The organism is Lentzea waywayandensis (genome assembly GCF_900115955.1).
In the GTDB taxonomy this organism is placed as follows: Bacteria; Actinomycetota; Actinomycetes; order Mycobacteriales; family Pseudonocardiaceae; genus Lentzea; species Lentzea waywayandensis.
The window spans coordinates 115,343-170,222 of the sequence record NZ_FOYL01000008.1 but is presented as its reverse complement, the minus strand read 5'-3'; the positions used below and the strand labels follow the sequence as shown (position 1 = coordinate 170,222).

At 67.9% G+C, this 54,880-nt stretch carries 62 protein-coding genes, 6 tRNA genes and 4 pseudogenes (2 of these 72 cut by a window edge); 28 read left to right on the top strand and 44 right to left on the bottom strand.

Translation table 11 applies throughout. The features are described from left to right. The 7 genes from BM417_RS28735 to BM417_RS28705 form a co-directional block, all read right to left on the bottom strand. A protein-coding gene (locus BM417_RS28735; protein ID WP_093601030.1) for a TIR domain-containing protein crosses the window boundary here: on the bottom strand, positions 1-52 show its beginning. The gene continues 536 nt to the left of window position 1, outside the view; 52 of the gene's 588 nt are visible here — the first part of the coding sequence; it begins with the start codon at positions 50-52; its stop codon lies beyond the left edge, outside the window. 162 nt (positions 53-214) lie between these two features. Then, positions 215-286, bottom strand: a tRNA-Val gene (locus BM417_RS28730). Position 287: 1 nt separating this feature from the next. Further along, positions 288-360: transfer RNA gene (locus BM417_RS28725), tRNA-Gly, on the bottom strand. 226 nt (positions 361-586) lie between these two features. Beyond that, positions 587-658: transfer RNA gene (locus tag BM417_RS28720), tRNA-Val, on the bottom strand. A gap of 1 nt (position 659) precedes the next feature. Next, positions 660-731, bottom strand: a tRNA-Cys gene (locus BM417_RS28715). A 40-nt stretch (positions 732-771) separates the two neighbouring features. Beyond that, a tRNA-Gly gene (locus tag BM417_RS28710) sits at positions 772-844 on the bottom strand. Positions 845-951: 107 nt separating this feature from the next. Further along, complete coding sequence (locus BM417_RS28705) at positions 952-1,377, bottom strand: SsgA family sporulation/cell division regulator (RefSeq protein ID WP_030477975.1); 426 nt, start codon at positions 1,375-1,377, stop codon at positions 952-954. Between the two features lie 256 nt (positions 1,378-1,633). On the opposite strand from BM417_RS28705, the gene BM417_RS28700 reads away from it, so the two are divergent. The 4 genes from BM417_RS28700 to BM417_RS28685 all read left to right on the top strand — a co-directional run bounded on the left by BM417_RS28700 (position 1,634) and on the right by BM417_RS28685 (position 3,609). Then, the gene (locus BM417_RS28700) at positions 1,634-2,254 is read left to right on the top strand and encodes an RNA polymerase sigma factor (protein ID WP_322788998.1); all 621 of its coding nucleotides are present in this window, start codon (positions 1,634-1,636) and stop codon (positions 2,252-2,254) included. Next, positions 2,251-3,036, top strand: coding sequence for an anti-sigma factor (locus tag BM417_RS28695; protein ID WP_093601027.1), 786 nt, complete (start codon positions 2,251-2,253; stop codon positions 3,034-3,036). Before BM417_RS28700 ends, BM417_RS28695 begins: the two co-directional genes overlap by 4 nt. A gap of 22 nt (positions 3,037-3,058) precedes the next feature. After that, a complete protein-coding gene (locus BM417_RS28690; protein WP_093601025.1) occupies positions 3,059-3,481 on the top strand; it encodes a TIGR02611 family protein in 423 nt (140 codons plus the stop codon). Positions 3,482-3,537: 56 nt separating this feature from the next. Continuing rightward, positions 3,538-3,609 (top strand) — tRNA-Val (locus BM417_RS28685). A 77-nt stretch (positions 3,610-3,686) separates the two neighbouring features. On the opposite strand, the gene BM417_RS28680 is transcribed toward BM417_RS28685, so the two are convergent. The 13 genes from BM417_RS28680 to mpaB form a co-directional block, all read right to left on the bottom strand. Beyond that, positions 3,687-3,971, bottom strand: a complete 285-nt coding sequence (locus tag BM417_RS28680) for a tyrosine-type recombinase/integrase (RefSeq protein WP_281251360.1) — start codon at positions 3,969-3,971, stop codon at positions 3,687-3,689. Between the two features lie 16 nt (positions 3,972-3,987). Next, the gene (locus BM417_RS48720; RefSeq protein ID WP_245822215.1) at positions 3,988-4,563 is read right to left on the bottom strand and encodes an integrase core domain-containing protein; all 576 of its coding nucleotides are present in this window, start codon (positions 4,561-4,563) and stop codon (positions 3,988-3,990) included. Between the two features lie 342 nt (positions 4,564-4,905). After that, positions 4,906-5,565 (bottom strand): response regulator, encoded by a 660-nt coding sequence (locus BM417_RS28670; RefSeq protein WP_093601021.1) that lies wholly within the window; start codon positions 5,563-5,565, stop codon positions 4,906-4,908. Then, positions 5,562-6,686 (bottom strand): sensor histidine kinase, encoded by a 1,125-nt coding sequence (locus tag BM417_RS28665; protein WP_093601019.1) that lies wholly within the window; start codon positions 6,684-6,686, stop codon positions 5,562-5,564. The genes BM417_RS28670 and BM417_RS28665 overlap by 4 nt, the downstream gene beginning before the upstream one ends. Before the next feature lie 42 nt (positions 6,687-6,728). Further along, positions 6,729-7,256 carry a hypothetical protein gene (locus BM417_RS28660; protein WP_093601017.1) on the bottom strand — a complete coding sequence of 176 codons (528 nt, stop codon included), beginning with the start codon at positions 7,254-7,256 and terminating at the stop codon, positions 6,729-6,731. Next, a complete protein-coding gene (locus BM417_RS28655) occupies positions 7,253-7,894 on the bottom strand; it encodes a hypothetical protein (RefSeq protein WP_093601016.1) in 642 nt (213 codons plus the stop codon). Before BM417_RS28655 ends, BM417_RS28660 begins: the two co-directional genes overlap by 4 nt. Then, the gene (locus BM417_RS28650; RefSeq protein ID WP_093601015.1) at positions 7,887-8,594 is read right to left on the bottom strand and encodes an ABC transporter ATP-binding protein; all 708 of its coding nucleotides are present in this window, start codon (positions 8,592-8,594) and stop codon (positions 7,887-7,889) included. The genes BM417_RS28655 and BM417_RS28650 overlap by 8 nt, the downstream gene beginning before the upstream one ends. Beyond that, entirely contained in the window at positions 8,594-10,162 is a 1,569-nt protein-coding gene (gene mpaP, locus BM417_RS28645) for a daptide biosynthesis intramembrane metalloprotease (RefSeq protein WP_093601014.1), read from the bottom strand. Before mpaP ends, BM417_RS28650 begins: the two co-directional genes overlap by 1 nt. 18 nt (positions 10,163-10,180) lie before the next feature. Next, positions 10,181-11,308 carry a YcaO-like family protein gene (locus tag BM417_RS28640; RefSeq protein WP_093601012.1) on the bottom strand — a complete coding sequence of 376 codons (1,128 nt, stop codon included), beginning with the start codon at positions 11,306-11,308 and terminating at the stop codon, positions 10,181-10,183. Continuing rightward, positions 11,296-12,390 carry a daptide-type RiPP biosynthesis dehydogenase gene (gene mpaC, locus BM417_RS28635; RefSeq protein ID WP_177320657.1) on the bottom strand — a complete coding sequence of 365 codons (1,095 nt, stop codon included), beginning with the start codon at positions 12,388-12,390 and terminating at the stop codon, positions 11,296-11,298. Before mpaC ends, BM417_RS28640 begins: the two co-directional genes overlap by 13 nt. Further along, on the bottom strand, positions 12,384-13,607 hold the full coding sequence (gene mpaD, locus BM417_RS28630; RefSeq protein WP_093601008.1) for a daptide-type RiPP biosynthesis aminotransferase: 1,224 nt from the start codon (positions 13,605-13,607) through the stop codon (positions 12,384-12,386). Before mpaD ends, mpaC begins: the two co-directional genes overlap by 7 nt. After that, positions 13,604-14,380 carry a daptide-type RiPP biosynthesis methyltransferase gene (mpaM, locus tag BM417_RS47045; protein WP_143138842.1) on the bottom strand — a complete coding sequence of 259 codons (777 nt, stop codon included), beginning with the start codon at positions 14,378-14,380 and terminating at the stop codon, positions 13,604-13,606. The genes mpaD and mpaM overlap by 4 nt, the downstream gene beginning before the upstream one ends. Further along, a complete protein-coding gene (gene mpaB / locus BM417_RS47040) occupies positions 14,377-15,354 on the bottom strand; it encodes a daptide biosynthesis RiPP recognition protein (RefSeq protein WP_143138841.1) in 978 nt (325 codons plus the stop codon). Before mpaB ends, mpaM begins: the two co-directional genes overlap by 4 nt. Positions 15,355-15,643: 289 nt before the next feature. Here mpaB and BM417_RS48030 point away from each other — a divergent pair, with 289 nt between their 5' ends. The 6 genes from BM417_RS48030 to BM417_RS28605 all read left to right on the top strand — a co-directional run bounded on the left by BM417_RS48030 (position 15,644) and on the right by BM417_RS28605 (position 19,117). Then, on the top strand, positions 15,644-15,808 hold the full coding sequence (locus BM417_RS48030; RefSeq protein ID WP_177320656.1) for a hypothetical protein: 165 nt from the start codon (positions 15,644-15,646) through the stop codon (positions 15,806-15,808). Positions 15,809-15,851: 43 nt separating this feature from the next. Further along, positions 15,852-16,007, top strand: coding sequence for a hypothetical protein (locus tag BM417_RS48025; protein ID WP_177320655.1), 156 nt, complete (start codon positions 15,852-15,854; stop codon positions 16,005-16,007). 65 nt (positions 16,008-16,072) lie between these two features. Further along, positions 16,073-16,267: a hypothetical protein gene (locus BM417_RS28620; protein WP_093601006.1), complete on the top strand. Its 195-nt coding sequence runs from the start codon at positions 16,073-16,075 to the stop codon at positions 16,265-16,267. Between the two features lie 15 nt (positions 16,268-16,282). Next, the gene (lxmK, locus tag BM417_RS28615; RefSeq protein WP_093601004.1) at positions 16,283-17,320 is read left to right on the top strand and encodes a class V lanthionine synthetase subunit LxmK; all 1,038 of its coding nucleotides are present in this window, start codon (positions 16,283-16,285) and stop codon (positions 17,318-17,320) included. Further along, a complete protein-coding gene (locus BM417_RS28610; protein WP_093601002.1) occupies positions 17,313-18,131 on the top strand; it encodes a T3SS effector HopA1 family protein in 819 nt (272 codons plus the stop codon). The genes lxmK and BM417_RS28610 overlap by 8 nt, the downstream gene beginning before the upstream one ends. Beyond that, positions 18,128-19,117, top strand: coding sequence for an LLM class flavin-dependent oxidoreductase (locus BM417_RS28605; RefSeq protein ID WP_218164585.1), 990 nt, complete (start codon positions 18,128-18,130; stop codon positions 19,115-19,117). Before BM417_RS28610 ends, BM417_RS28605 begins: the two co-directional genes overlap by 4 nt. A gap of 259 nt (positions 19,118-19,376) precedes the next feature. Here the strand turns inward: BM417_RS28605 and BM417_RS50365 are convergent. Next, positions 19,377-19,478 (bottom strand): annotated as a pseudogene (locus BM417_RS50365) (IS5/IS1182 family transposase); the annotation flags it as partial. Between the two features lie 272 nt (positions 19,479-19,750). Between BM417_RS50365 and BM417_RS48020 the strand changes: the two are divergent. Continuing rightward, complete coding sequence (locus BM417_RS48020) at positions 19,751-19,912, top strand: hypothetical protein (RefSeq protein ID WP_177320654.1); 162 nt, start codon at positions 19,751-19,753, stop codon at positions 19,910-19,912. 4 nt (positions 19,913-19,916) lie between these two features. Here BM417_RS48020 and BM417_RS28595 read toward each other — a convergent pair whose 3' ends face one another. Next, a complete protein-coding gene (locus BM417_RS28595) occupies positions 19,917-20,318 on the bottom strand; it encodes an MmcQ/YjbR family DNA-binding protein (RefSeq protein ID WP_218164584.1) in 402 nt (133 codons plus the stop codon). 509 nt (positions 20,319-20,827) lie between these two features. Here BM417_RS28595 and BM417_RS28585 point away from each other — a divergent pair. Further along, positions 20,828-21,160, top strand: a complete 333-nt coding sequence (locus BM417_RS28585) for a hypothetical protein (RefSeq protein ID WP_143138840.1) — start codon at positions 20,828-20,830, stop codon at positions 21,158-21,160. A 7-nt stretch (positions 21,161-21,167) separates the two neighbouring features. On the opposite strand, the gene BM417_RS48015 is transcribed toward BM417_RS28585, so the two are convergent. Both BM417_RS48015 and BM417_RS28580 read right to left on the bottom strand, forming a co-directional pair. After that, positions 21,168-21,311 carry a hypothetical protein gene (locus BM417_RS48015; RefSeq protein ID WP_177320653.1) on the bottom strand — a complete coding sequence of 48 codons (144 nt, stop codon included), beginning with the start codon at positions 21,309-21,311 and terminating at the stop codon, positions 21,168-21,170. A gap of 207 nt (positions 21,312-21,518) precedes the next feature. Next, the gene (locus BM417_RS28580; RefSeq protein WP_093600996.1) at positions 21,519-22,406 is read right to left on the bottom strand and encodes a helix-turn-helix transcriptional regulator; all 888 of its coding nucleotides are present in this window, start codon (positions 22,404-22,406) and stop codon (positions 21,519-21,521) included. Between the two features lie 138 nt (positions 22,407-22,544). Between BM417_RS28580 and BM417_RS28575 the strand changes: the two genes are divergently transcribed. Both BM417_RS28575 and BM417_RS28570 read left to right on the top strand, forming a co-directional pair. After that, positions 22,545-23,324 carry an NAD(P)H-dependent oxidoreductase gene (locus BM417_RS28575; RefSeq protein WP_093600994.1) on the top strand — a complete coding sequence of 260 codons (780 nt, stop codon included), beginning with the start codon at positions 22,545-22,547 and terminating at the stop codon, positions 23,322-23,324. A 199-nt stretch (positions 23,325-23,523) separates the two neighbouring features. After that, on the top strand, positions 23,524-24,576 hold the full coding sequence (locus BM417_RS28570; protein ID WP_093600992.1) for a DUF2330 domain-containing protein: 1,053 nt from the start codon (positions 23,524-23,526) through the stop codon (positions 24,574-24,576). Between the two features lie 12 nt (positions 24,577-24,588). Here the strand turns inward: BM417_RS28570 and BM417_RS49920 are convergent, their stop codons facing one another. From BM417_RS49920 to BM417_RS28560, 3 genes are all read right to left on the bottom strand, one after another. Beyond that, positions 24,589-24,723, bottom strand: a complete 135-nt coding sequence (locus BM417_RS49920; protein WP_281251359.1) for a hypothetical protein — start codon at positions 24,721-24,723, stop codon at positions 24,589-24,591. A gap of 237 nt (positions 24,724-24,960) precedes the next feature. Continuing rightward, positions 24,961-25,170 carry a hypothetical protein gene (locus BM417_RS28565; RefSeq protein WP_143138839.1) on the bottom strand — a complete coding sequence of 70 codons (210 nt, stop codon included), beginning with the start codon at positions 25,168-25,170 and terminating at the stop codon, positions 24,961-24,963. Then, on the bottom strand, positions 25,167-25,727 hold the full coding sequence (locus BM417_RS28560; protein WP_143138838.1) for a hypothetical protein: 561 nt from the start codon (positions 25,725-25,727) through the stop codon (positions 25,167-25,169). Before BM417_RS28560 ends, BM417_RS28565 begins: the two co-directional genes overlap by 4 nt. Positions 25,728-25,851: 124 nt before the next feature. On the opposite strand from BM417_RS28560, the gene BM417_RS28555 reads away from it, so the two are divergent. Continuing rightward, positions 25,852-27,843: a S9 family peptidase gene (locus tag BM417_RS28555; RefSeq protein WP_093600986.1), complete on the top strand. Its 1,992-nt coding sequence runs from the start codon at positions 25,852-25,854 to the stop codon at positions 27,841-27,843. 59 nt (positions 27,844-27,902) lie between these two features. Here the strand turns inward: BM417_RS28555 and BM417_RS50360 are convergent, their stop codons facing one another. Then, entirely contained in the window at positions 27,903-28,301 is a 399-nt protein-coding gene (locus tag BM417_RS50360) for a hypothetical protein (protein ID WP_407656178.1), read from the bottom strand. Between the two features lie 75 nt (positions 28,302-28,376). Between BM417_RS50360 and BM417_RS50355 the strand changes: the two genes are divergently transcribed. Next, positions 28,377-29,378, top strand: a complete 1,002-nt coding sequence (locus BM417_RS50355; RefSeq protein ID WP_407656177.1) for a tetratricopeptide repeat protein — start codon at positions 28,377-28,379, stop codon at positions 29,376-29,378. Positions 29,379-29,628: 250 nt separating this feature from the next. Here the strand turns inward: BM417_RS50355 and BM417_RS48010 are convergent, their stop codons facing one another. Further along, complete coding sequence (locus BM417_RS48010; protein ID WP_093600984.1) at positions 29,629-29,871, bottom strand: hypothetical protein; 243 nt, start codon at positions 29,869-29,871, stop codon at positions 29,629-29,631. Between the two features lie 312 nt (positions 29,872-30,183). Here BM417_RS48010 and BM417_RS50465 point away from each other — a divergent pair. Together BM417_RS50465 and BM417_RS28530 are read left to right on the top strand one after the other, a co-directional pair. Continuing rightward, positions 30,184-30,551: pseudogene (locus BM417_RS50465) on the top strand (C40 family peptidase); the annotation flags it as partial. Positions 30,552-31,083: 532 nt separating this feature from the next. After that, on the top strand, positions 31,084-34,398 hold the full coding sequence (locus BM417_RS28530) for an NB-ARC domain-containing protein (RefSeq protein WP_218164583.1): 3,315 nt from the start codon (positions 31,084-31,086) through the stop codon (positions 34,396-34,398). Positions 34,399-34,562: 164 nt separating this feature from the next. Here BM417_RS28530 and BM417_RS50350 read toward each other — a convergent pair whose 3' ends face one another. From BM417_RS50350 to BM417_RS28510, 5 genes and pseudogenes are all read right to left on the bottom strand, one after another. Next, entirely contained in the window at positions 34,563-34,871 is a 309-nt protein-coding gene (locus tag BM417_RS50350) for a hypothetical protein (RefSeq protein WP_407656183.1), read from the bottom strand. Beyond that, positions 34,872-35,060, bottom strand: a pseudogene (locus tag BM417_RS50345) (transposase); the annotation flags it as partial. 38 nt (positions 35,061-35,098) lie between these two features. After that, positions 35,099-36,970, bottom strand: coding sequence for a PA domain-containing protein (locus BM417_RS28520; RefSeq protein WP_093600979.1), 1,872 nt, complete (start codon positions 36,968-36,970; stop codon positions 35,099-35,101). Positions 36,971-37,110: 140 nt separating this feature from the next. Next, positions 37,111-37,635: a carboxymuconolactone decarboxylase family protein gene (locus BM417_RS28515; RefSeq protein WP_093600977.1), complete on the bottom strand. Its 525-nt coding sequence runs from the start codon at positions 37,633-37,635 to the stop codon at positions 37,111-37,113. A gap of 120 nt (positions 37,636-37,755) precedes the next feature. Next, positions 37,756-38,241, bottom strand: coding sequence for a DUF4396 domain-containing protein (locus BM417_RS28510; protein ID WP_093600975.1), 486 nt, complete (start codon positions 38,239-38,241; stop codon positions 37,756-37,758). A gap of 81 nt (positions 38,242-38,322) precedes the next feature. Between BM417_RS28510 and BM417_RS28505 the strand changes: the two genes are divergently transcribed. Then, positions 38,323-38,538 (top strand): hypothetical protein, encoded by a 216-nt coding sequence (locus tag BM417_RS28505; protein ID WP_093600973.1) that lies wholly within the window; start codon positions 38,323-38,325, stop codon positions 38,536-38,538. 212 nt (positions 38,539-38,750) lie between these two features. On the opposite strand, the gene BM417_RS28500 is transcribed toward BM417_RS28505, so the two are convergent. The 6 genes and pseudogenes from BM417_RS28500 to BM417_RS28470 form a co-directional block, all read right to left on the bottom strand. Then, complete coding sequence (locus BM417_RS28500) at positions 38,751-41,135, bottom strand: heavy metal translocating P-type ATPase (RefSeq protein ID WP_093600971.1); 2,385 nt, start codon at positions 41,133-41,135, stop codon at positions 38,751-38,753. Beyond that, the gene (locus BM417_RS28495; RefSeq protein WP_218164581.1) at positions 41,132-42,010 is read right to left on the bottom strand and encodes a DMT family transporter; all 879 of its coding nucleotides are present in this window, start codon (positions 42,008-42,010) and stop codon (positions 41,132-41,134) included. The genes BM417_RS28500 and BM417_RS28495 overlap by 4 nt, the downstream gene beginning before the upstream one ends. 41 nt (positions 42,011-42,051) lie before the next feature. Beyond that, positions 42,052-42,285 (bottom strand): annotated as a pseudogene (locus BM417_RS28490) (multicopper oxidase domain-containing protein); the annotation flags it as partial. Between the two features lie 157 nt (positions 42,286-42,442). Beyond that, positions 42,443-42,661 carry a DUF2933 domain-containing protein gene (locus BM417_RS28480; protein ID WP_093600963.1) on the bottom strand — a complete coding sequence of 73 codons (219 nt, stop codon included), beginning with the start codon at positions 42,659-42,661 and terminating at the stop codon, positions 42,443-42,445. Positions 42,662-43,170: 509 nt separating this feature from the next. Next, complete coding sequence (locus BM417_RS28475; RefSeq protein WP_245822213.1) at positions 43,171-43,908, bottom strand: M23 family metallopeptidase; 738 nt, start codon at positions 43,906-43,908, stop codon at positions 43,171-43,173. A 4-nt stretch (positions 43,909-43,912) separates the two neighbouring features. Then, the gene (locus BM417_RS28470) at positions 43,913-44,920 is read right to left on the bottom strand and encodes an NlpC/P60 family protein (protein ID WP_407656176.1); all 1,008 of its coding nucleotides are present in this window, start codon (positions 44,918-44,920) and stop codon (positions 43,913-43,915) included. Between the two features lie 219 nt (positions 44,921-45,139). On the opposite strand from BM417_RS28470, the gene BM417_RS28465 reads away from it, so the two are divergent. From BM417_RS28465 to BM417_RS28450, 4 genes are all read left to right on the top strand, one after another. After that, positions 45,140-45,514, top strand: a complete 375-nt coding sequence (locus tag BM417_RS28465) for a hypothetical protein (RefSeq protein ID WP_093600958.1) — start codon at positions 45,140-45,142, stop codon at positions 45,512-45,514. A gap of 55 nt (positions 45,515-45,569) precedes the next feature. Further along, positions 45,570-46,181 carry a DUF305 domain-containing protein gene (locus tag BM417_RS28460; protein WP_093600956.1) on the top strand — a complete coding sequence of 204 codons (612 nt, stop codon included), beginning with the start codon at positions 45,570-45,572 and terminating at the stop codon, positions 46,179-46,181. Positions 46,182-46,374: 193 nt separating this feature from the next. Continuing rightward, complete coding sequence (locus BM417_RS28455; protein WP_093600954.1) at positions 46,375-46,743, top strand: BlaI/MecI/CopY family transcriptional regulator; 369 nt, start codon at positions 46,375-46,377, stop codon at positions 46,741-46,743. Beyond that, entirely contained in the window at positions 46,740-47,678 is a 939-nt protein-coding gene (locus BM417_RS28450) for a M56 family metallopeptidase (RefSeq protein ID WP_093600952.1), read from the top strand. The genes BM417_RS28455 and BM417_RS28450 overlap by 4 nt, the downstream gene beginning before the upstream one ends. 9 nt (positions 47,679-47,687) lie before the next feature. On the opposite strand, the gene BM417_RS28445 is transcribed toward BM417_RS28450, so the two are convergent. The 3 genes from BM417_RS28445 to BM417_RS28435 are packed head-to-tail and all read right to left on the bottom strand — an operon-like array spanning position 47,688 to position 49,987. Beyond that, a complete protein-coding gene (locus BM417_RS28445; protein ID WP_093600950.1) occupies positions 47,688-48,275 on the bottom strand; it encodes a hypothetical protein in 588 nt (195 codons plus the stop codon). Between the two features lie 15 nt (positions 48,276-48,290). Continuing rightward, the gene (locus BM417_RS28440) at positions 48,291-49,472 is read right to left on the bottom strand and encodes a transglycosylase SLT domain-containing protein (protein ID WP_093600948.1); all 1,182 of its coding nucleotides are present in this window, start codon (positions 49,470-49,472) and stop codon (positions 48,291-48,293) included. Positions 49,473-49,531: 59 nt separating this feature from the next. Continuing rightward, the gene (locus BM417_RS28435; protein WP_093601424.1) at positions 49,532-49,987 is read right to left on the bottom strand and encodes a hypothetical protein; all 456 of its coding nucleotides are present in this window, start codon (positions 49,985-49,987) and stop codon (positions 49,532-49,534) included. A gap of 288 nt (positions 49,988-50,275) precedes the next feature. Between BM417_RS28435 and BM417_RS28430 the strand changes: the two genes are divergently transcribed. Next, positions 50,276-51,214, top strand: coding sequence for a DUF3152 domain-containing protein (locus BM417_RS28430; RefSeq protein WP_093600946.1), 939 nt, complete (start codon positions 50,276-50,278; stop codon positions 51,212-51,214). A 3-nt stretch (positions 51,215-51,217) separates the two neighbouring features. On the opposite strand, the gene BM417_RS28425 is transcribed toward BM417_RS28430, so the two are convergent. After that, positions 51,218-52,726 (bottom strand): multicopper oxidase family protein, encoded by a 1,509-nt coding sequence (locus BM417_RS28425; protein ID WP_093601422.1) that lies wholly within the window; start codon positions 52,724-52,726, stop codon positions 51,218-51,220. Positions 52,727-52,955: 229 nt separating this feature from the next. Between BM417_RS28425 and BM417_RS28420 the strand changes: the two genes are divergently transcribed. The 4 genes in view from BM417_RS28420 to BM417_RS28405 are tightly spaced (at most 35 nt apart) and all read left to right on the top strand, a layout consistent with a single transcriptional unit that may run on beyond the window. Continuing rightward, the gene (locus tag BM417_RS28420) at positions 52,956-53,237 is read left to right on the top strand and encodes a metal-sensitive transcriptional regulator (RefSeq protein ID WP_090063762.1); all 282 of its coding nucleotides are present in this window, start codon (positions 52,956-52,958) and stop codon (positions 53,235-53,237) included. A 35-nt stretch (positions 53,238-53,272) separates the two neighbouring features. After that, positions 53,273-53,482 (top strand): heavy-metal-associated domain-containing protein, encoded by a 210-nt coding sequence (locus BM417_RS28415; RefSeq protein ID WP_093600944.1) that lies wholly within the window; start codon positions 53,273-53,275, stop codon positions 53,480-53,482. 11 nt (positions 53,483-53,493) lie between these two features. Next, on the top strand, positions 53,494-54,441 hold the full coding sequence (locus BM417_RS28410) for a hypothetical protein (protein WP_093600942.1): 948 nt from the start codon (positions 53,494-53,496) through the stop codon (positions 54,439-54,441). A gap of 28 nt (positions 54,442-54,469) precedes the next feature. Beyond that, a protein-coding gene (locus tag BM417_RS28405; protein WP_093601420.1) for a heavy metal translocating P-type ATPase crosses the window boundary here: on the top strand, positions 54,470-54,880 show its 5' end (the start). 1,836 nt of this gene lie beyond the right edge of the window; only the first 411 of its 2,247 coding nucleotides appear in the window; the start codon lies at positions 54,470-54,472; its stop codon lies beyond the right edge, outside the window.

The window sequence follows — 54,880 nt, the reverse complement described above, 5'->3', positions numbered from 1 at the left end:
GCACACTGCCGTATCGGCAGTAACTGATGAAGAAATCGTACTTGTAGGACACAGCGCACAACGGTAGGTGCGCCACCCTTGTCGATAAAAGACAAAAAAGTGGGCATTTTCAGCCGTTCCGAAAGGCAATTGGACAAGAACTGGGCGCCTGGCGCACTCCGGCCCGGAACAGCAAGAAGCCCCCGATCATGTCGATCGAGGGCTTCTATGAGAGTGGACGATACAGGGATTGAACCTGTGACCCCTACCGTGTCAAGGTAGTGCTCTCCCGCTGAGCTAATCGTCCGAGCGGATGACGAGACTCGAACTCGCGACCCTCACCTTGGCAAGGTGATGCGCTACCAACTGCGCTACATCCGCGTTGCCCCGCCGGTTTCCCGTGGTGCGAGAGGAACTTTATCCGACGCTCCCCCGAAGTTCCAAATCGGCTGATCTTGAGCCTGCCGGCCAGGCCAGAAACGGCAGCGCCACCGAGGGGGTCCGGGGGCGAAGCCCGCCGGACGGGGCCTGGGGGTCGCACCCCCAGAAAACACTACGGGGCGAGCTGGTTCGCGCTTTCCGCGAACACAACTCGCCCCGAGAACAGTGGACGATACAGGGATTGAACCTGTGACCCCTACCGTGTCAAGGTAGTGCTCTCCCGCTGAGCTAATCGTCCGAGGCGGAGACGGGAATCGAACCCGTGTACAGGGCTTTGCAGGCCCTTGCCTAAGCCACTCGGCCACTCCGCCAGGAGCATGGATCCACGGTGAAGCCACCGGGGAACCACAGAGCGGATGACGAGACTCGAACTCGCGACCCTCACCTTGGCAAGGTGATGCGCTACCAACTGCGCTACATCCGCGTTCATCACTGACTTCATGATGTTGAAACAAAGCTTATACGAGGGGCTCAAGCGGGTTTCACCGGGGGGTCCCGCATCGCCTTCGCGGGCCCCCTACCTCGGATTATTCAGCTCAGGTCGTTCGAGATGAGGTGCGTGAGCGCCTCGTCCACGTTGACCCACAGGTGCTCGTTGCCCGGCACGACAACGTCGTAGGTCCGGTCGAGGAAGTCAGCGAGTTCCTGGGCGGAAGCCTCGAACATGGCGTGCCCGGAAGGCGAGCTCAGCTCGATCACGACGACCTCGGGGTCGTCGGCGGCGGGGCGGATCCGGACGTCACCGTCACCGGCGTCGGCGATGAGACCGTCGGCGAGCAAGTCGCGGGCGTAAACCCACTCGACCCAACCGGCGCGGCCGGTGCGGAACGCGGCGACTACCGCGTACGGGTCCTTTGTGTCGTATCGCAGCTCCACTTGAACCGGGACCGCAGGGGTCCTCGGTGCCAGCAGGTCGAAGACCGCTGTCGAGCGGAGCGTCACGTGATCGTTGCGCATCGTCGTTACCCTCTTCTCCCTTCCCGGTCAATGAAACGACCGAGCACCTTAGTTGTGACGTGCATGTGGCGAGGAACGCTCGCGAATCGGGCCCAGATCACCCCATCGGGTCAGCTTGACTCCGCAACGCGACCGTATGCACGCGCTCCGTGTCCTCCTCGCTCGTTAGCCGAAGTTCAGCGACTCCCATCTTGCTGGGTCTAACCTGAACCCGGTACCGGCTGTTGCGCGAATGTTGGACGTGAGGACATCTCTGGTGGCTGACTCGCCCGGCCCAACCGTTGCGTCGAGCGACGGCCGGCCGACCGATTTCGAGCTCGTGCAAAGACTCGCACAGGGCGATCGGCCGGCGTTCGGTGAGCTGTACGACAGGTACGGCACACCAGCGTATTCGCTGGCCAGGCGCATCTGCGTGGACCCGGAACTGGCCGAGGACGTCGTCCAGGAAGCCTTCCTCGCGCTCTGGCGGCACCCCGCCAGGTTCGACCCCGCCCGCGGAAGTTTCGGCACCTGGTTGATGACTTTGGTTCACCACCGCGCGGTGGACGCCGTACGTAAGGAGAACACTCAGCGTCGTCGGACTGTTCCCCTCACCGACGATGTCTCCCCTCCTGCCGAAGGCTCCGACCACGCAGCGTTGGTCAGCGTGGTGAGCGCCGAGGTCAGAGCGGCCCTGCACACGTTGCCGGAAGAACAGCGCCAGGTAATAGCGCTCGCCTATCTGGGCGGCTACACGCAGTGCGAAGTGGCAAAGCTGACAGGCGTACCCCTGGGCACTGTGAAATCGCGCACGTTCGCGGCGATCAGACGTCTGAGAGGCACGTTGGGGAACTTGTGGGCCGGCGAGACCGGCGAGACGACGGGAGTCCACCGGTGAACGGCGACCTGTGCGCTCAGGAGGAACTCGCCGTCGGCTGGGCGATGCACTCCTTGGAGCCCGACGAGGAAGCACTGGTCCGCGACCACCTGCCGACCTGCACCACGTGCCAGCGCACCGTGCAGGCGACGCAGGAGGTGCTGGCGGGCATCGGCGGCGCGGTCCGCCAGGAACAACCACCACCCCGCCTGCGCGCGAGGCTGATGGAGCAGATCGAGCACATCCCCCAGGAAGTGCCCACCACACAGCACGCACCACGCCACGCGGCCCCGATTCCGCTGCGCCCGCAACACCGCCGCCGAACCGGCCGCGTACTGCTGGCCGCCGCGGCAGCGTTGACCGTACTGGCAGGCGGCGGCTACCTGGGCGTGCGCGTGAACCAACTCTCGAGCGAGGTCACGGCCGCACAGACACGCACCGACGAACTGAACAAGGCCCTCTCCCTGGCCGCCGACCCGGCCACGAACAGGGCGGTCCTGCGCACGACCTCAGGCGACGAGGTGGCCGTGGTTCTCTCGAACCCGACCTCCGGCGCCGTGATGCCGATGAACCTCAAACCGAACGACACGGGTCACGTTTACGTAGTTTGGGGTGCAAGTACCAAAGCGCCGGTACCGTTGGCGGTGTTCGACGTGCGCGCAGGCTCGACCGACCCGCAACTGCTGGCCTGGTCCGCCGACGCGCACAAGCACACGACCTTCGCGGTGTCGCTCGAACCAGGCCGCCAAGCCCCGCCGAAACCCTCGGAGGTGCTGGCAGGCGGTCAGGTTGCACCCGCCTGAATCCCAACAGGATGATCGACACATGACGAAGCCCGAAGTGAAGCCCGACGAGCACAAGGGCTGGCGCCACTGGTTCCACCGAAACCCGGCGCTGAACCTGGCCTACCGAATCGGCGTGGGCGTCATCGGCGGCCTCGTGCTGATCGCGGGCATCATCATGATCCCGTACCCAGGCCCGGGCTGGCTCGTCGTATTCGCGGGCCTCGCCATCCTCGCCACGGAGTTCGAGTGGGCAGGCCGAGTCCTGAAGTTCGCCAAGCGCTACTACGACCGCTGGGTGGCCTGGCTCAAGCGCCAGCCGTCCTGGGTCCGCGGCCTGGTGATGGCGGGCGTCTGCGCCATCGTCCTCGTCACCTGCTACTTCCTGAACGTGTTCGCACTGGTGGGAGGCTGGTTCGGCCTGGAGTGGACCTGGTTGCAGAGCCCGATTTTTGGTTCTCGTTGATGATGTTGTAGGCTATGGCCACACCGCGAGAGCGGGACAGCACCACAACAGAACACGGGCGTTTAGCTCAGCGGGAGAGCGCTTCGTTCACACCGAAGAGGTCACTGGTTCGATCCCAGTATCGCCCATTGCAGGTCAAAGGCCTGGAACCTTACGAGGTTCCAGGCCTTTGACGTTGATGCAAGCAGCAAAGTACAGCAGCGGGTCAGAAATCGAGGCTTTCGCTCAGCTGCTGAAGCGCCTTCCTCGTCTCCTCGTCGGAGACCTCGGTGTAGATCTCCATCGTGACCTTCATATTCGCGTGACGCAGGATGCGCATGATCACGCTCGGGTGCACGTTCAGCTCCGCGAGCAGCGACGCGCAACTCCGCCTGCCGTCGTGAACCGTGATCTTCGGAACGCCCGCCTTCTCACACCAGCGGTCCCATGACCGGTTGAAGTTCCGCGGCTCGATCGGCGTGCCGTGTGGGGTGTCAAAACACGGCCCGATATGTCTGACCTGCGCGTCAAGCAGCTGCAGGTTCGTACTCGTTGATCAAGCCGCCGAGTATTTGCCGGCGACGAACGGACCGACAGTCTGGCTCTGCGATCGGGTGATCGGGTCGCGGTGGGGTGTGGCGCCTCGCTCGGTGTGGTCGTCGGTGGTTGTAGTGGGACACATAGCGGTTCAGCACTGACTTCAGGTGATGCTCGTTGATGATGAGCAGCCTGTCTGTGAGCTCTCGTCTGACGGTTCCGACGAACCGTTCGGCGTAGCAGTCGGCCCACGGACAGCGCGGTGGGATCTTCACGACGTCGATACCAGCGTCGGCGAGTACGGAATCGAACGACGCCGCGACTTGACCGGCCCTGTCACGAACCATGAATCGGAAGTCGGGTGGTATCCGCAGCCGCTTGAGGACACGACGGACGGTCGACGCGGCTATCCGGTGTCCGAGCTCGAGCAGCTCACCTTGGATACGGCGGTAGCCCCATCCGGTGTTCTCCTGCGCCATGCGCTCGATCAACGCCACGACGGTGTCGTCGACCTGTGGGCGCCCGGCTCCGGCTCGGTTCGGATAGGTCCACTGCTTTGCGACCAAGCGCCGATGCCACCGCAGCACGGTGCCAGGAGACACCAACCGGTGCTCCCGCAACCAGACAGGCAGCCGCAGACCAATGCAGCCAGCACCGCACGATCAGCCCAGTTCAACCGCAGACGACGATGACCTCAGCGCAACACCGCGACCTCGTGCCGCAACACCAGCAACACTCCACATCCTTACGCCGCCGACGACCGACCGAGCAGAACCAGCCAACTCACCAGCCGGACGAAGACGAAGTACAGCAATCGCAGCGCCACCTCCACGATCATGCCGTCAGGGCGATAGAACCCGATCACCGCAGCTCAGCAGTTGACTGCAGAGTTCTGACACCCCACAGGCTCAACCACTGAACCGAGAAGGCACCACGAGCCCGGCTTCATAAGCCGCAACCACGACCTGAGCGCGGGATGACAGCTCAAGCTTGTTCATCAAGCGGTTGACGTGCGTCTTCACCGTGGCCTCGGACAGGTGGCAGCGCTCGGCGATCTCGCTGTTCGACAATCCGCGCGCAACGAGCACCATGATCTCGTTCTCGCGCTTGGTCAACGCGTCGAGCTCGCCCAGCCCGACAGCGGGCCCCCGCACGAACTCCTTGATCAGCCGCTTCGTCACGGCCGGCGCGAGCAATGCGTCACCTGACGCCACCGCGCGCACCGCCTGCACGAGGTCCTCCGGGCGAGTGTCCTTGAGCAGAAAACCCGAGGCACCCGCCCGCAAGGCGGAGAACACGTACTCGTCGAAGTCGAACGTCGTCAGGATGATCACGGCGATGCGCGAGCCGAACATAGTGGCGATGCGGCGGGTGGCCTCGATACCGTCGAACGCGGGCATACGCACGTCCATCAGCACGACATCGGGCACGGTCTCGCTGATCACCCGCACGCTCTCCGCGCCGTCGCCGGCCTCGCCGACGATCTCGATGCCCGGCTGCGCGCCCAGGAACGTCACGAACCCCACCCGGACCAGCGGCTGGTCGTCCGCCACCACCACGCGGATCATCGGACCGCCTCCTGCTTCTCGCGCGGCAGCGTGACCATCACCCGGAACCGACCGTCCGGCAACCGGTTCGCGTCCAGCGAGCCGCCGTAGACCAGCGCTCGCTCACGCATGCCCACCAGGCCGTAGCCAGGTGTGCCGGTCTCGGCGCTCGAAGAGTTCGTGACCTCGACCTCCAGCCGGTCGGTCAGGTACCGCAGTTCGACCGACACCTCCGGGCCGCACGAGTGCCGCAGCGTGTTCGTCAACGCCTCCTGCACGATTCGGTAGACCGTCAGCTCGGCTCCCGCGGTCATCGGGAACGCCTCGCCGCTGGAGACCAGGACCGGCGCCAGGCCGACGTCGCGCATCGACGTGGTCAGCACCTCTAGCTGGTCCAGGCCCGGCTGCGGTTCCAGCGAAGTGTCCGAAGGAGACGATCGCAGCGCGCCGAGCAGATACCGCATCTCGGCCAGCGCTTCCTTGGCCGTCGTCTCGACTACCTCCAAGGCCTCGCGAGCCAGCCGCGGATCTTCCGCCATCGCCCGGCCCACGCCCGCGCGGACCGCGATCACGCTCAGGCTGTGAGCCACGATGTCGTGCAGCTCGCGGGCGATGCGGGCGCGTTCGCGCATCGCGGCCTCCTCGGCGAGTTGCTCGCGGGCCGCCTCCAGCTCAATCACGGCCAGTTCGAGCTGCCGCGCGCGTTCCGAGCTGCGGCGCACCACGCGTCCGAGCACCACCGCGCCGACGACGATCACGAGGTCGAACAGCAGGCTGACCGGGTGAATCTCGTGCACGCCCGCCACTACGCTGGTCACCTCGGCAACGCCGACGAGCGCGGTGAGGCTCAGCGTGACGCGCAACGTCTCCCGCACGGCGACGGTGTAGAGCGCCACCTGCAACGCGAGTCCCACGCCGCCGACCGTGCCGTACCGCGCGACCAACACCGTCGCGGCGATCAGGACCAGCGCGAAGACCACCTGCGGTGTCCGGCGGCGCACCGCCAGCGGCACGATGCCCGCCACGCCCACCGCGACCGGCAGCAGCCCCGGCTCGTCCACCGCTCGCAGCACGAGCGGGTGCAGGACGATCAGGACGAGCGCCAGCAACGAGTCAGCGAGGAGCGGGCGTTTGGTGAACACGAGCGATCAGTATCCGCCCAATGGAGTAAAGCCGCAGTTCCGTCACAGGTCACGCAGGCTCAGCGAGAGCCACGCCACAACGCCCGTGATCAGCAGCACGCCCACGCCGAGCACCCACATCTCCGGTCCGAGCACCGGCCACTTCACCACCGCGAGCTTGGTCCCGATGTGCACCAGCACCACCGCCAGCGGCGCGAGGAAGTAGTTCCGCAGCACCACCCCGGCGAACAGCCCGGACACCGCGGCCAGCGGCGCCGTCACCAGCATCTCCGCGTCGGTCGCCGCCCACGGCACCAGGGAGGCGAGCACGCCGGCGGAACCGATCACCGCTCCGCCGAGCAGTGCGGCGACCACCCTCGCCACCAGCACGGGTTGCCGCCCGGCGAGCAGCACCGCGCGGGCCATCATGCCCCAGCGCAGGTCGTAGGTGTACCGCACGGCCGGGTACAACGCCGCCACCAGCACGACGTCCGGTGAACCGGCCAGCCCGAGGACGGCCGCGGCGAAGGCGAACCCGAGCAGCATCAGGTCCAAGCCCAGCCGCATGAGCTCGGCTCGCAACGCGGTCACGACAGTTCCCGGCGCAGGAACAACGCCCGTCCGGCGAACGCCGCCACGGCGACCCACACCAGCGCAAACCCGGCGCTCCCCCACACCGGCAGCAACCCCGGCGTCACGCCGATCACGCCCGCGAAAGTGTTGGAGGGCAGGTACTTCCCCACTTCCGGGTACAACGTGGCGAGCGCCGTCCCCGCGGTCAGCGGCACGACCAGCGCAACGAACGTGGCCAGGTAGTAGTTCGGCAGCACCCACCCGACCGCAGCCCCGAACACCCCGGCCAGTCCGCACCCCACCACGCACCCGGCCGCGACCCGCCACTCGAACGCGGAGAGCAGCGCCCAGCCGAGCACACCGATCAGACCGGTGGCGAGTCCGCCGACGAGACCTGCCACGAGCTTCGCGAAGAACACGTGTTGCTTGGAGTTGAACAACACCACGCGCTGAATGGAGCCGTAGTAGTAGTCGCGGGTGACGAGGTAGCAGCCGGTGAAGGCGGCCGCGACCGGCGCCACGGAGAGGCTGCCCCGGGCGTCACCGCCGAAGAAGCTCCACATGATGAACGGCAGCAGCAACCCGTAGGAGAGCACGGCGAGCATCCAGAACCCGCTGACGACCTTGAGCACTTCCGAACGCAGCGCGTTACGCATGAACGCCGTCCTCAACCAGCTCGAAGTAGCGGTCTTCGAGGTTGTGCGCGCCACCGCCGGTCAGCGCGTCCAGCGATCCGCTGAACACCCGGCGACCGTTGATGATCACGACCTCGTCCACGGTCTGCGCCAGTTCGGCCAGCTGGTGGCTCGACAACAGCACGGTGCCGCCGCGGTCGGCGAACGAGCGCAGGAAGTTCCGCAGCCACCGGATGCCTTGCGGGTCGAGGCCGTTCGCGGGCTCGTCCAGCACGAGCACCTCGGGATCACCGATCAACGCGGTCGCCAGCCCGAGCCGTTGCTTCATGCCGGTCGAGTACCGGCCCAGCCTGCGCCGCCCTGCGTCGGCGAGCCCGACCAGGTCCAGCACCTCGTCGACCCGGCCGCGCGGCGCATCCGCGGCAACAGCGCAGATCTGGAGGTGCCGGCGCCCGGTCATGCCGGTCTCGAACCCGAGCCCGTCCATGTGCACGCCGACCCGGCGCGCCGGGTTCGTCAGCCGCTCATACGGGACGCCGAACACGGTCGCCGCGCCGGACGTCGGCCGCACCAGCCCCAGCAGCCCGCGCAACGACGTGCTCTTGCCCGCCCCGTTGGGCCCGAGCAGCCCGACGACGCGCCCCGGCCGGACCTCGAAACTGAGGTCCTCGACCGCCGTCAGGTCCCCGTAGCGCTTGGTGAAGTCCCGGAACTCGATCATCAGCTTCCCTCCTGTCCGAAGACCTGCCGCCACGCGGGCAGCAGGTAGTTGTCCGCCAGCCACACGCCCAACGGCACGTCCTCGCCCACGACGTAGGCCCCGCCGACGCCACGCGGCACCTCACCTCGCAGCGGCACGACGAGTGCTTCCGTCGGTGTGTCCGACCTGAACGGCATGAACGCGCCCAGCGGCGCCTCTCCCACGTTCGGCCTGCCGTCCACCGTCGCGGTCCCGATGTCCGTGCCGAACACCAACCCGTTGCGCCGCAACACCACCTGTGCACCCGACTGCACGTCGGCGGCTCCGGTGGGCAAGACCAGCCGCACGGACGTCCCGTCGCTGACGTAGCCGCCCCGGACGTCGTTGCGCACCGGCACGAACGACAGCAAAGCTGCCATCACCGCCCCACCCGCGACGGCCAGCAACGCGAGCCGCGCGGTCCACGTGGTCCGCGCCAGCCCTCGCACGACCCAGTACGCGAGGGCGGCCACGATCAGCAGCACCAGCGCGCCGCCGGCCCGGCCCGCGCCGAGCAGCAGGTGCGTCCACCTCGACAACGCCAGTGCCAGCACCAGCACCGGGAACACCAGGCACACCACCCCGAACGGGACCGCCCACCGCTGCGGGAGGTCGCGCTGGTGCCGCCGTCCCGACGCGAGCCAGCCGCGCGCGTCGCTGATCGCCCGGTCGCGCAGCCGCGGGATGTCCAGGTGCGCCATCAACGCGAGGTACCCGTCGAGCTTCACGAACGGCAGCAGATTGACGACTCCGCTGAGGTAGCAGACGACCGCGAACCCGATCAGCGTCGTCCGCGCGTCCCCGGCAGGTACGAGCAGTGCCACCAACGCCGCCGCGCCGGCGATGCTCGACTGCACCGCGACGCCGGCCAGTGCGACGAAGACGCGTTGGCTGCGCCTGCCGAGCCGCCACCCGTCGGTGACCTCGCAGAAGCAGGCCGGCGTCAGGTAGAACAGCATCACGCCGAGCCAGCCGGGCCGGCCGCGGTAGTGCGTCAGCGTCGCGCCGTGGCCGAACTCGTGCACCACGGTGGTGAGCACGATCCCGCCCCAGATCCACACCGCGGCCGAGACCGGCAGCTGCGAGCCCAGCGCGTCACCGAGCGGCAACGCCACCAGCGCCGCCATCCCGCCGAGCGCGAGCAGCAGCGCCAGTCCGATCATCACCGGACCGGGCAGCCGGACCAGCAAGGGCCGCAACGGGTCCAGCACCCTGGCCGCCTGCACCAGCCGGAACTGCACCGTCGTCCACGACAGCCACACGACGCGTTTCTCGGGTTCGGGTTCCGGGGCACCGTCGAGCAGCCCGAGGTCGTCGAGCTTGCGCACCGCGCCGCCGACGAGCGCGGGCGTCCAGCGCGTACCCAGCACACCGGCCAGCGCGTCCACGTCCCGCCTACCGTCCACAGCGGACAGCAGCGAACCGATGTCGTCGCTCACCCGCAACGGGTTCGCGCCGGGCCGTTCCACGATCCACGGCGCTCCGTCGGACATCGGCGCGTGCACGACGATCCACGACGCCAGCCGAGGCCGCAGCACCTCTGTCGTCATCTTCTCCCCCAGGTCGGTTCAGATCAGCGGATGCGGGAACGACCCGACCGCCCCTCTCATCCGGTCGTACCGCCACCCGAACGCGTGCCGTTCGTCCATCCGCAACGGCTGGTACCCCGGCACCACGACCTTGACCGCTCGCCACCCCATCGCCCGGTGCGCCGCGGGCAGCCGCTCGCTCAGGTCGACGAGCGCGGGCCGTCCGCCGTCGGCGACGACCGCGGCGACCAGCTCGTCGAGCGCCATCTCCGGACCCGAGCCGAGTTCGGTCAGCGGCAGGTCGCTCAGCCGCTCCCGCACCTCCGCCACCGCGGCCGGGGTGAGGTACAGCCGCGCCCGGTCCGCGTCGTCGCGCACAACCTCAGGCGCCGTCACCTCGCCCCACTCCGCGCGCATGGCCAGCAGCGCCGCCCTGACCTGCAACGACTCCTGCAACGCGACCAGCATCGCCCGGTCCGCGTCGTGATGTGCCTTCGCTCCGACAGCCGCGAGCGCGGGCCCGTCGACGACAGCCGCCATGACACACCTCAACCCCGGCAGCACGGGGATGCTGACCAGGCGGGGTTCGACGTGCCTGACCGACTCGAGCAGCCGCCGGACACGCCCGGCGGGCGGCTCGACCCGGCGTACCCCGGCACCGGTCGCCCAGGCAACCGCGACGGCGTCGCGTTCGATCCACTCCAGCAGCGCCGCCCTGGCCGCGAACTCCAGGTCCGGCCCGGCCGCCGCTCCGGACGGTGTCGAGTCGAACCACGGTGAGTCCGCGGGGTAGTCGACCATGCCCGCAGGCACCCACACCGGCTCACCGGAGCCAAGCCAGGAACCGCGGTACCAGCGCAGGGGCTCGTCGACGGCGAGCGGATCACCGAGCGAGGCACCGGCGAAGTCCAGCGCGCCGGGCAGCAACCGCGCCGGCGCCACCACGGACTCCGGCCCGTCGCCGGGCACCAACGCGAACCGCTCCACCGCCTCGCCGGCGGCCCGTGTGACCGTGTCCATCCGTCCAACACCGCACGCGCCTATCGGGTACGCGCCGCCGATGTCGACCGCGACGCTCCACATCGGACGGTCGGCTTCCGGTGCCCGCATCTCCCAACCGCGGGTCAGCCCGTTTGCCGGATCGAGGGTCGAGATCAGGTCGAACACACGGCACTCCCCTGGTAGATCCCGGCGATGTCGTCCACGCCCAGTCCCGCGAGCATCGGCAACGTCCCGCCCCACGCCCTCAGCGCGTTGTCCGTCGCTTCAGCGATCTCCGCCGGGGAAGGCACCACGTCTGGTTCGAGGTCCCACCGTCGCAACAACTCGCGGAATCCCTCGACGGGTGGAGACTTCGAAATCCACCGCCACGCCGCGTCAAGCCGGTCCGCGAAGCCGAACCGCTCGTCACCGCGGACGATCCGTTCCCACACAGCGGGGACGACGTGCGCCGTGGCCACCATCTTGCGCACGGACTGCACGGTCGACAGCTCGTTGGCGAGGTACCAGTGCCTTGCCGCGTAAGGCTTCCGCCCGACCAACGCCCACCCGGTGTGCGTGGCGGCGCTGAGCTGGGCCGCGTACAACCGCCCCGCGGCGGTGACGTCTCCTACAGCGAACCGGTCCCCCACCGCCACCAGTTCCCGCGCAAGCATCTCCGCCTCGGCGTCGGGCAGTCCGCCGACGTGCGCGCTGCCCACCACCGGACCGAGGACGCGGAGCAACGCCTCCAGCACGCCCTCGCGCAACAACCGCGCGGGCAGTGAAGCGGTACGAGCCGGATCGAGCACCGCCACCTCAGGCCGCAGCCGTGAGCCTGCGACCAGCCGCTTCCCGCCGTCCACGGTCAGGCACGCGACCGCACTGACCTCCACCCCTGTCCCGACGGTCGTCGGCACCAGCACCCGCCGCCGGACCGGGGAGGGCCCGGCGGGCAGGGGGATCACCCCTGCCCGGCGCCCGCGCGACGTCAGCACGTCGGCGAGCCCGGGATCGGCGTCGACCAGGCTGGCGAGCTTCACGAGGTCCAGCAGGCTCCCGCCACCGACACCGACGACGGTGTCGCAGTCGCCGAACGACGCGGCCACCGCGCGCACCGCGTCGACACCGGAGTCGGCCGGATCAACGAAGATCGCGCCAGGAACGTCGAACCGGACGTGCGGGTCGACCAGCCACGCCACCCGGCCGCCGAGCCTCGCGGGCCACGACCCCGCGTGCACGGTCGTCGGGGTGGACTGGTGCGTCAACACGCCACACGCTCCCCCGCCACGTCCAGCGAGGCCAGCAACAGCCCTTCCAGCTCGTCGAACTCGTCGGCGCCGTAGATCAGGGCCGGCACCAGCTGCACGCAGTCGGGACCGGGCTGCACGATCAGCCCACGCCGCCGTGCCGACTCCACCACCTGCTGCGCCACCCCGGGAACCAGCTCCAGCGCCCGGAAACACCCGGCCCCGCGATGTCCGGTCACCAGCGGGTGCTGTGCCAGCCGCTCCAGCACTCCGTCGAGCCGCAGGCTGTTCGCCAACCCCAGCTCGACGGCGTTCAGCCGCTGCATCTCTTCGATGGTCGCCACGATCGCCGCGCAACTGCTGGGCGTTCCAGCTTGCGTTTCCCCGTGCACGAGCATCGAATCCGCCGACTCGAACACCTCGCACACCTCGTGTGACACCACCAGCGCCGAAGCAGCGCATGTGCCGTTCGTCAGGCCTTTGGACGTCACAAGAACATCCGGTCGCACAGCCCAGGACGACGACGCGAAGAACGACCCGCATCGCCCGAATCCCGTCGCGACCTCGTCCGCGACCAGCAGAAAGCCGTGCTCGGCCCGCAAACCTGGCAACGCGGCCAGCAACTCGACGGGAACGGGGTACGCGCCGGACCCGAGCACCGGCTCCAGCACGACCGCGGCGATCCGATGGCCTTCCCTGGCGAACAACGCCATCAGCTCGGCTGTCGACCCGACGTGCCGCACGTGCCGTTGGTCGACCGAGTAGGCGTCCTGTCCGAGCCGCTCGCCGGTCAGCCCGAAGCTGCCGTAGGTGAGTCCGTGGTAACTGCCCTTCAACCCCACGACGACGCGCCGCTGACCTTCGCCGCGCAGCGCTTGGTGGTGCCGCACGAGCTTCATCATCACGTCGTTCGCCGCGCCCCCGGAGGTGGAGAACAGCACCCGCCCGAAGTGCTCCGGCCCGCACACCCGCAGCAACGCCTCGGCCGCCCGCAGCGCCGGTGAGTGGCCGCCGCGGAACAGCGTCAGGTACGACGAGTCGAGCAGCGAGCGATGCACCGCATCGGCGATCACGGGATTGCCGTAGCCGAGGTTGGCGTTCCACAACCCGCTGGTCGCGCACAAGGCCGAAGTGCCGTCGGCGAACCGCACCCGCACACCTCGCGCCGACACGGCCTGCCGATCGGCGCGCCCGTAGGCGCTCGGCACGACCAGCGACTCCCACACCGGGTACCTCATCGGCGCCTCCCGCAGACGAGCTGGACCTGCACCTGTTCGCCGGCCGGACCACTTCGCCGTTCCAGCACCTCGAAACCCGCAGCGCCGAGCTCGCGGACCAGCTCGTCGGACCCGACCATGTTGATCTCGCTGATGTACACCGCGCGATCGGTCGTCACACCGTCCACAACGGACTCGTGCAACACACTCGTCGTCCGCACCCCACGGCGTCCGTCGAAGTGCTGGAACAACGACGTCACACCGCGCGGGCCGACCAGCACGCTCGTCCGCTCCACCGGCCGCGCGGCGCGCAACCGGTCAGCGAGGTCGAGCACGCTCACGTAGAAGAGCCCGTCGGCGGCGAGGTGTGCGCGTACCCGTTCGAACGCTGCGGCGCGTTGCCGAGAATCCAGCAGGCACACGGAAGTAGCTGCGAGCACCACCAACCCGTACGCCTCGTCCAACTCGAACGAGGTCATGTCGGCCTCGACCAGCCGTGCACCGGACACGTCCGGCAGGCGGTCCGACAGCAACCGCAGCAACGCGGCCGAGTTGTCCAGCGCCACCACCCGGTGCCCGCGCGCGAGCAGCGGCAGCGTCACCCGTCCCGACCCGCAGGCCAGCTCCAGCACCGGGCCTCCAACGCGCTGCGCCAGCCGCAGCACATCACCGATCTCCGCCCGGTCGATCTGTGCGATGTCGTCGTACACCGTGGCTCCGGCGCTGTAGAGCGGCACCGGCTCCAGCCCGTACAGCGCGGCGAGCGCGCCCGCTGTGCCAGGTGGGCTGATCACGCGGCCTGCTCGAAGTGCCGGGCGACGACGCCGAGCGCGTCCTCCGCGACCGCGCCGTCCAGGTCCAGGTGTTCGCGCGCCAACCCCAGCGCCTCGTCGCGGGACCCGGTGACCAGCAGCAGCTCGGTGAGCCGCGCCGCGTCCGCGCCCAGCCGGAACAACCGCCCGGTGGTGGTGTCGCAGAGCAGGTTCTCGAAGTCGTTCCACAGCAGCAGCGGCGCGTCGACCGGTTCGTCGAACGCCGGCATGGTGCGGACGAGGCGCCCGCCGAACCCGGAGACCCGGTAGCCGGCCCTGCCCTGGGCCCGCAGCCCGCGCAGCACGTCCAGCGTGCGCAGGTACCGCGACAGCCAAGGACGTTCGGCACGGGAAGCATCCACAACGGACTCGTCGACGACCCCGTTCAGGCACACGTCTCCGGCGCCGTGAACAGCTGCCGTCTCCAGTTCGTCCACGGTGGAGGAAACGGTGCCGAGCACCGAGCCACCGGGCGACGTGCGCACCTCGCCGGACGCGCAGACGTGCAGGCGCAGCAACACCGGCGCACCGCACAGGTGCGTCGAGCCGAGCGCGCACTGGTCAGCGAGGAACACCGACGGGTTCAGGAGCTGCTCGACGAACTCGCCCCGCAACCGCGCCAGGTCCGCGTCCTCCAGGAACGCCCGGTAGTCCTCCTGGCCGGTCACCCGCACGATCGTCGGACCGGCGACGGCCAGGAACGGCGTCGACAGGTAGTCCTGCGTGTAGACGTAGAGGCCGTCGCCGACGAAGAGCTCGTCGCCGGGCTCGCTGATGCCACCCTCGAACTGTTCGGGCGTGAACACCACGTCGTCCGGGCAGTCGCCCAGACCGCGGACGAAGTCCGCGTGCTCGGCCGACTCCGCGAAGACCACGCGGCCCCCGGTGGTGTTGATCTGACTGTTCCCGCTGGCCAGCCGAACCAGCGCAGCAAGAAGCTGCTCGTTGGTGCTCACAAGATCCCCCAGATCTCCGCAACGTGTGAGTCCATGCTCAGCACGCCCCGCCAAAAAAGCTATCCGACGGTGGTATCGATTTCACGTACCGCGCTGGTTGTACGCGTACTACGAAAGTCTGAGAATGTCCGTGACTCAGCTCACAAATAGATTGATTCGTCTGAAAAAATCAAACCGATGGTGCTTAGAGTGGCGATCAGCGGGACGGCATCGACCTGTCTCGCTTCTGACTGGGGAGTCAAGAGACGAGTTCCCCTTCGCGCCGAGCGGCGGAAGGAGGTGAATCACTGTGCAGAACACGCTGCAAGAGCTCGACCTGTCCTTCCAGGAACTGGAGGTTCTGGAAGGTCTCGGCAACTGCGCCGGCGTCGACCAGAAGACGTGCGACGTCCTCACCGGCACCGGCGTCAGCATGAGCGTCGCGGGCATCACGCTCACGATCGTTCTCACCTGATCGGTCAGCTGACCAGCGCTGACAGGAAAGGAGGTGTACACGCATGGCCAAGCTCGACCTGTCCTTCGACGAGCTCTCCCCGATCGACCTGTCGGTCGCGGAGCTCGATCGGATCGCCACCCCCGACGCCGGTGACTTCATCACCGGTGTTTCGGCGGGCGCGACCGTCAGCACGATCTTCATCAGCCTGTTGACGTGATGTGCACGACGCCCCTGGCGCGCGGGGGCGTCACCTATTCGGGTAAGGGCGATATGCTCTTGCGCATGGCCACAGAAAAAAACATCTCCGCCAACACGAAGTACCAGGGCGCACTCGTCGCCTTCATGGGACTGACCGTGCTCGGCGGCGTGCAGGAAACGCCATGGCTGCGCATCGCGCTTCTTGTCGTCGCGATCGCGGGTCTCGCACTGTTCTCCGGACTGCTGCTGCGGGACTGGAAGCGGGCGCGGAAGAACTGATTCCACCTGGGGGAAATGGTGCACGAGATCGACTCCCTGCTGGGCCGGCTCGGCCTCGGCGCCTTCGACTGGCCGGCGGCCACCACCGTCATCGGCCGGAACGACAACTGGCTCGGCACGACCACGACCGGTGAGCGCGTGTTCGTGAAGCGGATCGTCGGCACGACCGCGGAGATCACCTCCGGTCTGCGCCGCACAGCCGCGTTCTACCGGACCGGCGGCCCGGTCCTCACCCCCGCGTTGCTCGGCCAGGACGAGGAAGCGGCGGTGCAGGTGTTCCGCGGTCTCGACGGCGTGCGGACCGGGGAGAAAGCCGTGCTCGACCGCACATTCGGCGCCGACCTCGGCGCGCAGGCGGGTGAGGCGCTCGCAGCCGTGCACGGCCTGGACCCGGCGCCGCTGGCCGAAACCGAGCGGGCGCTGCCGGAGCAACCGCACGAGGACGTCTTCGGCGGCATCAGCGCCGCGCTCTACACCGAGTCCAGCCAGGCCCAGCTCCAGGCGTGGCAGCTCGTCCAGCAGGACCCGGTGATCGTGGAGTCGCTGGCGCCGCTGGAAGATCGCAGTGCGGACGTGGTGCGCACACCGACTCATGGCGATCTGCGGCTGGACCAGTTCCTGATCGCGGAGGGCGACCTGCACCTGGCGGACTGGGAGACGTTCCGGCTCGCCGACCCCGCCCGCGACGTCGGCAGTTTCGTCGGCGAATTCCTCTACCACGCGATCTTCAGCCATCTCACCGAGCGCACCCGCGTCTCGGCCCGCCGGGTACCGGTGCCGAACATCGTGCTCACCGAGCACTGGCAGCCGTACCGGGAGGTTCGGCCGGCGGTGGAGGCGTTCTGGCAGGCGTACCGCCGCGCCCGCCCTTGCACGGACGTGGCGGAGCGGGCGGTGGTGTTCGTGGCGTGGCACCTGCTCGACCGGATGTTCATCGACGCGCTGGCCCGGCCGCGGCTCGACGGGGTCGGCCACACGCTGTTCCGCGTCGCACGCACGATTCTCGTTGCGCCACACCGTTTCCACGCCGTATTGGGGTTGGCTCATGCGTGACCGGCTCGCCACCGCCTTGTCGACGCTGACGGTCGATCTCACCTTCGCCGTCGACGACCTCGCCGACGGCCTGTATGCGCAGCTGCACACCGGGCACACCCGCGACCGGTTGTCGCCAAAGCGCGACCGGCAGCTGGAGGCCCTTCTCACAGCTGCCGTGCCGCACGAGACCACCACGGTCACGGGTGTCCTCAAGGGACGGTCTGCGGGCCGTGTTCTCGTGGAGTTGGACGACGTGCTGGTGTGGTTCCCCGAGGACACCGTCGAAGGCGAGCATGTCCGGGTTCCTGCCGTGCGACCCGCGTTGTCGCCGGGATTCCTGTACGTGACGAGCTCGCGGCCTGCGGAGTTCACCGATGCGCTGCAACGGGTGTACGTCCACGTGACGAACGCCGACGACGCTCCTGAGGTCTGGCGCGCGGTGTTGACGGCGCTGGAACGCGCGGAAGTCACGTACCACGCAAAAATCCTGTCGCGCCGGGAGGAGTATCCGCGCCGGGACGCGCTGGTGGTGTACCTGCCAGGCCTCGGTGCCGATCTCGTGGCTTCCGCGGTCTTGGGCTTGCCGGGCATCGGCACGGAGACCTCGGTGTTCGCCGACGAGCTCGCGCCCGGCGTGGCAGTCGCCGAGGAACCCAACGACACGCGGCTCGGCATGTCCGGGCTCAGCTTCGGCCAGCACCGGTCTCGCGTCCTCGCCCAGGCCCTGCTGCACACCGGCGAAGAGCCGCGCGAGCTCGTGGTGGCCCGTGAGTTCACGCTGGCGGGTATCGACCCGGCGAACCCGGCACGCAACCTGGTGGCATCGTGAAGTTCTCGGTACACGTCCCGTTCATGCCGGTGCGCCCGGACCAGATCGGCCCGGTTGCGGCTCTGGTGCAGCGGGCGAACACCCGCCTGTGGCTCGGTCAGGCGCTCGCGATCGAACCGCATCAGGTCTTCGCCTACGCCGCCGGACTCGGTCACCGCATCCCGGTCGGCACGAGCGTAACGCTGATGCCGCTGCGACACCCGTACGAGGCCGCGCTGCAAGCCCGATCGCTGGCCATGCTGACGGGTCAGCCGGTCGTCGCGGGCTACGGCCCCGGCCCGGTCGACTTCCAGCGGGCCACGGGCGGCAGGTACCGCAGCCCGCTGACCGCCACCCGCGAGTACCTGACGACCGTGCGCGGACTGCTCGATGGTGACGCCGTACAGCTGGACGGCGAGTACTTCCGGCTGGAGGGAGCGCTCCTGCCGTTCCCGCACGAACACGTCGAGGTCGGCGTCGGCGTGCTGCGTCCGGCAATGGCCCGACTGGCGGGCGAGGTGGCCGACGTGGCGATCACGTGGCTGTGCCCGCCTGCCTACATCCGGGACGTGCTGAAACCGGAGCTGGGCAGCCGGACCAGGGTGGTGTCGGTGGTGCACGTCGCGCAGCGCAAACCGGGCCGCGATCTGGACCGGGTGGCGTTCTCGGTGTGCCGACGGCATCTCCAGGCGCCGCACTACGTCTCGATGCTGAACCAGGCGGGCGTCGCCGTGGATCCGACCGATCCCGAGTCGGGCGCGCGGAGACTCGTCGAGGAAGGCCTCTTTCTCACCGGCACGCTCCCCGAGATCGTGGCCGGTCTGCGCGAGTACCACGCCGCCGGAGTCGACGAGGTGGTGCTCAACCTCAGCGGGGTCGGTGCCGTACACGGCGATGCTGTCGCTGTGCGCGAGCTCGAGTTCCTGCTCGGCGAGATGGGACTGGTGACACACGAACGCGCCGCACGAGCAGCAGCGTCTGCAGCACGAATTTCAGTGATCCGGTAGCGGCGTCGACCTCGAGGGCGCTCACCGTCCTTGCCACACAAGGAGAAGCAATGCCTGAACCCAAGCAACACATTGAGGAGTTCAGTGTCCGGCTGAAGGAGAGAACGTCGGCGCTGTTCTCCGCCACCTCGTTCGGCACCGCACCCCAAGGGTTGTCACGTAACTGATCTCGTAGTTGGGACGGCGGGATGTCCCGATCAGCCGGTGAGGGCGAAGTTGTGGAGCCGGGCGATGCCTGAGGCGGTGTCGCGCAGGATGTGCGGTAGGGCATGACCACCTCGGGATTGCCCTGGTAGCCGCTGTCCGCCATGACGGGCCGGCCTTCGAGCACGTCGGCGATCCCGGAGTCGCGGTAGACCGTGCCGATGCAAGCTCGGCCTCCGCCGCGCTACCGACCCACCGCGATCGGCTGCAGCAGCTGGTTCCGCTCCGAGATCGCCTCCTCAGTCGGTGGCACGAACAGCGCGCCACCGCTTCGGCCGTGTGGGGTGTCAAAACTAGGCTCAGCGGTCTGACCTGTGCCTTAGGCCGCCGCAGGTTCGTACTCGTTGATCAAGCGGCCGGATACTCGCCGACGACGAACGGACCTACAGCCCGACCATTCCCTGGACGTCCGACAGATCCAAGGATTACGTGGCGTTCAAGTCGCTCGCCTCCGCGATGTCCGCCCTGCTGACCAGGAACCACCCGCGCAAGCAACCGTCCGCCTCCGCCGTGAACCAGGCATTCACCGAGATCACCGCCAATCGCCACGAGCGGACATGGACCGCCGTCCCCAGCACCCGCGAGCCCTGACCGCTCAACCGAGCAGCTTCACGAGCTTCGCCGGCGCCAGCACGCGGTAGCTCTCAGTCAGCAACTCCCGCACCTCGTCCCAGTCCACGTCCGGCAGCACCTTCAACCCGACCACGTCCTTGCCCCACGCCGCCCGGAAGAACGGCTCCCCGGCTCCGGCCAGGGCGTCGAACTCCTCGGGCTGGGCGCGGAACGTCATGATCACTGTTGGTTCGGTGAGTTCGGCGGCCCGGCTGTACGTCCCGGTCTCACCGGGATGCGCCGTGAAGACGTGCACGAAGCTGCGTTTGCGGATGCTCCACCGCATGCCCACCCACGCCGCTTGCTCGGTGGCCTCCGGCAGCGCGGCGCAGATGGCCCGCACCTCGTCCAGGACCCGGTCCGGCACGTCCGCACGATCGTTCACGGCGCACAACGCTACGCGCCCGCTCCCCCGTCCACGGGCATGATCGCCCCGTTCACCATCGATGCCCTGTCGCTGAGCAGCCAGGCCGCCACCTCGCGCGGTTCGGCCATCCTGCCGAGCGGGCTCGAGGCGTTGTAGCGCGGGGAGCACCACGGAGGCGCCTTCTTCGGCGAACAGGCGGGCTGGGGCCTCGCCGATGCCCTGTGGGGTTGTGCGTGCCGGAAACTACATCCACGCAGGTTAAGCGGCATGGCGATACTCGTGGATGACTCCGCCGAGAAGGTCTTGCCGGTCGATGGTGAGGCGTTCGATCTGATCAGGTTCGAGTAGCTGGGGCCGGACCTGGAGGGGGCCGCGCCAGCGAGTGATCGGTGGGTTCGGTGCTCGATGTAGTGACCGAGCGCCGGAATCCATCGAATTTCAGCCGTTTTGTGGTGCGAACGACCGATGTGGTGATCAACAGCATGGTGTTGACTGCGGGTGATCCATTCGTACCCGAAGGAGAACACGTGCGTCAGCGCTTGCCCGTCCTGCTCGCTTCCCTGGCCTTGACCCTCGGCGGCCTCGCCGTCACGGCCGGCCCGGCGTCCGCCGCAACCTACGGCTACATCAACTGGACCAACAACTGCTCCGGCCCCAAGCTCTACTCGATCATCTACGCCAGCGGGTCGAGGGCGGGCCGGCTCGTCGTGCAGCAGAGCAACGTCCCGGCAGGCGCGAAGCGCAGCCAGCAGGTGCCGTCCGGCTACAAGTACCAGGTCACCGCGAACGGCGGCTGGGACACCGTGACCATCTACAACATCTCCGGCCGGGTGCACAGCGTGGCCGTGAAGGCCTGCTGAGCGGCGTTCAGGCGACCTGGGTGGCGTGCCGGCGCGACGAGGGAACCTCGACCGTCCCGCACGCCACCCGTTCGGACTCCCGCTGCACGAGTTCCGCCAGCTCCCGGCGCGTCGACGCACAGCCGAGCGCGACCTCGTCCAGCACGTGCACCTCGACCACCTGGGCGGCACACGCTGGATGAACGTCCGATCATGCCGCCGAACGTGCACGGCCTGCCCAGGCGGACAGAGCCGATGAGCCTTGGGACCAAGGCGTGGGAGCAGATTGGGAGCACCTCCGCGCGCTGAACAATCCTCAACGGTCCTCAACGGACCTAAATGAACCCGCGCCGACCTGCAAGAGTCTTGTTACCGCAGTTCAGGGCATTATCGCAGAGCGATGGACAGGTCCGAGGCCGTGTGAAATCTTCTGAGCGTCCATTGTGGAGTGAGCCTCACCGCTGTGCGCGCCCAGGCTCGCGAGCAGGTGCAGCCCGTCCTCGGCGGGGCCGCCGGGGGCCGCGGACAGCACCAGCAGCTCCATACCTGACTCGTCCGGTAGCGCGAAGTTCTCCTGGTGCAGTTCCAGCAGTCCGACCAGCGGGTGCCGATACGCCTTGCGTCCATGTGCCCTGGCGCGCACATCCGCGCGGGCCCAGAGGCGGCGGAAGCGCTCGCTGCCCATCGCCAGCTCGCCGATGAGCGAGGCCAGGCGGGGGTCCTCTGGATACTTGCCCGCGGCCAGGCGCAGGTGTCCGACCACGTCGAGGGTGCAGTTCTCCCAGTCCGCGTAGAGGCCGCGCTCGGCCTCCTCGAGGAAGATGTGCCTGGCGGTGTTCAGACCAGGTATCGGCCGGCCGTAGAGGAGTCCGGCGAGGCGGTTCCCGGCGAGCACGTCCAAGCGGTGATCCATGATCAGTGCGGGTGCGTCGGCGACCAGGTCGAGGACGCGCAGCAGCTCCGGCCGGACCCGCCCGCCCGGCGCCTTCGCTCTGCGGCGCCGCTGCCGGGCGAGCCGGTAGAGGTGCCCGCGTTCGGTCTCGTCGAGGCCGAGGACGCGGGCGAGCGCGTCGAGGACCTGTTCGGAGGGCTGGGTCGCGCGGCCCTGCTCCAAGCGTACGTAGTAGTCAACGCTGACTCCGGACAGATGTGCGACCTCTTCGCGGCGCAGCCCTTCGACGCGGCGGTGCCTGTCGGTGGGAATGCCGACGGCCGCCGGGTCGACGCGGGAACGCCGGGTCCGCAGGAAGCCCGCAAGATCGTCCATATCCCCAGTATGGCCTCGGTGGTGCCCGTGAAGGTGGTCCTGCCGGTACCAGGAAGTCCCGTCCGATGGAAGAAGCACCCCTGAACGCCGGGCGCCGCGGCACCCAGGATCGAAGGCACCCGATCCGAAGGAGTTCCCATGAAGACGCTGATCGTCTACGCCCACCCGGAGCCGAAGTCGCTCAACGGCTCGCTGAAGGATCTCGCGGTGTCCACATTGGAGACCGCCGGGCACGAGGTACGGGTGAGCGATCTGTACGCGATGAACTGGAAGGCGGTCGTGGACGCCGCGGACTACGGCCCCGATGCCTCTAGTCCGCTGAAGGTGGCCCTGGACTCTGGCCGGGCGTTCGACGCAGAGACGCTCACCCCGGACGTCCTCGCTGAGCAGCAGAAGCTGCTGTGGGCCGACACGATCATCTTCCAGTTCCCGCTGTGGTGGTACACGATGCCCGCGATCCTGAAAGGCTGGGTCGACCGGGTGTTCACCTACCACTTCGCGTACGGCGTCGGCGAGCACAGCGACACCAAGTACGGCGAGCGCTTCGGCGAGGGCACCCTCGCGGGCAGGAAGGCTCTGCTGTCGGTGACCGCCGGCGGCCCGGAGTCGCATTACGCCGCTCGCGGGATCAACGGCCCCATCGAGGATCTGCTGTTCCCGATCCACCACGGCATCCTCTACTACCCAGGCATCGAGGTGCTGCCGCCGTTCGTGCTGTACAGCACCGACCGGATGACCGGCGAGGACTACGCGGACGTCGCCAAGGCCTGGGAGCAGCGCCTGCTCACCCTGGAGTCGACCGAGCCGATCGCATTCCGGCGGCAGAACTTCGGTGACTACGAGATCCCCTCGCTGCACCTGAAGGAGGGGCTGGAGCTCGCGGGCCGCACGGGTTTCGGGCTACACGTGCGCGGCTAACCGCCGGCCACGTAACGAGAGTTCCGAACCCGGGATCGGCATCGGCATCGGCATCGGCATCGGGTCACGATGCGCAAAGAGGGTCGCCAGGGACAACGTGCGCGCCCACCTCCCCGACGCACTCGACCTCGCCGCCTGACTGTCACAACGGGTTGGTCACGGCGTGAACCGCGAAAGTGTTGGTGCACTCTGAGCAACCATGCGACTTTTCGTGCTGGCACGCTGGCTGCTCACCCTGCTCACCCTGTTCGGTGGACTCGGGGCGGTGTTGGTTGGGCCAGGCGTGGCGAACGCCTGTGCGTGCGGAGCGGCGATCGCCGACGAGCTGACGCCGGTGCGGGAGACCGCGCTGGTCGAGCTGGATGGCCCGACCGAGCACGTCACGGTGAACATCACCGCCGACACCACGTCGGACTCGGTGGCGTTCCTCATGCCGGTGCCGAGCCGGGCCGAGTTCGCCATCGCCGACGCTGCGTTGTTCACCGACCTGGACGAAGTGAGCCGGCCCAGGGTCGAGTACCGCGAGAAGGAGATCGACGGCAACGGAGCCGGTGGCGTCGAGGCACCAGGCGGCGAGGTCACGGTCGTCGACCACGTCGAGGTCGGGCCCTACGAGCTGGCCCAGCTGACCGGCACCGACAACCGCGCGGTCAGCGACTGGCTCACCGCCAAGGACTTCGCCCTGCCCCCTGACCTCGCCACGCACCTCGGCCCGTACCTGGCCGAGGGCTGGCTGGTCATCGCGGTGCACCTGCGGCCGGAGGCGGCGGAGGAGACCTTCGACGACGGGTTGCCGCCGATGCGGATCAGCTTCGCCACCGACGAGCCGGTCTACCCGATGCGGTTGTCGGCTGCCGCCAAGCGCAGCCAACCGCTGCGGCTGTACGTGCTCGCCGACCACAGGATGGACGTCACCGACCCCACCCCCGGCGACGGCGAGCCCGACCTGACCTTCGCCGGCTGGCTGACGCCCGACGAACTCGACGAGCATCCGGAGCTGGCGAAGCTAGTGACCGAGCGCCGGTTCCTGACCCGCTACGACGCGCGGGTCGCCCCAGAGGAGGTCACCGACGACATCCACCTCACCCAGGCGGCCGAGGACGAGACGTACCGGGCGGTGGTGGTCCAGACGCGGTACGTCCGAGGCCCGTCCACCGCCGAGGTGACACTGGTGGCGCTGGGCGGCGTTGTGGTGGTCGGGCTCGCGGTCGGGGCGGTCATCCTGGTTCGGCGGCGTCGGCGACGCCGGTGAGGGCCCGGTAGCTCACGGGTGACCGAGGGGCGCGGGCACACTACGCCGAAGCTTGGCGTCGTGGTGGCCCTTGGTCTTCTTGCCCGCGTCGTAGCCGGCGCTCGCGGTGGGAACGGTGTCGGCGCCCCGCACTGTTCGGGAGTCCACGATCGCGGCGGTGCGTAGTGGAATCCGTCCGGCGTGGAGGCGGACAGGTCACGCAGTGCGTCGTGAACCTGTTGCCACACATCGACTTTCGCCCAGCGGCGGAAGATGCCGCAGGGTCGTCGCCTTCCAGTACGAGTGGGCGACGCCACCGAGACGCACCGCACTCTGCTCGCCGCACACGTCCACGCCATCGCGTTCACGCCGAGCCGACAGTGACCGAGAACTTTGTCTGCGGTGTCAGCCGGGTGTGATGCCGTAGTGCTCGCGTACCTCGCCGACGTTCGGCACGGCGGAGAACCCCAAGTCGCCCGCGCTTATGGTGATTGACTTGTCCTCGGTCGCGTACTTCTGCGGTGTTCCCCAGCTGTCCACGAGGTCGGGCGAGGCGGCGTTCACCGCGGCGGCCTCGTCCTCGGTGGTCGCGTCGAGCACGAACGAATAGGTCATGCCGCGGCCTCCCCGCAGACGGCCGGGCCGGAGCGGCACGCCCACATCGAGCACCCGTCGGGATCGGATTCCTCCGCCGCGTCAACGGTAACGAGATGGAGACGCCGCGACCTGGTGCGCGGTTCGAGATCGACCTCGTCCAGCGGCTTGCAGGAGCGGTGCAGGAAGTACTGACCACGCAGGGGCTGGCCCTGGTCCGTCGCGTGTGGATAGCCATGGCGGATGGCTTTGTCGAACTCCACCGCATCCGCCCAGCCGTCAGGATCGTGGTCACGGATCCATCGCCAGCCTGCGTTGTCGTGGAACGGGCAGCCGACGCAGGCGGACTTCACGGTCTGGCCGAAGCCCCGCTCCACGAGATACTCGAGGCAACGAGCTCGATCCCAACCTAGGTCGAGCAGTGGGAAGACGTTCCGCAGGAAGTTGACACCGGAGTCCTTCGCCCGCGCGAACTCCTCGGTGCTGATGCCGATCGCCTGCTCCGCATAGACCCCTCTCGGTACTCGGCGCGGATGCGGATGCGGATAGCCGAGAAGGTGTCGAGCCGCCCGCTTCAACGGGGTGATCTTGTACTCGCTGGTGCTTATCTGCACCGTTGGTGCGGCTGCACGCTTCGGCCGAGTGTGCCGAGCGCAGTGACTCGTCCACGTTGTGCGCTGTTGACGTTGGCACACTGATCACATGACAGGTTTGACCGCTGAACTCGTGGTCGAGGGTCGCGTCCCGCAGACATCGGCTCTCGCTCCGAACGGGCATCTGCTCTGCTACGTTCTCGCCCCCATCAGCCGAATCGGTGACCACCTCGACACCGCGCTCTGGCTGGCCGACATCAACGGCGACGGTGTGTGGAGTCGGGTGACCGCCGACACCGCGACGGAGTCCCGGCCTCGCTGGTCCGCGGACTCGGGCACGTTGTACTTCCTGTCCGACCGCGCCGAGCGTGGCACTCCGCAGCTGCACCGGCTCAGCCCCGCCGACGACGTGGTGATCGCGGTGACCCGCTGGCGCGCCGGCATCATCGACCACCGGCCGCTCGCCGATCCCAACCTGATCGCGCTGCTCGCCGAGGACGAGCCCACCGAGCAGGACGTGCGCCGCGCCCGGGACCGTGACGACGCCATTGTCGTCGGTGAGCGCGAACCGCGTGCTCGGCTGCGCCTGCTTGACCTGCGCACCGGCCAGGTCACCACCCCGGATGTGTTCGGCGACCGGCACGTCGTGGAACTGCGGCAACGACCCGACGGTGGCCCGCTCGCCGTGCTCACCCAGGCCAGCGCCGACAAGGACTACGGCCCCCGCACCGGCCAGCTGCACCTGTTCGACCCCGCCACGGGGACCGCGGAAGACCTCGGACCGGTCGAGGTCGACGCACAATCCCTGGCTTGGTGGCCGGCTGAAGACGGTTGGCACCTCGGTTACATCGCCCTCACCCCACCGGTCCTCCACGCCGGCACCGCCGTGTTTGACCTGGCTATGAGCAGCCGCGTCCGCCGCAACCGCACCGCCGACCTGCCGATGTGCCCCACCGAACTGTGCCAGACCGACGCCGCCCCGCTGGTGGTCTTCGCCAACGGCCTGAACACGACCCTGGCCCGGCTCGACCCCGACGGTCCCACGCCACTGTCGCAGCACCCCGGCCACCTCGACGCCCTCACCACCACCCCAGCAGGCAAGACAATCGCGGCACTGACCGGCACCCGTTACCAACCCACGAACGTTTATGTTGGGCCACCGACCGGGCCGCTGCGGAAGATCACGGACACCCGCCCCGAACTGGACGGCATCGCATTCGGTACCCAGCGACCGCTGGCCTATCGAGCCGCCGACGGCCTCGATCTGGACGGTCTGCTCGTACTGCCGGCCGGGAAATCCGCCTCGGACGGCCCGTTCCCACTCGTCACGATCGTGCACGGAGGCCCCGACGACCGGTACGCCGATCGCCTCCAGTTGTTCTCGTTCCACAGCGCACAGGCACAGTGGCTGGCCACCGCCGGATACGCGGTGTTCCTGCCCAACCCGCGCGGCGGCCAGGGCCACGGCCACGAGTTCGCGGCCAGCGTCGCGGGCAGGGTCGGCAGGGAGGAGTGGTCCGACATCCTGACCGGCATCGACCTGCTCATCGCCGAGGGCATCGCCGACCCCGACCGACTGGGCATCGCCGGCGGTAGCCACGGCGGCTTCATGGCCGCCTGGGCGATCGGGCAGACAAACCGGTTTCGCGCCGCGCTGGTCAACGCGGGTATCACCGACTGGGGGATGCTCGCCGCGACCGGGGAGCACGGCCAGCTCGACGGCGCACTCAGCGGCAGCATCGGGTGGGATGGGATCGGCCCACACCCGCACGACGCGGTCAGCCCGGTCTCCTTTGCCAGCCGCGTCCGCACGCCGGTGCTCATCCTGCACGGCGCCGAGGACACCAACGTCCCCCTCGGCCAAGCCGTGTACTTCCACCGGGCCCTGCGCCATTTCGGCGCCGAGCACGAATTCGTTATCTACCCCAGAGAGGGCCACTCGATCCAGGAACGCAACCACCAACTCGACGTCCTGCATCGCACCCGTGCCTGGTTCGACCGCTGGCTCCAGCCCTCACCGGAGATGCCTGGTCCTGGCATCGTTGTTCCCACACTGACGACTGCACGAAGCAAAGGCGGTCTCGGCCAGACCGTGCCGTAAGAGGTGCTCGCCCACTTTCTCTGTAAATGTGACGTGGCTGCTGATTGAGGAGGTGCGGCTCATTCGTTCGCCTCCTTGAAAGTTGGGATGCCGAGGCTGACGACCGGTCGCCGGAGCCGCCGTTGGGTGTCATCGCGTTTGGCTCGCAGGAAGGTGAGGGTCATACCGATGCCTTCGAGTTCGCCGGCCCAGTTCTCTGCTTCGGCGCGGGTCCGGCGGTCGAGCAGATCGGCTTCGAGTTCGTCGAGGCGGGCGAGCATCTTGGGGTTGACGCGCAGCATCGGGCAGCGGATGCAGGCGTGTTCGTGCTGGCAGGGCGTGCCGTAGGGGCGTCCGCAGGAGCCGAGCTCGACTTTGCGCTTGTCGAAGTGTTCGTCGAACTCGGTCCACTCCTCGCTGGTGGCCTCGCGGTACTCCGGCACCTGCAGCAGGCCCTCACCTCGGCCGAGCACCACCACGACCCCGCCCAGCAGGCCTACACCCACCACGAGCTCGGGTGGGACTGGGAGCGGCGGGGAGACGACCGGCAGGCCATGGAGCACGCCCGGCGCGCCCTGGACCTCTTCCGCACCCTTGACCAGCCGGTGTGGGAAGCCCGCGCGCTCAACCAGGTGGGCTGGTTGGCCGCCTGCCTGGGCGAGTACGACACCGCCCGCGCCCACTGCAAGGCCGCCCTCACCCGGCACCGCCAACACCGCAACCCTGACGGCGAGGCGGAAACCCTGGAAACCCTGGACAGCCTGGGCTTTGTCGACTTCCACACCGGTCAGCACCGCGAGGCCATCCCCACTCCGTCCTGGGCCAACGCGACCAAGCCCGCGCGGCGTGGCAGGAGGCCCTGGAGCTGTACCAGCAACAGGGCCGCGACAGCGGAGCCGACCGAGCACAGCGGCAACTCGACGACCTCGAGTAGTCGGACACCGACCGGCTCAGCCGCGGAATCGACTCGAACTCGGCTGGCTGATAGTCACCTATCCGCTCGATGCTGGACTTGTGGACCACGTCACGGCGGCCACAACCTCACGACACCAATACGCGATGGCATTAGTAAACCGTTGCAGTGCAAAGGAATTAGCGCTGGCCCGGGAGTTCTGGCCACGGAAGTGTCGACACTGGGCGGCGGCGCTCACTGGCGAGGGGTAGCGGCAAAGCGTGCACTGGCATGGCGGTCATGTGCCTGGCAGTCGGAGACAGCGGGCGGTTTCCGTCAGTTGCTCAATGCGTCCGTGGTTGGCGGCTCGAGGTTGGTCGATTCCCGCGTTGCTCGCCCTCACACAGGAACTTCAGTGCTGCCACCGGATCGCCCAGCAGGTCGCTGTTCTCTTCCAGTGCGGCGGCCTGCGTCTCACTGGTCGTCCACGAACGGGTCGGTGGCACCCAACAGCAACCGTCCACAAGCGACGCCGTGCACGGTTTCAGGGTCGGCGGCGCCCTGCCGGGAGCCGAGCCAGACGGTGCACCGTCCGCGCCCGTCGCAGAAGTCGCCCCACGGTGGTCATCGGTCACCGCCGTGGGGGACGGGTGGCGACTCGTAGCTGCAGTTCGATCTCGTGGTGATCGTGTCCTATGAGGATCGTGGTCAGCCACGACGACGGCAGCACCTTCGGAGACCGGGTTCTCGGGGGACTGTCGAGGGATATGTGGTGGCCATCGGCGGTGACGATGTGCCAGTCGATCTTATCGGACTCGGTCGGCGCAGTAGTAGCTTGCCGACGAGCCGCCCGTCGCGGGTGGCGGTGCCGTACAGCGTTTGTTGCGCGTCGGCGGGGTCGACGACGATCGCGGTCACCCCTCAGCCGTTCTCGGTGAGTAGGCGCATTCCTCGTTGCAGTACCGACCGCCTTTGCTTGCGATGAAGGGACATTCGTCGCGGTGGGCTTTGGTGAACGTGACGCTGCCGTCGGGATACGCGATGCTGTGCAACGCGCCGCCGTGGGTGTACGCCCAGGCGATCTCGTCGGGGTCGATGCGGTGTTCGGCGTCAAAGCCGTGGATGGTGTCCAGCAGCGCGCTTACCGCGCCGTGCAAGTGGGGCGACGAGGTCAGCGTGGTCGGCGGTGAGGCGAGGATCTCGGCGGTACGGCGCAGATAACACGAGGTCCGATGCAGTTCCTCGCGTCGACCTTCAACGGCGTTCTCGCGGCACACCAGATTCCGCCCGGTGGTGCCTCTCCGCCTTCGCGGCACAACCCGCATGACGCAATCCACGCCGCAGCATTCCTGTTGTGCGACAACGGGGTTTGCCGAGGTGACCTGCGCGCGGCGATCTTCTCCTACAACCACGCCAACTGGTACGTGGACATGCTCCTCGAACAAGCCGCCAAGTACACCGAAGCCGCCACGACCGGCACCGGCGACTGTCACGCCGTCCGTGCTCCCAACACCATCACGCTGGCCGCGATCAGCTACGCCTGCAGGCAACTGGGGCTGCCCTACGTGTGGGGCGGCAACGGGCCCGACGCAGGACACGCTGGCTTCGACTGCTCCGGCCTGACCAAGGCCGCCTACGCCACCGCCGGAGTGACATTGCTTCGCACTGCACAGCAGCAGTTCGACACGGGGCCCCAGGTCGCCGAAGGTCAACCTCTGCTGCCGGGCGATCTGGTGTTCTACGGCAGGTCGGCAATTTCCGCTACGACGGCGACGACTACGCCGGTGCGACACGTCCAGCGAACCAGCCAACAACTGTAGCTTCTGCGGACACGTGACCACTTCCGCGCGAACATGACCGGTAAATGGCCACCTGACGATCTACGAGGAACAGCTCTCTCACCGAAACGCACGACCTGGCTCTGCCCGTGCTCGGCCAGCGCCCCAAAAGACGACGACGCCGACGTGCTCGGCGATCGCCCAGCCCTGTCCGCAAGCGTGCCCGCGGTCTTGCCGAGCCCACCGATCCCGGTCACCACAAGCCCCGCCCAGTCCCCGACCTGTTCCCGATCCTGGGCGGTACACCGCAGCACCGCCGCGCGGGTACGCAAGTCCGGCCGGCGTCCGATCAGATACCCGACCGGCAACTCCCGCACCCCAGCTCTGGGGGTGAGGTCGATGTGCTCGCCGGTGGCCAGGCTGCGGAGCCTGGTGGTCACTTGCCGAAAGCTGGCCGCGCTGCCGTGGCGCAGCAGGACGCCGGAGACTCGATCAGCTGAAGGACGACCAGGCCCCGGATGGCGGACTCCGGTCGCCGAGCGGGCAGCCGACACTGGGCGGATGGCGGGGAATCCGGGGACGCACAACGAGATGAGCGGCGTGGTCATCGGTTCACTTGTACAAGCCGGGCATGTCACGATCACCGGTCCCGCCCGGCCGCGGCGGCCATGGATGGCCCCGCCGCTGGATCGGATGGTGCAGCGCCCTGAGTTGGGCGAGCGGCTGGTCGCAGCGTTGCTCGCGCCCGATGCCGCCGAGGTCGGACTGACTGGGCTGCGCGGTGTCGGCGGATTCGGCAAGACGACGCTGGCCACCTGGGTGTGTCACAGGCCGGAGATCGACCGGCGTCATCCCGGTGGGCTGCTGTGGGTCACCGTCGGTCAGGACGCCCATGGCGTGGATCTGGCTGAGCGGATCAACGATCTGTCCTTCGCGTTGTCCGGGCAGCGGCCGGTGCTGGCCAGTCCCGAGGCCGCAGGCGCGGAATTGGGGCGATTGCTGGCCGAGCGGGAACCGGTGCTGCTGGTGGTGGACGACGTCTGGACCGAGTCCCAACTGCGGTCATTTCGGTTTGGCGGCAAGGGCTGTACCCGGTTGGTCACCACTCGCATCCCGGATCTGCTGCCCGCAGGCGTGCGGCCGATTGCAGTCGACGAGATGTCCGGGCAAGAGGCAGGCCAGCTGCTCACCGATGGAGTACCGGGGTTGTCGGCGGATCTTGTGCACCGGCTATGCGTGGCGGGTGGCCGGTGGCCGGTGCTACTCAACTTGATCAACGGCACGCTGCGCCGCCGGGTGATGCGCGGTCAATCCCCAGCCGAGGTCGCCAGACACGTCCTCCGCCTGCTCACCGCGGACGGCCCGACCGCCTTTGACGCCGCGCGCCCAGTGGACCGGGCCCGCGCGGTCGCGGCGACCATGGCGGCGAGCCTGACCCTGCTGTCTGCAGCCGACCGGCAGCGGTACCTGGACTTGGCCGTATTCGGCGAAGATGTGCCAATCTCGTTGGACGTACTGGCGCTGCTGTGGCCGGACTGCGAAGTCGAGACGGTCTGCGAGGAGCTGTACGGCGTCGGTTTGGTCGCCGACTACCGCCTTGATCCGCCCGGGCCGCGGCTGGTGGTGCACGACGTGATCCGTGCCTATCTGCGTTCCCGCACCGACGATGCGGGCCAAGTCCAGATACACCGCCGATTGATTGCCTCAGCCCGAGCCCTGATACTTCCGGGCCCGCCCGAAGCCCCAGCAGACCCGTGTGACCGGGGTACCCCATGGTGGCGGCTGCCCACCGCCGCCGGTTACCTGTGGCGCTTCCTGGCCTACCATCTGCACGCCGCAGGCCACGACACCGAACTGGCTGAGCTCGTCTGCGACCTGCGCTGGGTGGAGGCCAAGACTCGCCGCCTCGGCTCCGTCGTCGGAGTGGAAGCCGACCTCGACCTTCTCGACACGCCGTCCTCCCGCGCCCTGGGTGCCCGGCTTCGCCAGGCCGCTCACCTGCTCAGCCCGATGGAACCGTCGTCTGCTCTCGGCGCAACCCTGGCCAGCCGCTTGCACGGCGCCCGTGAACTCGCCCCGATCCTCAACCGCTACCGGACGACCCTGCCCCGTCCCCGGCTGGAACCGGCGTGGCCGCTACCGGATCAGCCGGACCCGTCCCGTCCGGCCGCGCTTGGGCATACCGGCGGGATCGCCGCCTGTGCGTTCTCCCCGGACGGCTTGCTGGTGGCCACTACCGGCGACGACCAGACCGTCCGGCTGTGGTTGCCCAGCGGCGCCCTACATGCCGTGCTCACCGGTCACAGCGCCGGGGTATGGGGATGTGCGTTCTCGCCGGACGGTTCATTGCTGTCCACCGCAGGCGACGACCGCAGTGTGCGCCTCTGGCGGCTGCCTGGGGGACGGTCGGAGGCGGTGCTGACCGGTCACACCGGCCGGATCAACGCCTGCGCCTTCTCGCCGACCGGAGCGCTGCTGGCGACTGCGGGAAGCGATACGACCGCCCGCCTGTGGTCCCTCGCAGACCACACCTGTCAGGCGGTACTGACCGGTCACACCGGGCGCGTCACCGCCTGCGCATTCTCTCCGAGCAACCAAGTGCTTGCCACCACCGCCGAAGACGGCACGATTCGCCTGTGGCGCGTGCCCGACGGCGCTCCGCTCGCGGTGCTGACTGGCCACCGCGGCGGTGTCTGGGGCTGCGCGTTCTCTCCGGACGGCAGTCTCCTGGCCACTGCGGGCGAGGATGAGACCGTGTGCCTGTGGTCAATGCGCGATGGAACCCGTGCGGCTGTGTTGACCGGGCACACCGATCGCGTCACCAACTGCGCCTTCGCCCACAACGGAACCTTGCTCGCCACCACTGGCCACGACACGACAGTCCGCCTCTGGTCGATACCCGATGGCTCCCCGCTCGGCGTGCTGGCCAGGCATGGCGCATTCACCCGCGGTTGTGCGTTCTCCCCGGACGACGCCCTTCTGGCCAGCACCAGTTGGGACGGCAGTGCCCAGCTGTGGAATGTGGCCACCCGCACCAGACACGTGGTGCTGTCCGGCCACGACGCCTGGTCACGCGGCTGCGCGTTCTCGCCGGACGGCACCCTGCTCGCCGGCACCAGTGCCGACGCCACGGTCCGGCTGTGGCGCCTGCCCGATCCCACTCCGGCGTTGTTGTCAGGCCATACCGGCATCGTGGTGCGCTGCGCGTTCTCGCCGGACGGCACGATGCTGGCCACGACCAGCGCTGACCGCACAGTGCGGCTGTGGCGAATGCCAGACGGCGCCCCCATCGCAGTGCTGGCCGGCCACACCGACCTGGTGAAGGGCTGCGCTTTCGCCCCGGACAGCGCCCTGCTGGCCACCACCTCCGACGACCACACCATGCGCCTGTGGCGCTTGCCTGATCCCAGTGGTCACACTGTCCTGACCACCCACACCAGTCGGATCAATGCCTGCGCGTTCGCCCCGAACAGGACCCTGCTCGCAGCCGGAAGCAACGACGGCACCGTGCAACTATGGGACCTCGCCGACGCCGCTCCGCGAGCTGTGCTGACTGGCCACACTGACGTGGTCAACGGCCTCGCCATTTCGCACGACGGCACCCTGTTGGCCACCGCCAGCGACGACGAGACACTCCGCCTGTGGCACCTACCCGAGGGCGACCTGATGGCGGTGCTCACCGGCCACACCGGTTGGGTCGACCGCTGCCGGTTTTCCCCGGACGACACGACCCTCGCCTCAGCCAGCAACGACGGCACCATCCGCCTCTGGCACGTCGCGACTGGCGAATGCCGTACCGCTCTCCGCGTCGCGGGCCCCGCCACCGGCATCGCCTGGCATCCCAACGGCTCCCTGCTGGCCACCGGCGGCGGCGCGGGCGTTTACCTGTTCCACCACTTAACTTGACTCCAGGACTTCGTGAACCATCCACAGCTGCGTGCTGCCGAAGTCAAGAGCACCCCCTGCCGCCGCTTCCATTGTCGGGACATTCGTGGGCTGACGTCACGACCGACACCGCGCGCACATGCCGCTGTTCGGTTGCGCGAACGCGCTCATGGCTCCCCTCTGTGTCAAACAGACGAGGAAGCCGCTGCTCTATCCTGGAAGTTGGCGGGTTCGGGAAGTGACTTCTCCGAAGTGCTGGCCATGGGGTTCGGATCAGCCGCGCTGGAGTTCGTAGTCGCCCCCACGTGTCCTCCCGAGCCCGCCGCGACGCGGTACGCGTCGCGGATCATCCGCTGATAGACGACGTCGGACAGGCGGCGTTTCAGGCACCGCATGGCTTCCGTGCTGGTCTTGCCGTCAGCCAGTTTCCGCCGATAGCAGGCACGGCCGGGCGTGTCGTGGCGGAGCTGGACGATGGCCATCACGTGCGGCACCCGGTTGATCCTGCGGTTGCCGGCTCGCGACAGCCGATGCCGTCGTTGATCACCGGAAGACGCTTCCAGCGGCGCCGTGCCGTTCCAGGACGCGCGAACCGGCCCTTGTCGATGAACCGGCCGATGTCCGCGATGTCGCCGAGCAGTCGGGCCACGCCGGACGGGCCGATCCCGGTGTTCCCGCGGCAAGTCGAAACAGTGTCGTTCGACTTGCCGCGGGGTGGTCGTCAGCCGTTGTAACGGAACACGTAGAGCCCGAAGTCGCGATCACTGGCGAGCACGTACTTCTGGCCGTTCTCGTCACGCCACACCTCGACACCCCAGAAGTTGTTGCCTCCCTGGTCGATGAAGGCGCCAACCTCGCGGATGCCGTTCGTGCCGTACTCCACCACGCGGAGGCCGCCCGCGTAGTAAGAGATGTAGGCGATCCTGCTGTCGTCCGGATCCATCGCGACCTCGTGCACCGAGAGGTCACCGAAACCGCGGGCGTAGGCCGGGTCCTGCGCCTCGGGAATCGAGTAGGTGTCGATCTGCTTGATCGACCCGGCTTTACCGCTCTGGTTGGGAATGTCCACACCGAACAAACGGACGTAGCCCCAGCCATCGAACACCGCCTGGATGGTCGTACTGGCACTGGTCGCTCCGGCCGGTGTCGCGGTGGCACAGGCGTTCGCATCGGTCACACCAGCGACGCCGAGCAGCTTCAAGCCCGTCGTCCGGTTGACGAAGACATACGGGATGTCACCAGAGGCGAGCATGGTCAGCTGCTCAAGGCAGTCGGCTCGGACGTTCTGGAACACGATGCCTGAGGTGTAGCCCTTGGCGACGATGTTGTCGAGCTTGACCTGGAATGGGCAGGTGCCGCGCTCGACGAGCGCCGTGCCGGTACCGGCCGCGATGGTTGCCGGATCACAGGCGTCCCCCACGAAGGTGACCGGCCCGGTGATCGTGGTGTTCTCGTCGATCTGCTTCGTGTCGCTGGCCTGCGTGGCGGTGTACTCGGTACCCGCGTACAGGCCGGTGTCGATCCGCGCCCGCACGGTGTAGGGGTTGAAGTCCTCGTCGGTGCCGAGCAGGAACTTCTTGTTCGGCGACAGTTCGGACTGGTGCGCGTTGCCCTCTGGCACGATCTGGTTGCCGCGGGCCAATTGTTCCTCGTCCAGCGCGGCGTAGTCGCTCTCGGCGATCAGCGTGACCTTGCCGGGCCGCGGGTCGGTCACGTCGAGCAGGACGTAGCCGCCGTCCCAGTAGTTGACGTTCATCACGTACCGCTGGCCGATCTTCGTGATCATCATGTCGTGGCTGAAGATCGCCGTTAGGTTGTTCGGTGTCGCCTGGTCGACGCCGAACAGCGCGGCGAGGTCGAGCTCGTCGTTGATCATCACCGGGTGGTACGGGTCGGTGATGTCCATGATGTCCACATCGGTCAGTTCTTCGTCATCGACGAGAACTACGTAGGTGCGCTTGTCGAAATTGTTCGTCCACATGCGCATGCTGTGCGTCTGATTCGGCGACGCCTCGAGCTCGCCGTCGGGCGCAGTGAAGTCGCCGGTGTGAAGTGCGACCGGCTTCGGATGCCGCGGATCGGTGACGTCCCACAGCGAGATTCCACCGAGGTTCGGTGGCGGTGGCGTCGCGCCGGGGCAGGTTTCGTTCTGGTGGGCGAGCAGGTCGCCCTCGAAGTACTGGTTGTCGATGCGCTCGACCTGAATGCCCTCACCCGCGTACGAGCCGTCACTGGTCGGGATGAACGCGCTGGTGACCTCGACCGGATGGGCCGGGTCGGAGATGTCCATGACATGCACGCCGGTCTGCTCGCACGTCGGCTCCCGGAACGCGGTGAGGTAGGCGTAGTCGCCGAACGCGGTGACGTCCGCGATGCGGCCGGTGTTACCCGCACCGGACGGGTTGGTCACCTCGCCCTTGCCGACGAGCGTGACGTTGCGGTTCACCGGCGGGAGGTGGCCCTCGTCGCCGTCGTGCTGCTTGTGGAGCCCATCGGCGACACCTTCGCCGGCAAAGTCCTCGCGGCCCCCGCCGTGGTCGGGATGAGCGGTCGCGAGGCCCGCGGTGAACCCGCTGAGTACCAGCGCGGTCACGCTGAGCAGGGAAATGCGTTGTCTTCGTTGACTCCGCATGGCTTGCCTCCGGGAGTAGGGCGGTCCCCCAGCGGGCGCACCCTACGTCCGGATTGCGTCGTTCGGAAGATGCCGTTCGTCCTTGTGCCCCATTCGGCTCCTCAGGACGCCGTAGCCGGTTCGATGCCCGCGACGAGGTTGAAGGCGCCGGTGAGCAGGTTGAGAGCCACGACGCCGACCACATCGGCGATGGCCCGGTCGCTCCAGCCGTGCGCTCGCAGACCGGCGACGTCGTCGTCCGAGATCCCGGACGGCTCGGCGAGGACTCGCAGGGCGAAGCCGATCAACGCCGCTTCGCGCGGATCAACGGCGGCGCCTTGGCGAGCGAGGACGATGTCGCTGTCGCTGACCCCGTTCGCGCGGGCGGCTTCGGTGTGCGCCGCCAGGCAGGTGGCGCAGCCGATCCACTCCTGCGCCGCAAGGGAGATCTTCTCGCTGAGCGCTCGCGGCAGCTTGACGCGCTTGAGTGCCCGCGAGAGGTCGAGGTAGCCCTGCAACAGGGCCGGCGAGTGGGCCATCGTGCTCACCATGTCGCCCACCGAGCCGCGTCGTCCGATGATCTCGGTGAGCAGGTCTCGTGACTTGCCGGGCGCCTCGGCCGGGTCCAGGGCGTGCAGTCGTCGCATGGGTGCTCCCTGACAGCGGGGTTGTCGCCCACCCGACTCGAGGTGGGCGACAACAGATGGATGATTCGCACCGAGCAGGCCGGAGCCATGAGAGGCGGCCAATGCGCGGCCACGGCTCACTCAGTGCTGGTGATGACCTTCGTGGTCGCCACCGTGGTACTGGTGCACCACCGCGTGCCCTTTGCCACGCGAGATCAGCCAGCGGTTGACCGGGACCGTCACCACGAACGCCACAGCCAGCGCGAAGGCGAGACTGCCCCAGAACAGCCAGCTGGCGAGGCCCGCTTCCATCGCGCCCGGTACTGCGAGCATCACGCCGTTGTCGACGATCTCCATCACGGCGATCGAGACGGTGTCGGCGGCGAACGCCACGCCGATGGCGGCACGGAGAGGCAGCCCGGACTTGAGCACGGGCCGGATGGTGAGCGCGTAGCCGAACACGAAGGCAAGGGCGACGGCGAGCACGATGGTCGACAGGTTCGACCACCCCAGCGCGGTGCCGATGACCATGCCGAGCACCTCACCGATCGCGCAGCCGGTGAGGCAGTGCAGCGTCGCGGAGATGGCGAGCTTCGTCAGGTTCGATTGTGCCCCAGCGTGATTCATGACCGTTCCCCTGCCTTACCTCTCGGCTTACATACCCTGCTGGGGTATGCCGTGGCGAAGATACGCTCATACCCCCTAGGGGTGTCAAGGCGATTCGACGAGACGCCGACCGTGCGCGTCATCGCCATCGAGGAACACTTCTCCAACTCGGCACCGCAGAGCGCGGATGCCCTGGCCTCGCTTCGCCTGCACCCGCAGCTCGCCCACGTTCAGCAACGACTGGAGGACGTCGGAAGAAGAAGGCTGCGCGACAAGGACGCGGCCGGGATCGACGTCCAGGTCCTGTCACACGGGTGAGATGATCCCGTACGCGTTGGTCCGGATCGACACCGTGCTCACATCGATCAGCACCGAGCTGCGGTACACGTACCTCTCGACGAGGCGGACCGGGAGAAGATCACACACGGCAACGCGGAGTGGCTACTCCACCTGCGAAAGCCGATGGCCCTGTCCCCTTGGCGGAGGAGCAGGGCACATCGTCGTACACCCTCCATTTCGGACGGTTCGCTCTACTTGCTGGAGACGAACGTGCTGGGCGCGGGCACTTGCGCGGGCGGCGGTGCAGGAACTGATGCCTCCACTGTGGGCAGACGCAACCGCTTGAGCGCCAGGGCGTTCACCGCGACGATCAGGCTGGAGCCCGACATCGACAATGCCGCGATCTCCGGACGCAGCATGAAGCCGAACGCGGGCACGAACACGCCGGCGGCAATGGGCAGTGCGATGGCGTTGTAGCCGATGGCCCAGCCGAGGTTCTGGCGCATCTTGCGCAGGGTGCCGCGGCCGATGCGCAACGCGATCGGGACGTCGAGTGGGTCGGAGCGCATGAGGACGACGTCGGCGGTCTCGATGGCGACGTCGGTGCCCGCGCCGATGGCGATGCCGAGGTCTGCCTGAGCGAGCGCCGGGGCATCGTTCACGCCGTCGCCGACCATGGCGACCTTGCGGCCGCCGCGCTGCAGTTCAGCGATCTTCGCCGCTTTGTCGCCAGGCAGCACCTCGGCGATGACGGTGTCGATGCCCAGCTGTGCGGCGATCCGTGCAGCTGTGGCCTGGTTGTCTCCGGTCAGCATGACCACCTCGACGCCCAGGTCGTGCAAGGCCGCGACGGCTGCGACCGAGGTGTCCCTCGGCGCGTCGGCGATACCGATCACGCCTGACGCGACGCCGTCCACCGACACCAGGACCGCGGTGCGGCCCGTGGCGGCCAGGTCGTCGCGACGCGTTGCCAACGGCCCCAGATCGACGCTCTCCCGCTCGAGCAGACGCCGGTTCCCGACCACCACGCGGCGACCGTCCACGTGGGCGATCGCGCCGTGTCCCGGCACGTTCTCGAACCGCTCCGCTCGGGCGGCGTCGACACCGTGTGCTTCGGCATGACGAACAACAGCCTCGGCGAGCGGATGCTCGGACTCGCGTTCCACAGCGGCCACCAGGCGCAGCAGTTCGTCCTGCTCCACGCCGTCGGTGATCACGTCGGTGACCTCGGGCTCGCCCTTGGTGAGGGTGCCGGTCTTGTCCATCACCACGACCTGGATGCGAGCAGAGGTCTCCAGCGCCATGGCGTTCTTGAACAGCACGCCGCGTTTCGCGCCCAGGCCCGTGCCGACCATGATCGCCGTCGGCGTGGCGAGACCGAGCGCGTCCGGGCAGGTGATCACCACGACTGTGATCGCGAACAGGATCGCGGTGGCGAACGTGCTGCCGGTCAGCAACCACGTGGCGAGCGTGACACCGCCGCCGATGAGAGCCACTAGCACCAGCCAGAACGCGGCCCGGTCGGCGAGCCGCTGGCCGGGCGCCTTCGAGTTCTGCGCCTCCTGCACGAGCTTCACGATCTGCGCCAGCGCGGTGTCCGAACCCACCTTGGTCGCGCGGACGCGCAGAGCGCCGTTGGCGTTGATGGTGGCGCCGATGACGACGGAGCCTGGAGCCTTGTGCACCGGCAGGCTCTCGCCAGTGACCATCGACTCGTCGACCTCCGACTCGCCCTCCTCGACCAGGCCGTCGACAGCGATCTTCGCGCCGGGCCGGACCAGCAGCAGGTCTCCGACGACCACCTCGGCGGTGCTCACCTCGACCGGTTCGCCGTCGCGGATCACCAGAGCTTTGGGCGGGGCGAGGTCGAGCAGCGTGCGGATGGCGTCGTTGGCACCACCGCGGGCTCGCATTTCGAACCAGTGCCCCAGCAACACGAACGCGGCCAGCACGGTCGCGGCCTCGTAGAACACCTCACCCCCGCCGGTCAGCGTGATCACCAGGGAGTAGAGCCAGCCAGACCCGACGGCGACCGCCACGAGCACCATCATGTCCAGCGTCCGTGCCCGCAACGCGCGGACAGCGCCGTCGAAGAAGATCCAGCACGAGTAGAAGATCACCGGCAGGCTGAGCACCAGCGCCCAGACGTCCTGACGCACGCCGAACGGCGTTGGCAGGTGCAGGCCGAGCACCTCGGTGCCGATCGGCGACCACAGCACGATCGGGAGCGAGAAGACCAGTGCGACGAGGAAACGGTTGCGCATGTCGGCGACCATCGAGGCCATCGACATGCCGGCGTGCCCGCCATGTCCCATCGCGTCGTGCGGGGACCGCAACACCGCCGGCTCGGCGTGATGTTCGTGCCCGGCCCGGCGCGGTTCTTCCATGGGATCGCAGATGTGATGAGGCACCGACTGACCGGCGCAGTGGTAGCCGCAGTCGACAACCCACTGACGCAATGCGGCGACTGAGGTGCGGGTCGGGTCGAAGACCACCGTCGCCGTCTGAGCGGCGGGATTGACCGCGACGTCGAGCACTCCCGGTTGCCTGCCCAGCTTGGCGTTGACGACGTTCTGCTCGGACGCCCAATGCAGTCCGCTGACGTCGAGCACGGCTGTGCTGGTGTGGTCACTCATGATCCTGCCTTCCTGATCTGCTGTCGATGCGCGGCCCGGCTCGAGTAGGCGACCAACAGGAGTGCCGCGACGACGATCGCGTCGCCGAGACCCTCCATCGGCGTGACGCGCTCGCCGAGAATCGCGACACCGAACGCGACACCCACCACGGGGACGAGCAGCGTCCAGGCGGTGACCGAGGTGAGCGACGCGCGACGCAGTTCGCCGAACCACAGTACGTACGGCAGTGCTGTCGCGCCTGCGGAGAGCACGAGCAACACGGTGATGAAGCGTGCGCTCCAGGAGATCGTCGTCGGCGGGCCCTCGACGACCGCGGCGACCACCGACAAAGCGGCCCCGCCGAGCAGGAACTGCCACGCGCCCAGGGCGAGCAGGTCGACGTCGGCCAGACGGCGGGCCAGCAACGCGCCTGCGGTGATCCCGACAGCGGCCAGCAGCGCCAGACCGGCTCCCCGCCCGAGGCCGGCAGGCGCGGCCACCAGCACCAGGCCGCCAAAGCCGATCGCCGCCCCGACGACCTCAACGGTCCGTGGCCGTTCGGAGTACAACCACCACGCAGGCAACACAATCAGCAACGGCGCCGCGTTGCTCAACACCGCCGCGGCTCCGGTTGCCAGCCCTCCGGTGCTGGAGAACATCGCACCGAAGGCGAGCGTGACGTTCATCAGTGCCAGCACGCCGATCAGCGCCCACGTCCCCGGTCCACGCGGAAGCACCGTCACATCGGCTCGCCGACCGGCCAGCAACAAGGTGACGAGCAGCAGCAAGCCGGTGACCAGCGCGCGCAGAGCAGCGAACCACAGCAGCGAAGCGTCACCCATCCCCCACGTGATCAGCACATAGCACGAGCCCCACGCCACGACAACGATCAGCATTCGCCAAGGGCGCACCCGTCTCGCCTCAGCACGCACGGCGATCATGTCTGGTAGCCCAGCGTCGTCGCCATACCCGCCTCTGCGTGATAGGTGTTGTGGCAGTGGACCATCCACTGTCCGGGGTTGTCCGCGTCGAAGTCACAGACCACTGTCTGGCCCGGTAGCACGATCGCGGTGTCCTTGCGGGGCCCACCGGGCAGTTGGAAGGTGTGGCCGTGGAGATGCATCGGGTGCCACATCATCGAAGTGTTCGCGAACTCGACGCGCACTCTTTGTCCGCTTCGGACTCATGCGGGGTTGATGAGAACCCGTCGTACTGCGTCGCCCGCCAGTCCCGCTCGGTTCTCGGCTGGAAGAAGCTCATCGCGAACACGACGAACAACGCGATGTTCGGGATGACCAGGGGCCACAGCCCATAAGCGGCGTCAGCCATCACGACCGGCCGGAACCCTGGTGGTCGTGGTGCTGTTCATCCGATCCACCGCGGCCACCATGCCCACCGTGGCCTCCCATCATGAACATCATCATGAGCGGGCAGGCCAGCACGAGCAGGCCGAGCAACATCGTCGCGAGCGGAACTCCCGCGAGTCCCAGCCCCACGATCAAGATCGCCAGTGCGATCGCGTACAACCCGAGATGTTGGCGTTTCATGACGTCCTCCGCGCTTGTCGGCTGACTCCGAGCATCGGCTCACGCAGCACTCAGCGGCAGGGACCCTGGTTCGCAGACAACCGGGACCTACTACCTCACCTAGGAGGATACTCCGACTCTGACTGGCATGCCCGCAGCAGCGCTGAACGCCGACGCAGGTCACACAGCACGCTTGCGTTCATCGACGAGCTTCCAGGTGATGGTGTCGATCGTGGCAATGTGGTCCGCGCCGCACACCGAGTACGAACGCTGTTACGACCAGACCAACGCCGAACGGCAGCTCACAGGACAGGGGCGCGACCGCCAGCACCATCCGAGGACGTCGAGCAGAATTGCGAACACGGCCATTCCCACGATCGACATGCGGTCAGCTGATCGGGATGTCCGCTCCCGAGAAAGTGGTTGGCACCCACCACGACGAAGCCATGATGTCCTGCGCGCGGTCACCCTGCGCGTACACGCCGCGGTGGCGAGCAACAGGACCGGGACGGCCGGCTTCCACCTGCCGCTCATGCGATCTGCACTCCACGTTCTTGCAACCACGCCAACGGATCGAGCTTTCTCCCTGCCTGATCCCAGATCTCGAAGTGGAGGTGCGGTCCGGTGGAGATGCCGCGGTTCCCGACCTGGGCGATCACCTGCCCGGCGCTCACCTTCTGCCCTTCGCGCACGGAGTAACTGTCGATGTGGCCGTACACGGCCGTGGTGCCGTCCGTGTGCTCGATCTTGACCCACAGCCCGAAGCCACTGGCCGGTCCCGCTTCCACGACGACGCCGTCCATGACGGATCGGATCGGGGTTCCGATGCGGTTGGCGATGTCGAGGCCGTAGTGCGTCGTTCCCCACCGGGGACCGTAGTTGGAGGTGATCGTGCCCTGCGTCGGTGCGAAGACCTTGATCTTCCGTGCCTGCTCCGCCTCGTACTCGGCCTTGCGCCGGGCGGCCGCTTCCGCCTCTCGCTGCGCAGTGAGGCGCAGGCTCGTGTTGAGCCGCTCCACCTCGTCGTGGTCGGGCCGCTGGCGAACCCGCAACAAGTTCGGCCCGACGTTGTCACCGCCTACACCGTCCACACCAGACAGGTTGGTGGACAACAGGACTTGGTCCTGCGGCTGGACGGGTACGTCCCGTGGTACGACGTCGAGCTGGAAGGCCGCTGTAGCGGCTCCCGCGGCGACGCCGGCGATGAACACGTTGGTCGACAAGCGTGTGGAGCGGTGCGGCATGACGGTTCGCGCGTGTCGTGACATCGAGTCAGCCGACGATCCGCCGGGCGCCGATGTAGTGGCCGTCGCCACGGATCGCTCGCACGTCCACGAGCTGCCCCTCGGTGGGCGCGTCCACCATCTTGCCCTCGCCCACGTACATGGCGACGTGGTGGATCGCGGCGGGGTTGCCCGTGCCGTCGTCGTAGAACACCAGGTCACCGGGCTGGAGCTCGTTCTGGGCAACCGGCCTGCCGACGCGGTACTGGTCCACCGCCACTCGAGGCAACGTGACTCCGGCCGCGGCGTAGGCCCACTTCGTCAGGCCGGAACAGTCGAAGGCGTTCGGGCCGTTGCCACCCCACTGGTACTGCGAGCCCCGCTTCGACAGGGCCGCCTGCAGAGCCGTGTTGGCCGCACCGGGAGGCCCCAGGTATGTGCCGGTGTCCTTCACCTGACCGAACCCGAGCCCGGCCTTCTGGGTCGAACTGAGGTTGTTCACGGCCTTGCGGAGCTCAACGATCCGGCCGTCCAGGTCGGACTTGCGCTTCTTGAGGTCGTCCGCGACCGCCGCCGCCTCGTTGGCCGCTTTCTCAGCACGCTGCTGAGCGTCGGTCGCCTGCGCCACCGCGGCGGACAGCTTGTCCATCGACTCCGCGTTGTCGGCCGCCAGCACTTCGAGCGCGGACATGCGGTTGAGGAAGTCCTGCTGGGAGTCGCTGACGAGCAGCGCCGAGAGCCCGTTGAACCGTGCACCCTGGAAGGTGACCTCCGTGAGCACATCGACCTGACCGCGCAGCTGCCCCTCGGCCTGCTTGGCCTGGTTCAGGTCCGCGCCGGCCTTGGTCAGCTCAGCCTTCTTGGCGTCGAGGTTCTCCTGGGCCTTGAGCACGTCGTCGTTGAGCTTCTCCGCCTGCCCGCTCAGCTCCTCGTACTGCTTGACCGGGTCGCCTGCGGGCTGAGCTCCTGCCGCGCCCGATGTGTTGCCGACCACCGCCAGAACCGCCGCAGCCGCCAGTGCACCTCGTGTGCCGCGCTTGAATCGTTGCGACGTCACGTCGCGCATACCTCCGTAGTCGGGAACAGGCCTCCCCCGATGCCTTGGCGCAAATTACGGCAACGTCACGAGATTGTCTACTATCTCTCCTAGTAGGTCGCCGCGCTGTCGCTCGTGACCGGGTGTTGCTGATGGCCGCAGTCTTCCTGCCGCTGTTGAACCAACTGGAGCGGCAACCCGTACAAAGCAGTGATGCAACCTACTAGGTACGGTAGTTACATGGCTCCGGGCACGCGCAGCAGGACGATCCAGTGGATCCTGCTGTGCGCGCTGTTCCTCGGCGTCATCGGGATGCACCACGTCAACGTGAGCAACGACATGTCGCTCGCGCACGGGTCCATGTCCGCGAGCGCGCACCACGCTCCGCCTTCCGAGGATCCGGTACCGCAGCCGACGCACGAGATGTTGCACCTGTGCGTTGCCGTGCTCTGCGCCGTCGTATCACTGCTCCTGCTCGCGTGGTTGCTGCTGCGCACGACGCGCCCGACCACGGGTCACCTCCTGGCGTCCGCGGCGTGGCCACGAACTCCCGAACGGCCGCCACCCAGAGGCGGTCGTGACTTGCTCAGTTCCCTGTGCGTGTTGAGGTTGTGATCGGCCCGATCCCAGAGGCAGTCACTTTCCCCAAGCACAAAAGGAAGAACCACCAATGAGGAAGTCTCTGATCGGAATCGGCGTCGCAGGCGTCGCGGCTGTCGCACTCGTCACGGGGTGTAGTAGCAGCAACGACATGGGTGGCATGCAGCACAACTCGACCGCTGCCTCGACCCCGGCTTCGGGCCAGCAGGCGGCGGACCACAACGATCACGACGTGCAGTTCGCCCAGGAGATGATCGCCCACCACCAGCAGGCGCTGGACATGGCCAAGATGATGCCGGGCAAGAGCACGAACCCGAAGGTCACCGATCTGGCCAAGCGCATCGAGGGTGCGCAGGACCCGGAGATCAAGACGATGACGGCGTGGCTCTCCAAGTGGGGTGCCGCTCCGACGGGGTCGTCGATGCCCGGAATGGACCACGGCTCGATGGGCAACGGCAACGGCATGATGACCGCCGAGGAGATGGCCAAGCTCGGGCAGGCCACGGGCGCCGAGTTCGACAAGATGTGGATGGAAATGATGATCAAGCACCACGAAGGTGCGATCACCATGGCCAAGACCCACATCGAAAAGGGCAGCAACGCCGACAGCAAGAAGCTCGCGCAGGACATCATCACCGCGCAGCAGGCTGAGATCACCGAGATGCAGGGTCTGCTGAAGTAGACCTGAGGCACCAAAGGCATTCAGGCTGGGGTGGACGAGTCCGCCCCAGCCTGAACGTTCTTCTCGCCGAGCCTGGGGGTTGTCCTCGACGAGGTTGGAGGCCGGAACGGGGGGGACCCCGGCCAGCGACTACTATAGCCAATCGTAGTCAGGACCGGCCTCTCCAGCCGTATCCTTTCCGCCAGGAGGAAAGATGCACGGACTCGGCGAGTTGGAAGCCGCGGTGATGAACGTCCTGTGGCAAGAGCAGCAGCCACTCAAGGTGCGCGAGGTGCTCGACCTGCTCGAAACGGGAAAGAAGCTCGCGTACACCACCGTGATGACCGTGCTCGACAACCTGCACCGCAAGGGCTGGGTCACTCGCGAACTCGAAGGCAAGGCCTACCGGTACGAGCCTGCGTTGAGTCGCGCCGAGGCAGCCGCCCGCACCGTCCGCGATGTCCTCGCCTCGTCGGGTGATCCCGAAGCCGTGCTGATGCACTTCGCGCAATCAGCGACCGAACGCGAGTCCGAGCTCCTGCGCCAAGCCCTGCCGAGGAAGAAGAGGTCGTCCGCGTCATGACGGTCGCGGTCTCGTTGCTGATCGGCGCGGCGCTGATGAGCTGGCTCGCACCCACGGTCCTGGCTCGCCGGGTCGTGAACGGCGGCGATCCACTGGTCGCCATAGTCGCGTGGCTGACGTCTGCGGCGGCTGTGGCTCTCGCCGCGCTCGGCGGCGTCGTCCTTCTCCTCCTCCCGAACCACGGATTCGGGGAACCCCTGCTTGCCGCACTGGACAACTGCTGGTCCTCGGTCCAGCACGGCACTCCGCCCAGTGTCGAGGCCGTCAGCGGCGTCGTAGGCGCCTTGTTGCTACTCGGCCTGAGCGCGCGTCTGGTCGTCGGCGCGGTGGGCAGTGCGCGACGACGTGCACGCAGACGAGCTGACCAGCTCGCGGTCCTGCGCATCGCCGCACGTCGCGATGGTGAGACGTTGTGGCTCGAGCACGGCGAGCCACTGGCGTTCAGCCTCACCGGCCGACCTGGTGTGATCGTGGCGACCGACGGCCTGGCCAAGCAGCTCACCGCTCCCCAGGTGGACGCCGTGCTTGCGCACGAACGCGCCCATCTGACCGGTCGCCATCATCTGATCGTCGCGATCGGCGAGGCGATGGCCGGCGCTTTCCCGTTCCTGCCGCTGTTCAAGCTGGCACCCGGCATGCTGCGTGAGCTGGTGGAGTTGGTCGCTGACGCGGCGGCTGTCCGCGAATGCGGTGCGGACGCGGTGCGGAGTGCCCTGCTCAAGGTGTCTCGCCACGGTGCGCCGGGCACGGCACTGGCGATGAGCGGCACCTCCATGGACGTGCGCGTCGAGCGCCTGCTCGACGGACCCGCTCCGGCAAGCCGACGCCGTCAGCTCTTCTCCTGCGGCCTGGCAGGCCTCACCGCCATGGCTCTTCCCGTCCTGGTCGCTGCGGGCGCGATGTTCGCCGTCGTGACCGTGGCTTGTCCCGCCTGACCAGGCCGCTCACCGGTCGGCAGGCTGTAGCTGCGCCATCTCGGCCCTGACAAGCCAGCGTCCGTCAGGTTGGCGACGCAACGTGACGAATGTTTCGCGGAGCCGGCCGTCGCCTGATCGCCATGTCGACTTCGTGGTCACCGCCGACTGCTCCTCGTTGCCGACAGCCACCTCCACGCTGATCACGACCGCCTTGCCGGTCGCCTCGACGACCAGCGAACCACGCGGGTTGTCGGGGTTCTCAGGCGCGAGGTACGGCAGCACCCGGCGGTTGGCACGGCCGATCTCGTCCGGCGCAGCCGAGTGCGCGGCCTCGACGTAGACCCTCGCCACGGACCGGGGATCGGCGAAGTTCGTGCCCGCCGCCGCTGTCGGTGCGCCCGAGAGCGGCGCCGGCGGTGTTTCGCCTATCGCGGATCGAGCAGCAGGCCCGACAGGTTCCTCGGTCGCCGGCGGCGATTGCAACGACGGTGGAGCCGAGGTGGCCACCGGTGCCTGCTCTCCGTTGGTGTCCCTGTCGATCAACACGGACACCAGCAGCAGACCACCCGCAGCCAGTACGGCCAGCAGAACACCTCGTGGACTGCCGGCTGCCATCGCATCGCTCCTCGATCACGCGGTGAAGCTGATGTGCAGGTGGTCGTAGTGACCGCCGGTGGGATTGGTGACGTCGTACACACCCGCGCCGGTGTACTTCTCGCCCCACCCGCCCTGGTCGCCGGTGGTCGGATCCCAGTAGCGGCCCTGCCAGATGATGTAGCGGATCTTCAACGGACCCGCGTAGGCCCGCGTCCAGGAGGCCATGCGCCAGCCTGCCGCGAGCCGCTCGCCAGCGGGGAACACGCCGAACCGGTCCGGAAACACGTCGCAGGCCTTGCCGGTCGGGTGGTCGCTGAACGGTGTCTCTGGTCGCGCTCCATAGCAGGTGACCGAGGCGATCTGCGGCCCGAAGGCGCTGCGGATCTGCTGCAACGCGTGGGCGGTGGCCGCGGTGAGGCATCCCGCTGTCGTGGGGTCGTCGACGACGCATCCTGTGGGCGGCCCGGTATAGGGCACCGGTGCGGGCAGCCCGGTGAGATCCGCGCCGCCTGGTACCGGTCCTCCGTCACCGGAGGGCGCGCTCGGGGCGGCGGCCCACTCACGTTCGTACTTGCGGATGTTGTCGAGATATCGGCGGATGAGGGACACGCACTCATCGCCGCATCCTGCTTCTCCTGACTGAGGAATTCCGGTGCGGCTCAACATCACCCGGCCGCACCCTGCGATGTGACACACGCTCATCGCGTCGTGAGGATCGAGTGATTTACCAGTCTGCTTGATGTGCGCGGCCATACCGCGCAAGTTGCCGCACAGGAACTTGAGTCCAAGTCTCATGTGGACGGACGGATCGAAGATGTCCGCACCGGACGGAGGCGGAACGCTCACCCACGCCTGTCCACCGAGGTTCTTCCAGTTCGCCTGGTTGATCTGGAGCAGACCGGCCGCACCACCGTTGCTGTCGTTGCTCCACGCGGTCGGCCGCCAGCCGGACTCGGCCTGCACCTCGGCGATGACCCGCAACGGATTGAGCTCAGGGCAGTCCGTGGCGACGAACGACGTGATGATCGGAGCCATTTCCCGAGCCAGCGGTGGAATCTTGGCGATGTCGAAGGTGGCCTGCCCTGTTGTTGCTCCGGCGACTGCACCTTGGTTGCCGTTCTGCACCATGAACGGCAGCACGAACACGAACTGAATCGCCAGGAAGGCCGCCAAGGCGAACACGCACACCGCCAGCACCAGGTGCGGCACCCTCATGAAGCCTCCTGCCGGACATCAACGCGTGACTTACTATCACGAGTAGTACATCCGGTCGGCTAGACCCCTACGGGTGAACACTCGACAGTCGCGCACTCGCGCCGCCGCCACCTCACGACCACGGCAGTGGCGAGCACGGCCAACGACACCAAGGCGAGCAGCGGTTGCAGCGGAGCCCAGACACCGAGCGCGCCGGACACTCCCAGCAACGCCATGACGATCTTGTTGCAGACGGGGCACCCGACCGCGAGCGCGCTGAGCAATGAGCCGCCGTAAACGCGGGCTGATCCAGCACGGTCCTGCTGAACACCTGGCCGGATACCCGCCCACGTGGCCGTGAGGACCGCCGTGAGCAGGAGCACGGGCAGTTCCCACCACCGGACCTGGGTCATGCGGGTGAACATCGAGTTGTCGATGACATCGGTCGGCACACCGACGACCGCAGCGCTCAGCACTGCGCCGGTGAGCGCGCGAGCCCAACTCCACGACCAGGCCTGCACCTGAGCGCCGTCCATCGACACCCCCGCGTATCTACTATCGAAAATAGTAACCTACGCGGCGGCGCCAGTACGACGGAGAAGATTCCTGCCTCACAACACACCGGTCGCGTCCAGCACCAACCAGGCGGCCAGAGCCGCGATCTAGCGCGGCGATCCGAGGCGGGGCGTCAGCCGGCCATTGACCGGTCGCGGGCCGATGCCGCAGGCACCTCCGGCATCCGCCCTTCGGCAGCACTCTCCCCCAGGGACCGGCCTCTCTCCCTACTACGGATCTTCGTAGGTGCTGTGGCATGCTGTTGCGCGATGAAGCAGCAGCTGCGCGAACGCCCGGCCGGCAGGCCGCTGGCCGCCAGGCTGGATCCGGTCCGCGGCCGTTCAGCCCGGCCGTCTCGTCGACGCCCCGTCCGAGAGTGGATCGTGGCGGCGGTCGCCGTGCTCGCCCTCTTCGGACTGAGTGCCGTGGCCGTGCGTGACACGTTGACACCCCCGCCTCCCGAGGCAGCAGCTCCGACGCGGCAACTCGATCAGCCCAATGCCGTCGCGCACGATCAAGCTGGACACACGCTCACCAACCGGACACCTCCCGCACCGAACCCCGATCCGAAGGTCTTCGGTGCGGCGACCGCGTCCGCCGAACTACCACCCGGCGGAGCCTTCACCGTCCAAGGTGGGAAGAAGTGGACGGTTGTTCCCGGAACCAGCCCCGCGGTGGGTGGGCCGAACCGAGTCACCTACACCGTCGAGATCGAAGACGGTGTGCAGCTCGTCGGCGGCCCCGAGACCTTCGCCACCGACGTCAGCACGATCCTCACCGACCCGCGCGGCTGGATCGGCGACAAGCAGCACGGCTTCCAGCGCGTCGACTCCGGCAAGCCCGACCTGAGGATCAGGCTCACCTCGCAGATGACAACCCGCGACGTGTGCGGGTTCGCGATCCCGTTCGAGGGCTCGTGCGTCAACGGCGACAACGTGACGATCAACGTCACGCGCTGGGTGCGGGGCGCGGTCTCGTTCCAGGGTGCCCTGGCGGAGTACAAGCAGTACGTGGTCAACCACGAGGTCGGCCACGGCCTGGGCTACGACCACAAGTCCTGTCAGGAGAACGGTGCGCTGGCGCCCGTGATGATGCAGCAGTCGTGGGGCGTCTCGAACGACTACCTGGCCGCATTGGGCACTGACCGGGTGAGCAAGGACGGCAAGGTGTGCAAGCCCAACGCCTGGCCCTACCCCACTGGCCGGTGACCATCACTCCACATAGGACAGCACCGCCATCATCCCTGCCTCGCCGTGGTACACGTTGTGGCAGTGGGTGAGCCACTGGCCGGGGTTGTCGGCCTCGAAGTCCACGATCAGTTCCCGGTTGGGCAACACGATCGCGGTGTCCCGGCGAGGACCGATCTTGCCGTTCGCCCGCACCTGGAACGTGTGGCCGTGCACGTGCATGGGATGGAACATCTTCGACTTGTTCTGCATCCGCAGCCGTACCACCTGCCCGGAGCGGATCGGCAGTCCTTCTGTCGGGTCGTAGACCTTGCCGTTGATCGTCCAGGTGTACTTGTCACCGGGGCCTTCCAGGACGAGATCGTGGGTCACGTCCGGCTCACGCAACGGCAGGGCGACGCCGTCCGCCGCCCGGAGTGCGTTCATCTCGGGCACCACCAGCTTCGCCAGTTCCGCGGCGAGCGCTTCACTGTCCGCTGACGCCGCCACTCCGGTGGACAGCGTTACCTGAGCGAACAACCCACGGCCCTCGGCGAGGGCGAGCACCGGCACAGTCCGATCAGGCACGGTCACGACGCAGTCAAGCCGCTCCCCCATGCCCAGCAGCACGACGTCCAGCTCCACCGGCACCACGGGGAAGCCGTCCGCGTGGGTCACGGTCATCGGCGCCCCTGGCACACCGACCCGGAACACCGTGTCGGCCGCCGCGTTGATCAACCTCAACCGGATGCGCTGCCCCGGCTTGGTGGCGAAGGTCCGCGGGGCCTTCCACACCTTGCCGTTGGCGAGCACGTGCGGATAGATGACGTCGCCGGCATCGCCCCCGAGCAGCTCGGACTTGGGCATGGCGGGCATGCCGGGCATCGAGCCGTGGTCCATGCCGGGCATGCCGTTGGCGCGCAGCTCGTCGAACACGGCATCCGGTGTCCGGCCGAGTCCGTCGAGCCAGTCGTCGAGCACGATGACGAGTTCGGTGTCGTAGTTACTGCCGTCCTCCGGGTCCTCCACGATCAGCGGCGCATAGAGGCCGCGATCGAGCTGCACGCCCGAGTGCGGATGGAACCAATAGGTTCCGGGGTCTGGCGCGGTGAACTCGTAGGTGAAGGAACCACCCGACACGATCTCACTCTGAGTGAGGTCCGGTACGCCGTCCATGTCGTTGCGCAGTGCAAGGCCGTGCCAGTGGATGCTCGTCGGCTGGGGCAGCTGGTTGCGCAGCTCGACGTTCAACAGATCGCCGCGCCTGATCCTGATCTCCTTGCCGGGAAGGTCACCGTACGACCAGGTGCTCGCCGTAACACCACCCAGGTCGACTTCGGTCTGAACCGCGGCGAGCTTGACCGACGTCTTCCGCGCACCCTCGATCTGACGGGCGCGCTCGGCGGCCGCCACCTTTGGCGAACTGGGCCCGATCAATGTTCCGCCGGAGGGCCCGCCGCCGCTCGCGCAGCCTGCGGCGCTTGTGGCCACCGCGAGGCCGAAACCGAGCCGGAAGAGGCCCCGGCGGCCGAACGATGCGGGCTGAGCAGTCATGTCGTCCTCCAGAATCATCTACTAAGACGCATAGTAGTTATGCAACTCTACGGTCATCCATCGCCACCTGGCCGATGCGTGCCTCAGGTCACAGCAGATACCCCTACCCCGTATAGCCATGGACTCTTGCACACCCATACCCCCCTTAGGTATAAAGGTGGCAAGCGCCCGTCGTTCCCCCGGTCAGTTGCGACCGGCCGCGCGACGGACCGATCGACAGGAGCGGTAGATGCACGGCTACACCGACAACAAGGAAGCCCACCTGCGCCGCCTGAAGCGCATCGAGGGCCAGGTGCGCGGTCTGCAGCGGATGATCGAGAACGACGACTACTGCATCGACGTGCTCACCCAGATCTCCGCGGCGACGCGCGCACTCCAGGCCGTCTCACTGGGACTGCTCGACGAGCACCTGAAGCACTGCGTCAGCGAGGCCATCACCGAAGGCGGCACCAAGGCGGACGAAAAGATCGCCGAGGCCAGCAACGCCATCGCCCGTCTCGTCCGCTCCTGACCACCCGGTCCCACCCGTACACGAGGAGTTCCCCCATGGCCGAGTCCACCTACACCGTCACCGGCATGACCTGCGGACACTGCGTCAGCTCGGTGACCGAGGAGATCAGCCAGATCGGCGGCGTGCAGAAGGTCGACGTCGAGCTGGCCAGCGGCAAGGTGACCGTCATCAGCGACCAGCCGGTGGCGGAGGACAACGTCCGCGCCGCGGTCACCGAGGCCGGCTACACGCTCGTCGCGAGCTGAAAGGACCGGAGATGAACACCGCCACGAAGGTGACCGCCTACGCGGGCGTGCTGGCGATCGTCTTCGGCGGCGCCTGGGCTGCCGGCGCTGCCGTTGGCCCGACCGGTGGTGCGACCGCGCCGGCCGCGACGGACCACGGCGCCGCGCAGACCCCCTCCAGCAACAGCGGCGACGAGCTGCCGCCCGGTCTGTCCGTCGCGGAGAACGGCTACGTGCTCAAGCCCTTGCGCACCACCGCGACCGCCGGCGAACAGCAGCCGTTCCAGTTCACGATCGGCACCCCCGACGGCGGCACGATCACGAAGTTCGACGTGGAGCACGAGAAGCGGCTGCACCTCGTGCTGGTACGGCGCGACGGTTCCGGTTTCCAGCACGTGCACCCGGAAATGGCCGCGGACGGAACGTGGTCGGTGCCGCTGACCCTGCCTGCCGCCGGCAGCTACCGGGTCTTCGCCGACTTCAAGCCGGAGAACGGCACCAAGACCACGCTCGGCACTGACATCCAGGTCGCGGGCGGCTACGAGCCGAAGCAGTACGACACCGATACACGTGAATTCACAGTGGACGGTTACACGGTCCGCCTCGACGGGGAGCTCAAGCCCGGCGCGGAAGCCATGGTGACCACGACCGTCACCAAGGACGGCAAGCCGGTCACCGACCTGCAGCCCTACCTGGGCGCGAACGGCCACCTGGTGGCATTGCGCTCGGCCGACCTCGCCTACCTGCACGTCCACCCGATGGACGCACCGGGCGCCGGTCCTGAGGTGAAGTTCGTGGTCGAGGTGCCGACCTCCGGTCGCTACCGCTTGTTCCTGGACTTCCAGCACGAGGGCAAGGTCCGCACCGCCGAGTTCACCCTCGGCACCACCGGAACCGCCCCCGCACCGTCCACACCTTCCACGTCCACATCCGCTCCGGCCACCCCGCCTGCCGACGACCACGGCGGTCACGGTGGCTGAGCCCGGCACCCTCGAGGAGGCGCGCTCCATGAGTTCACCGACCAGTGAGATCGAGCTGTCGATCGGCGGCATGACCTGCGCCTCCTGCGCCGCGCGGATCGAGCGCAAGCTCAACAAGCTCGAAGGCGTCCAGGCCAGTGTCAACTACGCCACCGAGAAGGCCAGGGTCAGCTTCCCCGAGTCGCTGACCGCCGAGGACCTGGTGAAGGTCGTCGAGAACACCGGCTACTCGGCCGAGCTGCCCGCTCCCCCGCAGACCGGCGAGAACGCGGAGAAGACCGAAGAGGATCCGACGCGCTCGTTGCGGCAGCGGTTGATCACTTCGATCGTGCTCACCGTGCCGGTGATCGCACTCGCCATGATCCCCGCGCTGCAGTTCACCTACTGGCAGTGGCTGTCGCTCACGCTCGCCGCACCCGTCGTGGTGTGGGCCGCATGG

Excerpts from the sequence above, each read along its gene's own strand:
- BM417_RS28705 (WP_030477975.1), bottom strand. The coding sequence starts at position 1,377 with ATGCGCAACGATCACGTGACGCTCCGCTCGACAGCGGTCTTCGACCTG.
- BM417_RS28690 (WP_093601025.1), top strand. The coding sequence starts at position 3,059 with ATGACGAAGCCCGAAGTGAAGCCCGACGAGCACAAGGGCTGGCGCCAC.
- BM417_RS28670 (WP_093601021.1), bottom strand. The coding sequence starts at position 5,565 with ATGATCCGCGTGGTGGTGGCGGACGACCAGCCGCTGGTCCGGGTGGGG.
- BM417_RS28655 (WP_093601016.1), bottom strand. The coding sequence starts at position 7,894 with ATGCGTAACGCGCTGCGTTCGGAAGTGCTCAAGGTCGTCAGCGGGTTC.
- BM417_RS28650 (WP_093601015.1), bottom strand. The coding sequence starts at position 8,594 with ATGATCGAGTTCCGGGACTTCACCAAGCGCTACGGGGACCTGACGGCG.
- mpaP (WP_093601014.1), bottom strand. The coding sequence starts at position 10,162 with ATGACGACAGAGGTGCTGCGGCCTCGGCTGGCGTCGTGGATCGTCGTG.
- mpaD (WP_093601008.1), bottom strand. The coding sequence starts at position 13,607 with ATGAGGTACCCGGTGTGGGAGTCGCTGGTCGTGCCGAGCGCCTACGGG.
- BM417_RS48025 (WP_177320655.1), top strand. The coding sequence starts at position 15,852 with ATGGCCAAGCTCGACCTGTCCTTCGACGAGCTCTCCCCGATCGACCTG.
- BM417_RS28620 (WP_093601006.1), top strand. The coding sequence starts at position 16,073 with ATGGCCACAGAAAAAAACATCTCCGCCAACACGAAGTACCAGGGCGCA.
- lxmK (WP_093601004.1), top strand. The coding sequence starts at position 16,283 with ATGGTGCACGAGATCGACTCCCTGCTGGGCCGGCTCGGCCTCGGCGCC.
- BM417_RS28610 (WP_093601002.1), top strand. The coding sequence starts at position 17,313 with ATGCGTGACCGGCTCGCCACCGCCTTGTCGACGCTGACGGTCGATCTC.
- BM417_RS28580 (WP_093600996.1), bottom strand. The coding sequence starts at position 22,406 with ATGGACGATCTTGCGGGCTTCCTGCGGACCCGGCGTTCCCGCGTCGAC.
- BM417_RS28575 (WP_093600994.1), top strand. The coding sequence starts at position 22,545 with ATGAAGACGCTGATCGTCTACGCCCACCCGGAGCCGAAGTCGCTCAAC.
- BM417_RS28570 (WP_093600992.1), top strand. The coding sequence starts at position 23,524 with ATGCGACTTTTCGTGCTGGCACGCTGGCTGCTCACCCTGCTCACCCTG.
- BM417_RS28565 (WP_143138839.1), bottom strand. The coding sequence starts at position 25,170 with ATGACCTATTCGTTCGTGCTCGACGCGACCACCGAGGACGAGGCCGCC.
- BM417_RS28555 (WP_093600986.1), top strand. The coding sequence starts at position 25,852 with ATGACAGGTTTGACCGCTGAACTCGTGGTCGAGGGTCGCGTCCCGCAG.
- BM417_RS50355 (WP_407656177.1), top strand. The coding sequence starts at position 28,377 with ATGGAGCACGCCCGGCGCGCCCTGGACCTCTTCCGCACCCTTGACCAG.
- BM417_RS28530 (WP_218164583.1), top strand. The coding sequence starts at position 31,084 with ATGAGCGGCGTGGTCATCGGTTCACTTGTACAAGCCGGGCATGTCACG.
- BM417_RS28515 (WP_093600977.1), bottom strand. The coding sequence starts at position 37,635 with ATGCGACGACTGCACGCCCTGGACCCGGCCGAGGCGCCCGGCAAGTCA.
- BM417_RS28510 (WP_093600975.1), bottom strand. The coding sequence starts at position 38,241 with ATGAATCACGCTGGGGCACAATCGAACCTGACGAAGCTCGCCATCTCC.
- BM417_RS28500 (WP_093600971.1), bottom strand. The coding sequence starts at position 41,135 with ATGAGTGACCACACCAGCACAGCCGTGCTCGACGTCAGCGGACTGCAT.
- BM417_RS28495 (WP_218164581.1), bottom strand. The coding sequence starts at position 42,010 with ATGCTGATCGTTGTCGTGGCGTGGGGCTCGTGCTATGTGCTGATCACG.
- BM417_RS28480 (WP_093600963.1), bottom strand. The coding sequence starts at position 42,661 with ATGAAACGCCAACATCTCGGGTTGTACGCGATCGCACTGGCGATCTTG.
- BM417_RS28475 (WP_245822213.1), bottom strand. The coding sequence starts at position 43,908 with ATGTCACGACACGCGCGAACCGTCATGCCGCACCGCTCCACACGCTTG.
- BM417_RS28465 (WP_093600958.1), top strand. The coding sequence starts at position 45,140 with ATGGCTCCGGGCACGCGCAGCAGGACGATCCAGTGGATCCTGCTGTGC.
- BM417_RS28460 (WP_093600956.1), top strand. The coding sequence starts at position 45,570 with ATGAGGAAGTCTCTGATCGGAATCGGCGTCGCAGGCGTCGCGGCTGTC.
- BM417_RS28455 (WP_093600954.1), top strand. The coding sequence starts at position 46,375 with ATGCACGGACTCGGCGAGTTGGAAGCCGCGGTGATGAACGTCCTGTGG.
- BM417_RS28450 (WP_093600952.1), top strand. The coding sequence starts at position 46,740 with ATGACGGTCGCGGTCTCGTTGCTGATCGGCGCGGCGCTGATGAGCTGG.
- BM417_RS28445 (WP_093600950.1), bottom strand. The coding sequence starts at position 48,275 with ATGGCAGCCGGCAGTCCACGAGGTGTTCTGCTGGCCGTACTGGCTGCG.
- BM417_RS28440 (WP_093600948.1), bottom strand. The coding sequence starts at position 49,472 with ATGAGGGTGCCGCACCTGGTGCTGGCGGTGTGCGTGTTCGCCTTGGCG.
- BM417_RS28435 (WP_093601424.1), bottom strand. The coding sequence starts at position 49,987 with ATGGACGGCGCTCAGGTGCAGGCCTGGTCGTGGAGTTGGGCTCGCGCG.
- BM417_RS28430 (WP_093600946.1), top strand. The coding sequence starts at position 50,276 with ATGAAGCAGCAGCTGCGCGAACGCCCGGCCGGCAGGCCGCTGGCCGCC.
- BM417_RS28425 (WP_093601422.1), bottom strand. The coding sequence starts at position 52,726 with ATGACTGCTCAGCCCGCATCGTTCGGCCGCCGGGGCCTCTTCCGGCTC.
- BM417_RS28420 (WP_090063762.1), top strand. The coding sequence starts at position 52,956 with ATGCACGGCTACACCGACAACAAGGAAGCCCACCTGCGCCGCCTGAAG.
- BM417_RS28415 (WP_093600944.1), top strand. The coding sequence starts at position 53,273 with ATGGCCGAGTCCACCTACACCGTCACCGGCATGACCTGCGGACACTGC.
- BM417_RS28410 (WP_093600942.1), top strand. The coding sequence starts at position 53,494 with ATGAACACCGCCACGAAGGTGACCGCCTACGCGGGCGTGCTGGCGATC.